Annotated in this window: 46 protein-coding genes, 1 tRNA gene and 1 pseudogene (1 of these 48 running past the window's edge); 22 read left to right on the plus strand and 26 right to left on the minus strand. The window is 65.0% G+C overall.

The window, feature by feature from the left end; translation table 11 throughout:
- Window positions 1–765 precede the first annotated feature (765 nt).
- Together H3H39_RS25375 and H3H39_RS25380 are read left to right on the plus strand one after the other, a co-directional pair.
- Entirely contained in the window at window positions 766–2,988 is a 2,223-nt protein-coding gene (locus H3H39_RS25375; RefSeq protein WP_182157186.1) for a DEAD/DEAH box helicase, read from the plus strand.
- A gap of 140 nt (window positions 2,989–3,128) precedes the next feature.
- Entirely contained in the window at window positions 3,129–3,863 is a 735-nt protein-coding gene (locus H3H39_RS25380) for an alpha/beta hydrolase (protein ID WP_311196990.1), read from the plus strand.
- 5 nt (window positions 3,864–3,868) lie between these two features.
- Here H3H39_RS25380 and H3H39_RS25385 read toward each other — a convergent pair whose 3' ends face one another.
- The 10 genes and pseudogenes from H3H39_RS25385 to H3H39_RS25430 form a co-directional block, all read right to left on the minus strand.
- Window positions 3,869–4,246 carry a nucleotide pyrophosphohydrolase gene (locus tag H3H39_RS25385; RefSeq protein WP_182157252.1) on the minus strand — a complete coding sequence of 126 codons (378 nt, stop codon included), beginning with the start codon at window positions 4,244–4,246 and terminating at the stop codon, window positions 3,869–3,871.
- A 48-nt stretch (window positions 4,247–4,294) separates the two neighbouring features.
- Window positions 4,295–4,678 (minus strand): annotated as a pseudogene (locus H3H39_RS25390) (GNAT family N-acetyltransferase); the annotation flags it as partial.
- 5 nt (window positions 4,679–4,683) lie between these two features.
- On the minus strand, window positions 4,684–5,118 hold the full coding sequence (locus H3H39_RS25395) for a type 2 periplasmic-binding domain-containing protein (RefSeq protein ID WP_182157187.1): 435 nt from the start codon (window positions 5,116–5,118) through the stop codon (window positions 4,684–4,686).
- A 14-nt stretch (window positions 5,119–5,132) separates the two neighbouring features.
- Entirely contained in the window at window positions 5,133–6,317 is a 1,185-nt protein-coding gene (locus H3H39_RS25400; protein WP_182157188.1) for a porin family protein, read from the minus strand.
- Window positions 6,318–6,356: 39 nt separating this feature from the next.
- On the minus strand, window positions 6,357–7,100 hold the full coding sequence (locus tag H3H39_RS25405) for a substrate-binding periplasmic protein (protein ID WP_182157189.1): 744 nt from the start codon (window positions 7,098–7,100) through the stop codon (window positions 6,357–6,359).
- Window positions 7,101–7,273: 173 nt separating this feature from the next.
- Window positions 7,274–8,047: an alpha/beta fold hydrolase gene (locus H3H39_RS25410; RefSeq protein WP_182157190.1), complete on the minus strand. Its 774-nt coding sequence runs from the start codon at window positions 8,045–8,047 to the stop codon at window positions 7,274–7,276.
- Window positions 7,930–8,853 carry a TetR/AcrR family transcriptional regulator gene (locus H3H39_RS25415; protein WP_182157191.1) on the minus strand — a complete coding sequence of 308 codons (924 nt, stop codon included), beginning with the start codon at window positions 8,851–8,853 and terminating at the stop codon, window positions 7,930–7,932. Before H3H39_RS25415 ends, H3H39_RS25410 begins: the two co-directional genes overlap by 118 nt.
- 270 nt (window positions 8,854–9,123) lie before the next feature.
- Window positions 9,124–9,543, minus strand: a complete 420-nt coding sequence (locus H3H39_RS25420; protein WP_182157192.1) for a hypothetical protein — start codon at window positions 9,541–9,543, stop codon at window positions 9,124–9,126.
- Complete coding sequence (locus tag H3H39_RS25425; RefSeq protein WP_182157193.1) at window positions 9,540–10,802, minus strand: helix-turn-helix transcriptional regulator; 1,263 nt, start codon at window positions 10,800–10,802, stop codon at window positions 9,540–9,542. The genes H3H39_RS25420 and H3H39_RS25425 overlap by 4 nt, the downstream gene beginning before the upstream one ends.
- Before the next feature lie 167 nt (window positions 10,803–10,969).
- Window positions 10,970–12,955 carry a putative bifunctional diguanylate cyclase/phosphodiesterase gene (locus H3H39_RS25430; RefSeq protein ID WP_182157194.1) on the minus strand — a complete coding sequence of 662 codons (1,986 nt, stop codon included), beginning with the start codon at window positions 12,953–12,955 and terminating at the stop codon, window positions 10,970–10,972.
- A 303-nt stretch (window positions 12,956–13,258) separates the two neighbouring features.
- Here H3H39_RS25430 and H3H39_RS25435 point away from each other — a divergent pair, with 303 nt between their 5' ends.
- From H3H39_RS25435 to H3H39_RS25455, 5 genes are all read left to right on the plus strand, one after another.
- Window positions 13,259–13,960: a methyltransferase gene (locus H3H39_RS25435; protein ID WP_182157195.1), complete on the plus strand. Its 702-nt coding sequence runs from the start codon at window positions 13,259–13,261 to the stop codon at window positions 13,958–13,960.
- Entirely contained in the window at window positions 13,957–15,195 is a 1,239-nt protein-coding gene (locus H3H39_RS25440; protein ID WP_182157196.1) for a hypothetical protein, read from the plus strand. Before H3H39_RS25435 ends, H3H39_RS25440 begins: the two co-directional genes overlap by 4 nt.
- On the plus strand, window positions 15,192–16,124 hold the full coding sequence (locus H3H39_RS25445; protein ID WP_182157197.1) for an arginase family protein: 933 nt from the start codon (window positions 15,192–15,194) through the stop codon (window positions 16,122–16,124). Before H3H39_RS25440 ends, H3H39_RS25445 begins: the two co-directional genes overlap by 4 nt.
- Before the next feature lie 138 nt (window positions 16,125–16,262).
- A complete protein-coding gene (locus H3H39_RS25450) occupies window positions 16,263–16,805 on the plus strand; it encodes a GNAT family N-acetyltransferase (protein ID WP_229218288.1) in 543 nt (180 codons plus the stop codon).
- Window positions 16,786–17,022 carry a hypothetical protein gene (locus H3H39_RS25455; protein ID WP_182157198.1) on the plus strand — a complete coding sequence of 79 codons (237 nt, stop codon included), beginning with the start codon at window positions 16,786–16,788 and terminating at the stop codon, window positions 17,020–17,022. The genes H3H39_RS25450 and H3H39_RS25455 overlap by 20 nt, the downstream gene beginning before the upstream one ends.
- A gap of 27 nt (window positions 17,023–17,049) precedes the next feature.
- Here H3H39_RS25455 and H3H39_RS25460 read toward each other — a convergent pair whose 3' ends face one another.
- The 4 genes from H3H39_RS25460 to H3H39_RS25475 all read right to left on the minus strand — a co-directional run bounded on the left by H3H39_RS25460 (window position 17,050) and on the right by H3H39_RS25475 (window position 21,211).
- Window positions 17,050–17,820 carry a ParA family protein gene (locus tag H3H39_RS25460; protein ID WP_182157199.1) on the minus strand — a complete coding sequence of 257 codons (771 nt, stop codon included), beginning with the start codon at window positions 17,818–17,820 and terminating at the stop codon, window positions 17,050–17,052.
- A gap of 118 nt (window positions 17,821–17,938) precedes the next feature.
- Entirely contained in the window at window positions 17,939–19,162 is a 1,224-nt protein-coding gene (locus H3H39_RS25465; protein WP_182157200.1) for a TIGR04552 family protein, read from the minus strand.
- A 232-nt stretch (window positions 19,163–19,394) separates the two neighbouring features.
- Entirely contained in the window at window positions 19,395–20,552 is a 1,158-nt protein-coding gene (locus tag H3H39_RS25470; RefSeq protein ID WP_182157201.1) for an iron-containing alcohol dehydrogenase, read from the minus strand.
- A gap of 218 nt (window positions 20,553–20,770) precedes the next feature.
- Window positions 20,771–21,211: a nuclear transport factor 2 family protein gene (locus tag H3H39_RS25475; protein WP_182157202.1), complete on the minus strand. Its 441-nt coding sequence runs from the start codon at window positions 21,209–21,211 to the stop codon at window positions 20,771–20,773.
- A 193-nt stretch (window positions 21,212–21,404) separates the two neighbouring features.
- On the opposite strand from H3H39_RS25475, the gene H3H39_RS25480 reads away from it, so the two are divergent.
- On the plus strand, window positions 21,405–22,250 hold the full coding sequence (locus H3H39_RS25480) for a GNAT family N-acetyltransferase (RefSeq protein ID WP_182157203.1): 846 nt from the start codon (window positions 21,405–21,407) through the stop codon (window positions 22,248–22,250).
- Window positions 22,251–22,330: 80 nt separating this feature from the next.
- Window positions 22,331–22,867: a DUF2058 domain-containing protein gene (locus tag H3H39_RS25485; protein ID WP_182157204.1), complete on the plus strand. Its 537-nt coding sequence runs from the start codon at window positions 22,331–22,333 to the stop codon at window positions 22,865–22,867.
- Window positions 22,868–22,900: 33 nt separating this feature from the next.
- Here the strand turns inward: H3H39_RS25485 and H3H39_RS25490 are convergent, their stop codons facing one another.
- The 4 genes from H3H39_RS25490 to H3H39_RS25505 form a co-directional block, all read right to left on the minus strand.
- Window positions 22,901–23,545, minus strand: coding sequence for a TetR/AcrR family transcriptional regulator (locus tag H3H39_RS25490; protein WP_182157205.1), 645 nt, complete (start codon window positions 23,543–23,545; stop codon window positions 22,901–22,903).
- A 74-nt stretch (window positions 23,546–23,619) separates the two neighbouring features.
- Window positions 23,620–24,408 (minus strand): SDR family NAD(P)-dependent oxidoreductase, encoded by a 789-nt coding sequence (locus H3H39_RS25495; protein WP_182157206.1) that lies wholly within the window; start codon window positions 24,406–24,408, stop codon window positions 23,620–23,622.
- A 378-nt stretch (window positions 24,409–24,786) separates the two neighbouring features.
- Window positions 24,787–26,517: a bifunctional protein-serine/threonine kinase/phosphatase gene (locus H3H39_RS25500; RefSeq protein ID WP_182157207.1), complete on the minus strand. Its 1,731-nt coding sequence runs from the start codon at window positions 26,515–26,517 to the stop codon at window positions 24,787–24,789.
- 53 nt (window positions 26,518–26,570) lie between these two features.
- On the minus strand, window positions 26,571–27,392 hold the full coding sequence (locus tag H3H39_RS25505) for a formate/nitrite transporter family protein (RefSeq protein ID WP_182157208.1): 822 nt from the start codon (window positions 27,390–27,392) through the stop codon (window positions 26,571–26,573).
- Between the two features lie 533 nt (window positions 27,393–27,925).
- Between H3H39_RS25505 and H3H39_RS25510 the strand changes: the two genes are divergently transcribed.
- The 7 genes from H3H39_RS25510 to H3H39_RS25540 all read left to right on the plus strand — a co-directional run bounded on the left by H3H39_RS25510 (window position 27,926) and on the right by H3H39_RS25540 (window position 38,263).
- Window positions 27,926–29,392 carry an aryl-sulfate sulfotransferase gene (locus H3H39_RS25510; RefSeq protein ID WP_229218290.1) on the plus strand — a complete coding sequence of 489 codons (1,467 nt, stop codon included), beginning with the start codon at window positions 27,926–27,928 and terminating at the stop codon, window positions 29,390–29,392.
- Window positions 29,393–29,540: 148 nt separating this feature from the next.
- A complete protein-coding gene (locus H3H39_RS25515; protein ID WP_311196988.1) occupies window positions 29,541–31,934 on the plus strand; it encodes a TonB-dependent receptor in 2,394 nt (797 codons plus the stop codon).
- Between the two features lie 10 nt (window positions 31,935–31,944).
- Window positions 31,945–33,390, plus strand: coding sequence for a sulfatase family protein (locus tag H3H39_RS25520; protein ID WP_182157209.1), 1,446 nt, complete (start codon window positions 31,945–31,947; stop codon window positions 33,388–33,390).
- Between the two features lie 201 nt (window positions 33,391–33,591).
- Window positions 33,592–35,190 (plus strand): hypothetical protein, encoded by a 1,599-nt coding sequence (locus H3H39_RS25525; RefSeq protein WP_182157210.1) that lies wholly within the window; start codon window positions 33,592–33,594, stop codon window positions 35,188–35,190.
- A gap of 492 nt (window positions 35,191–35,682) precedes the next feature.
- Window positions 35,683–36,156: a hypothetical protein gene (locus H3H39_RS25530; RefSeq protein ID WP_182157211.1), complete on the plus strand. Its 474-nt coding sequence runs from the start codon at window positions 35,683–35,685 to the stop codon at window positions 36,154–36,156.
- A gap of 246 nt (window positions 36,157–36,402) precedes the next feature.
- A complete protein-coding gene (locus H3H39_RS25535; protein ID WP_182157212.1) occupies window positions 36,403–37,071 on the plus strand; it encodes a hypothetical protein in 669 nt (222 codons plus the stop codon).
- Complete coding sequence (locus H3H39_RS25540; RefSeq protein WP_182157213.1) at window positions 37,052–38,263, plus strand: XRE family transcriptional regulator; 1,212 nt, start codon at window positions 37,052–37,054, stop codon at window positions 38,261–38,263. The genes H3H39_RS25535 and H3H39_RS25540 overlap by 20 nt, the downstream gene beginning before the upstream one ends.
- Window positions 38,264–38,505: 242 nt before the next feature.
- Here H3H39_RS25540 and H3H39_RS25545 read toward each other — a convergent pair whose 3' ends face one another.
- The 5 genes from H3H39_RS25545 to H3H39_RS25565 form a co-directional block, all read right to left on the minus strand.
- Window positions 38,506–39,288, minus strand: a complete 783-nt coding sequence (locus H3H39_RS25545; RefSeq protein ID WP_182157214.1) for a hypothetical protein — start codon at window positions 39,286–39,288, stop codon at window positions 38,506–38,508.
- A gap of 164 nt (window positions 39,289–39,452) precedes the next feature.
- Window positions 39,453–39,528, minus strand: a tRNA-Phe gene (locus tag H3H39_RS25550).
- A 71-nt stretch (window positions 39,529–39,599) separates the two neighbouring features.
- Window positions 39,600–41,984 carry a S9 family peptidase gene (locus H3H39_RS25555; protein WP_182157215.1) on the minus strand — a complete coding sequence of 795 codons (2,385 nt, stop codon included), beginning with the start codon at window positions 41,982–41,984 and terminating at the stop codon, window positions 39,600–39,602.
- Between the two features lie 144 nt (window positions 41,985–42,128).
- Window positions 42,129–42,707, minus strand: coding sequence for a hemerythrin domain-containing protein (locus H3H39_RS25560; RefSeq protein WP_182157216.1), 579 nt, complete (start codon window positions 42,705–42,707; stop codon window positions 42,129–42,131).
- A 388-nt stretch (window positions 42,708–43,095) separates the two neighbouring features.
- Complete coding sequence (locus tag H3H39_RS25565; protein WP_182157217.1) at window positions 43,096–43,890, minus strand: transporter substrate-binding domain-containing protein; 795 nt, start codon at window positions 43,888–43,890, stop codon at window positions 43,096–43,098.
- A gap of 331 nt (window positions 43,891–44,221) precedes the next feature.
- Here H3H39_RS25565 and H3H39_RS25570 point away from each other — a divergent pair, with 331 nt between their 5' ends.
- The 6 genes from H3H39_RS25570 (at window position 44,222) to H3H39_RS28425 (ending at window position 53,394) form a co-directional block, all read left to right on the plus strand.
- Complete coding sequence (locus H3H39_RS25570; protein WP_182157218.1) at window positions 44,222–44,965, plus strand: substrate-binding periplasmic protein; 744 nt, start codon at window positions 44,222–44,224, stop codon at window positions 44,963–44,965.
- 116 nt (window positions 44,966–45,081) lie between these two features.
- Window positions 45,082–47,139, plus strand: coding sequence for a S9 family peptidase (locus H3H39_RS25575; protein ID WP_182157219.1), 2,058 nt, complete (start codon window positions 45,082–45,084; stop codon window positions 47,137–47,139).
- A gap of 219 nt (window positions 47,140–47,358) precedes the next feature.
- Entirely contained in the window at window positions 47,359–49,011 is a 1,653-nt protein-coding gene (locus tag H3H39_RS25580; protein WP_229218292.1) for a methyl-accepting chemotaxis protein, read from the plus strand.
- A gap of 104 nt (window positions 49,012–49,115) precedes the next feature.
- The gene (locus H3H39_RS25585; protein ID WP_182157220.1) at window positions 49,116–49,319 is read left to right on the plus strand and encodes a hypothetical protein; all 204 of its coding nucleotides are present in this window, start codon (window positions 49,116–49,118) and stop codon (window positions 49,317–49,319) included.
- A gap of 148 nt (window positions 49,320–49,467) precedes the next feature.
- Window positions 49,468–50,229, plus strand: coding sequence for an NF038120 family PEP-CTERM protein (locus H3H39_RS25590; protein ID WP_182157221.1), 762 nt, complete (start codon window positions 49,468–49,470; stop codon window positions 50,227–50,229).
- 9 nt (window positions 50,230–50,238) lie between these two features.
- Window positions 50,239–53,394 (plus strand): S8 family peptidase, encoded by a 3,156-nt coding sequence (locus H3H39_RS28425; protein WP_182157222.1) that lies wholly within the window; start codon window positions 50,239–50,241, stop codon window positions 53,392–53,394.
- A gap of 167 nt (window positions 53,395–53,561) precedes the next feature.
- Here H3H39_RS28425 and H3H39_RS25600 read toward each other — a convergent pair whose 3' ends face one another.
- The 3 genes in view from H3H39_RS25600 to H3H39_RS25610 are tightly spaced (at most 55 nt apart) and all read right to left on the minus strand, a layout consistent with a single transcriptional unit that may run on beyond the window.
- Window positions 53,562–54,044, minus strand: coding sequence for a hypothetical protein (locus H3H39_RS25600; protein ID WP_182157223.1), 483 nt, complete (start codon window positions 54,042–54,044; stop codon window positions 53,562–53,564).
- Between the two features lie 55 nt (window positions 54,045–54,099).
- Entirely contained in the window at window positions 54,100–56,778 is a 2,679-nt protein-coding gene (locus H3H39_RS25605) for a bifunctional acetate--CoA ligase family protein/GNAT family N-acetyltransferase (RefSeq protein WP_182157224.1), read from the minus strand.
- 54 nt (window positions 56,779–56,832) lie between these two features.
- A protein-coding gene (locus tag H3H39_RS25610; RefSeq protein WP_182157256.1) for a histone deacetylase family protein crosses the window boundary here: on the minus strand, window positions 56,833–57,671 show its 3' portion. 91 nt of this gene lie beyond the right edge of the window; 839 of the gene's 930 nt are visible here — the last part of the coding sequence; the start codon falls outside the window, past its right edge; the stop codon is at window positions 56,833–56,835.

Raw genomic sequence — 57,671 nt, forward strand, 5'->3', positions numbered from 1 at the left:
TTCTATAACCGCCAGCGGCGTCACTCGCGCCTTGGCTACGTATCACCAGCATCGTTTGCCGCTGATTTCAGCAAACAGGCGCTGGCGGCTTGAAACGGAAGTGTCCACTATTGACAGTACACCTCAGTCTTCCTGCCGGATGGCACCTGTTTGCGAACCAGCTACCACCAAGCCTTCGAATATGCCAAAGTCATCGGGGAGCACATCCGAACGGATAATGGCGACGCTTTGACGCCGTCGATATTTGCCAACCGCCATGCGCGAGGACGTAATGCCTGGCGCTGCATCTGGCTGCGCTTCCCTGGCGATGGCCATTGGATTCGTGCATCCGATTGCAGGTCGAATGCCGACGCGCAAGCGCGACCGGATCCACATGGCTGACAGATGGCCGGATGCGTCTAAAACTTGAATGGCAGAACGGAATTCTAGTCCGTTTTAGATTTTCGCTTCCCAAAAATCGACCGATTTAGATTTGCGCCCGGATTTTATGGACCGTTTTAGACTTCTGCTTGCGGGTTTTAGCCCGCGTTAGACCGAATCGGCCTCGTTTAGCCCGAATTAGACAAAGTGCTGAGTTTTGAAGGGCGCCCCCCTGCGCGCTCGCCCGCATTTGCGGCAACACTTGAAGAGGCGTTTCGCCAACGTCCACAGGGCGGCGGGCAATCGAAAATGGCGGTAATTCGGCTCAGATCGCCCGGAGGGAGTAAACTACGCACCAATTTCTTTCGCAATTAGGCGATTCGAACAATTCTTGTGAGTGACGCCATGTCTGCATCCCCTATTTCCCTTTTCTCCGACCTGAACCTGAGTGCCCCGCTGATCAAGGCATTGAAGGAGGTTGGCTACGAGTCGCCATCGCCGATCCAGGCCGCGACGATTCCCCTCCTTCTCGATAACATGGACGTGCTGGGCCAGGCCCAGACCGGTACCGGCAAGACGGCCGCCTTTGCGCTGCCCATCCTGTCGCGCATTGATATCAAGCAGACCACGCCGCAGGCGCTGGTGCTGGCGCCCACCCGCGAACTGGCGATCCAGGTCGCCGAGGCGTTCCAGACCTACGCCTCCCATATTCCCGGCTTCCACGTGCTGCCCATCTACGGCGGCCAAAGCTACGGCCCACAGCTGTCGGCCCTGCGCCGCGGCGTCCATGTGGTCGTCGGCACGCCCGGCCGCGTGATCGACCACCTGGATAAAGGCTCGCTTGACCTGTCCAAACTGAAAACGCTGGTGCTGGACGAAGCCGACGAAATGCTGCGCATGGGCTTCATCGACGACGTCGAGCGCATCCTGCAAGAGACGCCTGAATCGCGCCAGACGGCGCTGTTCTCGGCCACCATGCCGTCCGTGATCCGCCGCATCGCCAACACCTACCTGCGCCAGCCCAAGGAAGTGACGGTCGCCTCCAAGACCGGCACCAACGAGAACATCCGCCAGCGCTACTGGCTGGTGAGCGGCATGCACAAGCTCGACGCGCTGACCCGCATCCTGGAAGCCGAGAACTTCGACGGCATGATCATCTTCTCGCGCACCAAGCTCGGGACCGAGGAACTGGCCACCAAATTGCAGGCGCGCGGCTTCTCGGCCGCCGCCATCAACGGCGACATCCAGCAGGCGCAGCGCGAGCGCACCATCCAGATGCTCAAGGATGGCAAGATCGATATCCTGGTCGCCACCGACGTGGCCGCGCGCGGCCTGGACGTGGAGCGCATCAGCCACGTGGTCAACTACGACGTGCCGCACGACCCGGAAAGCTATACCCACCGCATCGGCCGCACCGGCCGCGCCGGCCGTAGCGGCGAGGCGATCCTGTTCATCACGCCGCGCGAGAAGAACCTGCTCAAATCGATCGAACGGGCCACCCGTCAGCCGATCGGCATGCTGGAACTGCCGACCATCCAGGCCGTGAACGATGTGCGCATCGCCAAGTTCAAGGAACAGATCACCGAGACGCTGGCGCAGGGCGAGCTGGAACAGTTCCAGAGCCTGATCGAGGACTTCGAGCGTGAACAGAACATCCCCGCCATCGAAATCGCCGCCGCGCTGGCCAAGATGGCGCGTGGCAACGTGCCGCTGCTGCTCGATAAGAAGCAACTGACCACGTCGTGGGAAGAGCGCCCCGCACGCGCGGCCAGCTTCGACCGCCCCGAACGTGGCGACCGCCCTGAACGCGGCGAACGCAGCGAGCGCAGCGAACGGTTCCCGAAAAAGGAACGCATCGTGCGCGCCGCCGATCCCGGCATGCAGACCTTCCGCATCGAAGTGGGCTACCAGCACGGCGTCAAGCCGGGCAACATCGTTGGCGCCATCGCCAACGAAGGCGGGGTCGATTCCAAGCACATCGGCCGTATCGAGATCTACGACGACTACAGCGTGCTCGATATGCCGAACGACCTGCCGGCCGACGTGCTGCAGCACCTGGCCTCGATCAAGGTCGCGGGCCAGCAGCTGCGCATCAGCCGCGATGATGGCGGCGTGACGCCAGCACCGGCGGCGCATTCCGCACCAGCGGCACACGCGGCACCGGCCGCTGCCGCGAAGAAGGCTTCTCCCCTGGCCAAGGCCGCGCAAGTGGCGCCAGCCGAACTGGACGAGGCGCCGGCCAAGAAGAAAAAGGAAAAGCCGGGCAAGGCGCAGATTCCCATGAGCGCCTTCCGCATCGAAGTGGGCAGCAATAACGCCGCCACGCCGAGCAACATCGTGGGCGCCATCGCCAACGAAGCGGGACTGGAAGCCAAGTACATCGGCCGCATTGAAGTGTTTGACAGCTACAGCATGCTGGAGCTGCCGGCCGGGATGCCGGACGATATCTTCCAGCACTTGGGCAAGGTGTGGGTGGGCGGCGCGCAACTGCGCATCAGCCACGCCGACCAGATGCCGCCGGAATCGGGCAAGTCCACTCCGCCCAAGAAACCGGCGCCGGGCGCCAAAGGTGACAAGTTCAAGGCCAAGCCAGCATCCAAGGGCGGCAAGAGCACCAAGGGTTATTGATGGTCGCCGCCACGAACCCTCTGGTTGGTGGCGCGGGTCCGGCGCCCATGACGCTGGACGATTACCTGGCCCTGAACGGCCGGGCGCCCGATCTGCGCGTTGATTTTGGCGACGGACCGTCCTAGTTCGCGGAACTGTTCCTGCCGCAGGGCGAGGGGCCGTTCCCCGTGGTGGCCTTGATCCACGGCGGCTGCTGGACGGTGCAATTCGGCGGCATCACCCAGATGCGTGACATGGCCACGGCCCTGGCGCGCCAGGGTATCGCCGTGTGGAATATCGAATACCGCTGCCATGACCAGCCGGGTGGCGGCTATCCCGGCATGTACCAGGACGTGGCACAGGCGCTGGACCTGCTGCGCACCCTGGCCACGCCCCATCATCTGGACCTGGCGCGGGTGGTGTTGGTGGGCCATTCGGCTGGTGGCCATCTGGCGCAATGGGCCGCTGCGCGCGCACGCCTGCCGCGCAGCAGTCCATTATTCGTTTCGGATCCGCTGCCCGTTCCGGCCGTGATCAGCCTGGGCGGGTTGGCTGATTTGCGCAACGAGGCCGCGCTGATCGCATGCAGCTGCGAACGCGATACGGCGCAACTGGCCGGCCATCCCAGCGCGGCGCGGCCGGACGTGTTCCTCGATACGTCGCCGGCCGAACTGCTGCCGTGTGGCGTGCGCACGGTACTTATTCACGGCGAATTCGACACCATCTCGCCGCTACGGGCCGGCGAGGATTACGCGCGCCGCGCGCAGGCGGCCGGCGACGCGGCGGAAGTGATCATCCTGCCCGGCGGCAGCCATTACGACGAAGTGTCGGCTGGTTCGCCATGCTGGCCCATCGTGCGTGGCCAGATCCGTGCGGCGTTGGGAATGGACCCGTAGGGGGCTCAATATTCCGAGTATTTGCGGGCATCGCCGCGCACCCGGTCGGCAGGATACTTGAGGCGGTTCAGCGCCATCTTCTCGCGCAGGGCCGCCACCAGGTCCACATTGGTCTTGTCGGCCAGCTGGATCAGGTAGGCCAGCACGTCGGCCAGTTCGTGGCGGATGCCGGTGCGCTTTTGCTCGTCCAGTTCCGCGTCTGCGCCCGTGGGCAACCACTGGAAATGCTCCACCAGCTCCGCCACCTCCACCGATAACGCCATGGCCAGGTTCTTGGGCGTGTGGAACTGCTCCCAGTCGCGCTCGCGCGCGAAGGTGCGCAGCTCGTCGCGCAGGAACGTCAGGCTGTCGCCCTGCGCCGCATCGGCCAGCGGCTTTTCCATGAACACGCTGAGCGGATCATCCCGATAATCGCCATAGGGCGCGCAGCGGCGGAAACCGTGGCGCGTGTACAGGGCCAGCGCCGGCGGCTGGGACGGACCCGTCTCCAGCGTCAGGCGCGGGCAGCCGGCCGCCCGTGCCGCGTCTTCCAGCAGGCGCAGCAGGCGGTCGGCCGCGCCATGGCCCCGGCATTCCGGCCGCAGATACATGCGCTTGATCTCCCCATAGTCCGGCGTCAGCACCACGGCGCCGCAGCCGACGGCCGTGCCGGTATCGTCGCGCACCACGGCGAACTTCACGTGCGGCTGCTTGAGCGTGGACAGATCCAGCGCGTACACGCTTTCCGGCGGATAGAGGGTGAGGTGGTAGGCGTCGAGGTCGGCGATCAGGGCGATCACGGCCGGCTGATCCGGCGATTCAAAGGCGATGTGCATACCTGCTAGTGTATCGACAGCACGGCCCGCACGCTAGGGTCCAGCGCGCTACGGTCGATATAGCCCACCAGGTTGGGGTTGTCGGCCACCAGCCGCTTGATGGCCGCGTTGTCGCCCGATTCCACCGGCGGCTGGCCGCGCCCCGTGAACAGCATGCGGGCCCAGTGCGCCTTCATCTGGGCTGGCGCCTTGCCGCTGTTTTTCAGGTAGAACGCATCGCGCACGGGCGAGCCTTCGCTCTGGTCGATCGGCACGGCGTGCAGGCCGTTGGGGAAGTCGGCCGATTTGCCCAGGAACAGATCGGCGGCCTGTTCGCCGCTGAGCGCCTTGACGGGATTCCTGGCCGACACGATCACCACCACCTCGGCGCGGCAAGTGGCCCCGGCCAGCAGCAAGGCGGCCAGCAGCAGGCGGCAAACTGTGGGGACGGGCGTATGCATGATGGGTTTCGCCGTCAGAAGATGAAATCAGCCAGCGCGCTGACCACGTTGACCTGGCCGCCGCGCGGCGTTCCCGCCACCACGTTTTGCAGCGTGCCATAGGAACCGGTGCCCAGGTGCAGCTGGTCCCACTGCAGCTTGAAGTCGAGATTGCGCGCCACATCCCAGCGCACGCCGGCCGCGTAGGTGTGCTGGGCGACGGGCGGCGCGCCCGTATCCGACAGCGGCTTGAGGGCCGACACGGTGGCGTACGGCGTCAGGCTGCCGATGCGTACTCCGGCGTTCACATACCAGGCCGCGCGCACCGCCTCGATACCCTTGCCGTCATAGTTGGAGACCCGCACCCACTCGGCCGAGGTGAACCACTCGCCCGGATCCCACGCCGCACCCAGCGACCAAAAGCGCCCGCGCGGCGGCTTCTGGTTGTCCACGTCCCGCTGCTGGTAGGCCGCGTGCAGCGTCAGCGGGCCGTGTTCGAGCGTGTCGAACACGCCGGCCACGGCGCTCGAATGGACATCGATGCCACGCGTGTTGGTGACGGTGCGTTTGCCATACAGGATGGTGGTGGTGTTGCTGGTGTCGCCGCTATGTATGCGGTAGGAGGCATCCACGCCGTCGCTCTCCTTGAGCGCCAGCAGCCGGTACACCTCGATCGGCGGACGGGCCGTGACGTTGCTGTAGCCGACCCGGCGCGAATCGGAGGCCAGGAAGCTGGCCAGCGCGATGCGTCCCACCCGCACGCTGACGTTGGGCGTGAACGAATATTTCAGGTTGGCCCAGTTGATGAAGGGCTGGTAGCTGTTGTTCCAGCGGTATTCGGACAACACTTGCACCACCGCCTGCAACTGGGGCGTGAAGTTGGCCGTGAACTGCACCCCGAGCCGGCTGTCCACGTCGCTGCTCCACTGGTGGTTGCGGCCCGTGCCCTGCGGTTGCAGGTTGTCGAACACATAGTCGGCGCTGTGCTGGTCGGAGTGGGCGTAGCCAAAGGTGCCGAAGCCGTTCACCGACAGCAGCGGGCGCGCAGGTTCGGCCGGCGCGGATCGGGACGTTGGCGCCGCCACCGCGGCGCCGGCCGCGTCATCGGCGGAACTGGTGGCGCCGGTGGCGGATTCGCCCGCGTGCGCGGCGGCGCCGCCCAGTGCCAGCAGCAGGGCGGCCAGGGCCAGTGTCGGGAAAGGGACGGCGGAATGGGACATCCAGGCTCCGGGCATCATGGGCGGCGCGCCGCCGGTCGGTTATTGTTCCAGGTAGTGGGATAACAGTTTATCGAGTTCCCGTGTCTTGTCCAGCCGCGCCAGTCCGGCGTTAATTGTTTGCAACAGTCGGGCCGCCTCGGCGCCGCTGGCGGACACCCCGAAATACAGCTCGCGCAGGGGCGAGCCGGGCAAGGGCTGGCTCACCAGCGTGCCATCCACCAACATGCCGCGCAGGGTGGGGTTGATCAGGTACTGGCCGGCCATGGTTTCGCGGCTGTCGATGAACAGGTCGCAGCGGCCCAGGTGCAGCTTGCCGATCAACTGTTCGTAGCCGATGGTGGCGCCGCGGTCCACGTCGGCGGTGGCGATGCCGTAGGCCTCGAAACGGTAGCCGCCCAGGCCGCACAGGTGGTATTGGTGCACGTCGGCCAGCTTTTGCAAATGGATGCCTTGCGGGCGCGCGCGGCGCGAATAGAAATACACATTGTGCATGGTGAAGTAGGCGTCGCTCAGCAGCAGCTTGCTGGCGGCGGCGTCGGCCTGGCCGATGTTGAGCGCCAGGGCCACGCGGTGGTCGGCCACCAGGGCCAGGCAGCGCGCCCATGGCAGCAACTGGACCTCCACTTGCCAGCCCTGGCGGGCGCCGATCAGGTTGAGCAGGTCGACGCTGGCGCCCACCACATGGCCGCTGCGCTGTCCGTGCACGCGCTCGGCGTACACGAACGGCGGCATTTCCGCCTGGTCGGCGCAAGCCTGGATGGTCGCCGCACTTGCCGGGGCCATGGCCAGACTGAACAGCAGTAGCAAAAGGGCGTGGACTCGGTTCATGGCGTAGAGGGGACGCGGCGGTGTTGCCCGATCCCCATTCTAGCAAAAGCGCTCGTCACGGCAGTTATTTTTGTTGCACCTATGAAAATTTAAGCGACAAGGTCAGTGCCAGGCGCACCTGGACGCGCTCAGGCCAGCGCGCTGTCGCGCCGGAACGCCAGGTAGTCGCGCGCGCTCTGGCGCGGCGCTTCCAGCATGGGCAGGTGGCCGATCTCGGGCATCAGGATGGTGTGGCTGCGGCGGAACAGGGTTTCCAGCGCGGCGGCGCCGGATGGATGCAGGATGCGGTCCTGCTGGCCCCACACGATCAGGGCCGGCGGCGCCAGGTCGCGGTATTGCTGTTCCAGCAGCGGCGCGCTGGTCAGCTGGCGCATGATGTGGCTGTGCAGCGTATGGTCGGCCGCGCCGCGCTGGCCCAGCGCGCGGCGCACGCAGTACGGCAGGAACGGTTCGCGGTGGGTGGTGCTGGCGATCAGTTCCCGCACGTCGCTGGCCTGGCGCAACAGCAGTGGCATCTGGCCCGTGGCGCGGTAGCGTTCCAGCACGGCCGAACTCTGGGCGGCGGCCGTGCCGGCCGGGTCCAGCAACCACACGCTGGCCACCCGTTCCGGATAGGTGGCCGCGAACTGGGCCACGATGAAGCCGCCCATGGAATTGCCGCCCAGGTGGACGGGGCCGGGCGCCACCTGGTCGAGGAAGGCGCGCAACCGTTCCACCTGTTCGGCGATGGTGTAGCTGGCCGCCGCGTCGCGCGTCGCTTCGCCAAAGCCGGGCAGGTCGGGGATCACGACCCGGTAGTGGGGCGTGAGGAAGCGCGCGATGCGGGTGAAGTTGTCCTTGTCGCCGCCAAAGCCATGCACCAGCACCAGCGGCGCGCCGCGTCCGCCTTCCAGGTAGGGCATCGCGAAACCCGGCACGGCCGCGCGCTTGAGGCGCAGGCCGGCGCGCCACCGTTCCAGGTCCATGCCCAGCCGGGCCGCCGGCAACGGCGCCAGGCGGTTGGCCAGCAATACCAGTACGATGCAGGCCGCCAGCGCGGCGGCGAGGGTATAAACGATATCCATGTCAGGCGCTCCGGCGGCGGGCAGGGGGGGGGGGGCGCGGGTGTGGGGGCGGAAAGCGCGGCGGGCGCCTGCCAGGCGGCCACCGTGGCCATGCCCAGGGCGAGCAGGTTTTTCAGCAGCGTGGCGCGGGCCGGCTTGAAGTCGGCCAGCGCCCAGTTCTTGGCCGTCTGGTAGAGGGCGCCCAGCAGCGCGCCCGACAGCAACCGGGATGACAGGCCGTTGGCCGGTTTGGCCGGCAGGCCGGCGCAGATCAGTTGTTCGATCACGTCGGTCGACATGTCCAGCCGCTGGCGGTAGGTGGCGTTGGCGGCCTCGCTGGCGCCTTCGATCTCCATCAACACCAGCCGCGCGCGCGCCTTGTCGGCCGCCACCACCGCCAGGTAGGATTCCAGCGCGGCCCGCATGCGGTCGTGCGGGTTGGGCGCGGCGCGCGCCACCTTGGCCGTCACCTTGGCCAGCATGGTGTCGGCCGCTTCGTTGTAGGCGCTGCACAGCAGCTCGTCGAAATTGCTGAACGATTCGTAGAAATAGCGCTCCGTCAGTCCCGCCTCGGCGCACAGCATCTTGAGCGTGGTGTGGTGGTAGCCGTGGGTGCCGAAGCAATGGATGGCCGCCGCCAGCAGGCGCTGGCGCCGTTCGCTCACCCGCTGTTCATTGCTGGCGCCACGGTACACCCGCGCGCTCCCGGCCGCTTCCACCGCCGTCATCTTCTTGCTGGCCATCGCCTCATGCTTCCCTTTGTTTGACAGCGTTCAATGTCAATTCATGGCTGCATGTTGACATTGATTAATGTCAATTGTAAAGCGATTTAATTGACATCACGAAATGTCACATCGCGATGCCATGGCACGACGGCATGGAGACAACGGCGGGTGGGCGGGCGATGAATGGGGTGCGCGGCCAGTGCGCCAGCGTCAGCGGAAGGTGGCCACGACCAGTTTCTCGCCCGCGTTGACGCCACTGATCTGGGTCGCTGGCACCACCATGGTCAAGGCGCCGGTGATGGTGCCGTCGTCATGCTCGTTGAGCTCCAGCTTGAGCTGGCGGTCGGTCGCCACAAAGGTGTTGGCCGCAGCGGGCATCAGGCGATGGCGTCCTTCGTTGTCCACTTCCGCATACAGGGCGTTGCCGCGGCTGAACACGGACAGGCTTTTGCCGTTGGACAGGTCGTAGGCGCCTTTGAGCGTGTAGAGGGTGGCCTCGCTCATGTGGTAGGGATGCTCGGGCAGTGTGATGTGCGGCGACGCGGCGGGGATGCGTACCGTGTCCGGTGTCTGGGCGGTGGCGCTCAGCGCCAGTGCGCTGAGCAGCGCGGCGTATGGGAACTGTTTCATGGTGGGCTCCTGTCGCAGTGGGGAGGCGCGGGCGCCGCTTGCGGGCCGCGCTGGCCGGTGGCCGGCCGGTCGTTTGGGCGACCGGTAGCAGCAGTGTAGGGGCGGGCGGCGCCGGCGTCGTCACACGTTTGGGTGAGGCCGGACGCGGCGCCGTACATGGCGGCCGAACCGTGCAGCAGGGCTACCAGTTCGCCCTGGCGGCTGGTGGCCGTCTTGGCATACACCCGCTGCAGATGGGTCTTCACCGTGTTCATGCTGATGCGGTGCGCCAGCGCGAATTGTGCGAGCGAGCTGCCTTCTGCCAGCGCCTTGGCCACATCGGCCTCGGCTGGCGTGAGCTCGTACAACTGGCGCAGTACGCCGGCCGCCACGGTGGCCTGTTCCGGCGCCCGCAACAGCAGCAGTACATGGGGTGCCGCGTCCGCGCGCGCCGGCAGCGGCGCCACCGTCAGCGTCAGCGGCGGACGGCCGGGACGGGGCAGGCGCAGGGCATGGGCGCGCGGCGCGCGGCCCGGACCGGGCAGGGCCGCGCGCACCAGTTGCGCCAGGCCGGGACTGCCGGGCCCCACGGCGGCGCTGAGCCGGCCGTGTTGCAGCCGCAGTGGCGAACCGGGCATGAGCAGGGCGGCCGCGCTGTCGGTGGCGTGCAGCACGGTCAGTTCCGCGTCGAGCACGATGGCGGCCACCCGCGCGCAGGCCAGCGCCGCCTCGCCGCAGCCCAGCGCCAGGCCGGTTTGCTCCAGCCGCCGCGCCAGCCGCAGGGCGCGCTGCAAATGGGGCAGGAAGGCGGCCAGCTGGCGCTTGTCGTCGCGTTCGTAATGGCCGGCGCGGCGCGGCCGGTGGATGCCGATCACGGCCAGTTCGCGCGGCGCCAGCGGCAGTAGCGCGCCCACCACGTAGAAGATGCCGGCCGGGCGGCAGAAGTCGGCGTAGTAGCGCGAGCGCGTGAAGTCGCTGTCGGCCACCAGGTCGGCGCTGCTGAACACCTGGCCCAGGCCCAGTTCGCGCGCGCGGTTGGCCCACACGTCCTCGTGGCAGTAGTGCTGCTCGTACTGGGCCTGCAACGCAGCGCTGAAGTTGGCGCTGCGGTCCAGCACGCGGGCCGCGCCCGTCTCGTCGAGCAGGGCCAGTACGGCGCTGTCGGCGCCGAACGCTGGCGCGATCAGTTCGCACAGGCCGCGCCAGTGCGGCGGCGCCAGCGCCGCCTCGTACACCTGTTCCACCAAGGCTAGCTGTCGTTGACGGTGGCTTGTGTCCATGGCTGTCTCCCGTGGCGGGCCAGCTTGCGCGGCCCGCTACCAGCATAGGATGGACGGTGGCCGCAATTGACGCGCATTGTCACGCGCGCCAAATATCATGGCGTCTGCTCGGCGGCGCGGGGAAAGCAAATGATACGGTTGGGGGAAAGTTGGTGCCTGCGAGTGACTCATGTCGCCGCGCTGGCCGGCGCCTGCGGGGCCGATGCCGATGCGGCTGCGGCTGTGGCCGTCCCCACCTGCGCCTGGGCCTCTGCTTCCGCCGTCAGCCGCGCCAGCAGCGCCTCCACCGGCATCGCGCGGCCATACAGGTAGCCCTGCATGCAGTGGCAGTGGTGGCCGATCAGGAACGCGGCCTGGTCCGCCGTTTCCACTCCTTCCGCCACCACCCGCAAGCCCAGGTGGCGTGCCATGGACAGGATGGTTTGCACCAGCGCGCCGCTGCCGCTGTCGTGCGGTGCATCCGTCACGAAGCTGCGGTCGATCTTCAGTTCATACAGCGGCATAAGGCGCAGATACGCCAGGCTGGAATAGCCGGTGCCGAAATCGTCGATGGAAAAGCGCAGCCCCAGCGCGGCCAGCGCGTGCATGCGTTCGATGGTGGCGTCCATTTTCTCCACCAGCAAGCCTTCCGTCACTTCCAGCACCAGCATGCTGGCCGGCGCGCCGGTGGCGGCCAGGGTGGCGCGCACCTGCTCCACAAAGCCGGCCTGGCGGAACTGGCTGGGACTGACGTTGACCGACAGCGTGAGCGGGTGACCGGCCCGCGCCAGACCCCGCGCGGCCAAACAGGTCTGTTGCAGCGCCCACTGGCCCAGTTGCAGGATCAGGCCCGATTCCTCGGCCACGGGAATGAACACGGAGGGCGGCACGGCGCCGCCGCCCGGCAGCGGCCAGCGCATCAGCATTTCCGCGCCCACGGTGCGGCCATGGTGGTCCACCTGGGGCTGGGCGTGCATCTCCAGCCGGGCCGCCGCCAGCGCGGCGGCCAGGTCGCGTTCCATGTCGAGCCGGCGTTCCACATCCGCCTGCATGGCCGGCTCGTAGAACGCGATGCCGTTGCGGCCATCGGCCTTGGCGCGGTACATGGCGGTGTCGGCTTCGCGCAGCAGGTCCTGGGCGTTCTGGCCGCTTTGCGGCAGCAGCGTGACGCCGATGCTGGCCGAGCAGGCGTAGCGCTGGCCGTCGATGACGAACGGCGTGGCGATGGCGTGGCGGATCTTGTCGGCCACCGTGCGCGCGGCCAGCGTGGCCGCCTCCAGCGCGGGGGCCAGGTGCGACAGCACCACCACGAATTCGTCGCCGCCGATGCGGGCCACGGTGTCGGCCTTGCGCATCAGCGGCAGCAGCCGTTCGGCCACGGCCCGCAGCAGCGCGTCGCCGGTGCCGTGGCCGCGGGCGTCGTTGATGAACTTGAAGCGGTCCAGGTCGATGAACAGCACGGCGCTGTAGTGCCGGTCGCGGGCGTTGGCGGCCAGCAGGGTGTCGATGCGGTCGATCAGCAGGCGCCGGTTGGGCAGGCCGGTGAGCACGTCGTAGAACGCCAGCCGGTGGATGTCGTCGTTGACGGCCACCAGGTGGTTGCGGCTTTGTTCCAGCGAGGCGGCGCTGGCGGCCAGTTCCTCCAGCGAGTGGGCCAGGTGGCGCAGCAGCACCGCGCACGACAGCGTGAGCACGGCGGCGATGAACAGGAAGTTGAGCGCGATGATGAGCGAGCGCAGCATGCCGTAGGCGGGCAGGCCCATCACCTGCAGCCCGGCGTCGGCCTGGTAGCCCAGGGCCAGCACGGTGGCCGTGGTCAGCGCCAGCATGCACATGGCGGGCCGGAAGCCCAGCAGCAGCGCCGCCAGCACCGGGATGGCCAGCAGGTAGATCTGGCTGATGGGGCCGACCTTGAGCAGCAAGCCCACGCCCACCACGTAGATCACGCTCAGGAAGTGCCACACGCGGGTGGCGTAGGTCACGCGCCGCAGGCGCCAGATGGCGCCGGTCCAGCCGATGGCCAGCACGTCGATGGCGGCGATCAGCCAGATGCCTTCGCGCGCGGCCAGCAGCGCGCTGGGGATGGCGGTGACCACTCCCAGCACGAACACGACCAGCAGCAGGCGCGCGAAGATCTGCGCGCGCCAGTGCGCAAGGGCGGTGGGCGCAGCCACGGTAAGCACCTCCAAAGTAGGCGGACAGGTACTTCACATTCGCTACCGATGGTACCGGCAATCGCTTGGCATGTCACTATGACAATTGTCCCGGTTGAGCTCGTTTGCGGTGGCGGCCGGGCGTCTGTTGGGCCACCAGTACGGACGTCACTTGCAAGAAGTATCTTGCTGTTTCGATACATTTTTATGTTATTTTAAAACTAATCTGCATTTCGACGCCGAGGCCGCCTTGGCTATACTCGACCAGGCCGGGCCGGCGCCGCTCCCTTCTGATTCACTAGTGACTCATTGCGAAGGAATGACATGGAACACGTACACGCAGCAGGCTTGTCCCAGATCGACCGTTGGCAAAAGAACCGCCAGAAGGCGTTCAAGGCCATCCCGCCCGACGGGCGCATGATCAAATACCTGGGCAAACAGTTCATGGTCTACCCCGGCACGTTCTGGCCGTTCACGGACAGCCAGCCCCTGGTGCGCCAGCTCCAGGTGGACCCGGGCGACGCCGTGCTCGACGTGGGTACCGGCTCGGGCGTGATCGCCGTGCATGCCTGCTACGCGGGTGCGGGCCGGGTGCTGGCGCTGGACGTGAACCCGTCGGCGCTGCGCAGCGCCACCTACAACGCGGCCCTGCACGGCTTCGAGGACGTGATGGAAGTACGTGAATCGAACCTGTTCCAGAACGTGGGCGACGAGCAGTTCGACGTAATCACGGCCAACCTGCCGTTCCGCGACAAGCCAGCCCCGGACGTGGTGGCGCGCTCCCAGTGGGACACCAATTTCGAAACCAACACCGGCTTCTTCGAGCAGGTGGGGCGCTACCTCAAGCCGGGCGGGCGCATCTACTTCGCCCAGGCCAGTTTCGGCGCCATCGCGCAGACCCGCAAGCTGGCCGAGGCCAACGGCTACAGCGTGCGCGAGCTCGATAGCGCGGCGGCCGACAAGGCCGAAATGAAAAAATTCTTCGTGTACCTGATCCAGCGCGCCGCGCCGGTTCGGCCCGCATGAACCGGCTGATCGACACAGTCAACTCGATCCGCGCGGTGGCGCCGTCCGACCTGGGCGGCGCCGTGCGCCAGGTGGCCGTGATCCTGACCAGTCCCCGGTCCGGTTCCAGCCTGCTCACCAGCGTGCTGGCGCGCCACCCCGACGTGGCCACGCTCGATGGCGAGATCGAACCGTACCTGGCCCTGACCGGTAACGGCTTCGGCTATTCCAGCAACAGCGATGCCATCGGCCCGCTGGCCAATCCGGGCGCGCTGGCCGACTGCGTGCTGGACGACCTGACCGTGGCCGACGACGGCCCGCCCGCACTGGACTTGCTCAAGCGGCGCTGGCGCAACCGGCTGCTGCTGCAATTTCCGTCCGTGTTCGCCCAGCCGTCCGAACAGCGCCGGCTGGCCCAGTCGCTGGACGAGGCGGTGACGGCCAGCGCGGCCCAGCGCTGCGGCGACGAGCGGGCCTGGCAGGAATACGTGCTGGCCAAGGTGTTCCGCCACGACGGCTGGCGCATGGCCTATTACGACGGCATGGCGCGCGACGGCGCCGCCGGCGGCTTCGACGTGCCGCTCAAGCTGGAGGAACCGCCGTTCGTGATGCCGCGCCACCAGCGGCGCCGCTTCAGCGCCGCCGACGCGGCCAACAAGGTGTTGCTGTTCAAGACCCCGCCCGATGTGTACCGGCTGGGCCTGTACCGCCAGCTGTTCCCGCACGCCGACATCAAGTACATCCACCTCACGCGCGGCTACGCGCAAGCCGTCAATGGCTTGATGGACGGCTGGCAATCGCCGGTGGGCTTCTTCTCGCACGACTTGCGCTGGGCCGGGGTGGACTTGCGCATCGGCGGCTACACCGACGTGCTGCCGTTCGGGCGGCGCTGGTGGAAGTTCGACCTGCCGCCCAACTGGCGCCAGTTCACGGCCGCGCCGCTGGAGCAGGTGTGCCTGAACCAGTGGCTGTCGCCGCACCGCGCCGTGCTGGAAGCGGGCGTGGCGGCGCTGCGGCTGCGCTTCGAAGACTTCCTGGCCGACCCGGTGGCCGCCATGGGCCGGGTCACGGGCTACCTGGGCTTGGCGCCCATGGCCATGCAGGAGCAACTGCCCGTGACCATGGCCACCGAGCAGCCGGCCCGCCAGCGCTGGCGCAAACGCGAGCAAGCCTTGCTGGCGCTGGGCCGCCAGCCCGAGGTGCTGGCCATGATGGAGGCGCTGGGCTACAGCATGGATCCGGAGGGCTGGCTATGAAGCGGCGCCTGCTGGTGCCTTTCCTGATGGGCCAGCGGCGCGATGGCCTGGCCCGCGTGTGCGAGCTCGATCGCAACGACTGGCAGGTGGTGCGGGTGGACGAATGCCAGGCCACCGCCATCGCCGACCGGGGCGAGCAGATGCGCAGCATGGGCAAGGTGTATGGCCGGCTGGCGGCGGCCGTGCGCGACATCGTGCGGGCCGGCGATGTGCCAGTCAGCATCTCGGGCGATTGCGTGTCGTCGCTGGGCATGCTGGGCGGGCTGCAGCAGGCCGGCCGGCCGCCCGAGCGCATCCTGTGGCTGGACGCGCATGGCGATTTCCACACCTGGAACACCAGCCAGACCCGCTACCTGGGCGGCATGCCGCTGGCCATGCTGGTGGGCCGGCCCGACCGCCGGCGCGACAACCGCGACGCCATCGGCGCGCTGCGCTCGGCCGTGGGCGTGGCGCCGTTCCCGGAGCAGCGCGTCGTGTTGTCGGACGCACGCGACCTCGACCCCGGCGAGGCGGAAGCGGTGGCCGCCTCGGACCTGGTGCATTGCGAGATCGGCGACATTTTGCGGCACCTGTCGCCATCCGAACGGCTGTATGTGCATTTCGACACGGACGTGATCGATGCCGAGGCCCAGATGCCGGCCTTGAAATACCACGTCAAGGCCGGTCCCAGCCTGGCGGACATGGGCGCGCTGTTCCGTTCCCTGCGCGGCTACAACATCGTGGCCGTGTCGGTGTCGGCCTGGCACGAGGAAAAGGATGTCGAGAACCGGGCCGCGCTGGCGTGCCTGGAATTGCTGCGCGAACTGGAGCCGGCGGGGGCGCCTGCGCTGGAGCGCGAACTGGCGCCGCCGAGGATGATGGCGCTGGAGCAGGAGCAGCTGGCACCACCGGCTGCGCGCCCGGCATGGGAAGGGGTGTCGGTCAGCTAGCGGAGACCGTTGTTTTCACGCCGGTCTGATCTTGTTCACACTGCTCACACCCGCGCGGGTGTGAGCATTTGTGTATTTTCAACATGATCAAAGTGCTATGCTATGCGGCCCGATTCGCCACTCGCTACCGCCGACCGCATGAGCCATCACGAGCACCGCGCAACCCCGCTCATCTTCCGCCAGGCGACCACAGAAGACATCCCCGCGATGTCGGCGATACGCCTGAGTGTGCGCGAAAATGTGCTGTCCAACCCCAGCCGCATCACCGAGCGGATGTACCGCGATTATCTGGAGTCGCTGGGACGGGGCTGGGTCGCGGAAATCGACGGGGTGGTGGCCGGATTCTGCTACGCTGATAAAACCGATACCTCCATTTGGGCGCTGTTCATCGCGCCCGAGCATGAGGGGCGCGGTTACGCCAAGGCCTTGCTGGCGCTGGCCGTCGACTGGCTGTTCGCGTCCGGCGCGCGGCAGGTGCGCTTGAGCACCGGGACCGGCACGCGGGCCGAGCGCTTCTACGCCATGCAAGGCTGGACCCGGGAGCTGGCCGACGACAAGGACGTGTTCTACCTGTTGGCGCGGCCCGCCGAGCCGTTGCGCGGCGTGATACGTCATCGCGGCGCCAAACAAGTGAGTGTAGGGGACTTCCTGGAGATAGGCTATGCCGTTCAAAAACATTGATGGCTATGAGGTCGAGTGCACGGGGGAATTGCTGGAAGGCACCAAGCTATGGGGGGCGTATGTGTGCATCCACGCGCCGTCGAATAACCCCATGCATATGAACAACATCTATCCCAAGCGGCGCGTGTCGGTGGAATTGACGTTGGCGGACCAGGCCGCGGCGGAAGCGGAGGCCGAACGCGCGGCGGCGCGCATCTTGAAGGCACTGCGCGCCTAGTGTCGTGCGGCGCGCATCCTTGGCACTTCACGCCGCCTGCAATTCCTCGTACAGCGCCAGGAATTCCTGGCTCAGCTTGTGGCGCGCGTCCAGGTGGATCATGGGCAGGTTGCGGTCGTGCGATTCGCGGATGCGGATCGAGCTCGACAGTTTGTTGTCCAGCACCGGCAAGCCTTCCTCTTTCAATTCGTCCACCAGCCGTTGCGGCAGCAAGGCCCGTGGCTGGAACTGGTTGACGACGATACCTTCGATTTCCAGCGCCGGATTGTGGTCGGCCTTGATCTCGGCCACGTTGTTGACCAGCGTGTACAGGGCCTGGCGCGAGAAGTCGTCGCAGTCGAACGGGATCAAACAGCTGTCGGCCGCGATCAGGGCCGACTGGGTGAAGAAGTTATAGGCCGGCGGCGTGTCGACGAAGATTTCATCGAAGTCCTTGCTCAGTTCGTTGAGCGTGTCGCGCAGCTTGTAGATCTTGTGGCGCGATTCCAGCTTCGATTGCAAATCGCCCAGCTCCGGATGCGCCACCATCACGGACAGGTTCTCGAACGGCGTCTCGTGCACGTACTGGCTGGCTGCCTTGGCGAACATGGAAAAGCTCAGCATCTGCTCGAAGTAGGCGCCCATGGTGGGGGCCACGTCGTTGGCCGCCTGGCCCAGCAGGTAGCGGCTGGCGTTGCACTGTGGATCTATGTCGATCAGCAAGGTTCGCTTGCCCTGGTGTGCCGCGATGGCGGCCAGGTTCACCGCAATGGTCGATTTACCGACGCCGCCTTTCTGATTGAAGATCACACGTTTCATCTGCTGTTCCATGATTGGATGGGAATGGAACGATTCTAGCATGGTGCGATGCAGCAACGAATCATGCGGATATCATGCTTGTGTCAATTTGATCACAGTGTCCGATGCGACCGGCGCGTCAATGTGTTAGCGCGGAGGCGGTGGCGGGTGCAGAGGCGGGGGCCGCGTCAGCATCCGGCGCGGTGGCGGCCTGCGGCGGCTGGCAGGCCGCGATCCAGTCCTGCAACGCCCGCCCCAGCACGCGCAGGCGGGCCGTTTCCACCTGGCGCCGTTTGTAGGCTTCGTGACTGGCCGGGCCGCTCAGGCTGCGCTCGTGGCTGGCCCTGTCCATCAGCTGGATCTCATATTCGAAGAAGAATCCTACATCGTAATCCTGGATATCGGCCGTGGGGTCCGGTTGCAGATGGATCATCTTGCGCACCGTGACCTGGATGCTGCTGAAGCCGGCGCCGCTGTGCGGGTTGTCGGTGCGCGTCTGGGGCTTGGCCAGTTGCTCCATTTCCTCGTCCATGCGCTGCAACAGTTCGTCAGGATAGCCATCGCTGTGGTCGAGCACGGCCCGGTACTTGCTGAATATCTGCTTGGCCGCTTCCAGGTCGAGCAGGGTATTGCGGGTGCGCTGGGCGTCCACGTTGGTGACCGACAGCAAATGGGCGCGCTGCAAGGTGCGCAGGGCCAGCAGGCATTCGAAGCGGGTGTTGAAGATCAGCCGCACGCCCAGGTGGTCGTAGATGTCGGCCGCCAGGTAGCCGGCCTTTTGCAGCAGCTTGAGCAGGATGCTGTGGCGGCCCTTGTTGTTCTTGCGCTCGTAATGCAGCAACGGCAGGCACACTTCGCCGTCCGTGAGGAAGTGGCGGCCGCTGTCGTCGCAGTGGATCACTTCGTCCAGGCTGGCGAACACCTGCTCGCGGATGGTGGAAAAGTGGCGCAGCTTGAGGTTGTTCTCCAGGTAGAAAATGCCGTGCATCACCTTGAGCACGGCGCATGACCACATGCGCAGCAAGTCCGATTGCTGGCCCCGCATGGAAGCGTACACCAGCAGTTGCAGCGGGTCGTCCGGCGCGGCCACGGCGGCCGGGACCAGGTGGGCCTGGCTCGGTTCCAAAAAAGTGTGGGTGATGAAGTCGACCGCCTCGCGGTGCACGCGGGCGATGTGGGCGGGAGCGGCCGGCTGGTCCAGGTCGAAACCGTATTCGCGTACGAACTGGCGCGCGTCGTGCAGGTTGCGCAAGGCCAACGCGGGCAGGTCGATGGCCGATACGCCGTTGGCGATCGCGTTCAAGTAGCTCCAGTTGAGCGAAAACTTGTGCTTACTTTTGAGCGAGGCTCGAAGTTCTGTCATGGCACACAGGCATGAAGCGGCAATCTGCCCCACCGCGCCCAACCGCCCGGCGATGGTGGGGGTATCGACTCGCAGACGGCTTGCCGTACGGTCGTTCAATTCAGTATTGCAGCCTGCCGCTCGGCAGTCAATCTATCTGCCGAACAACTTGTTTTGCTATGCACAAAATTCCGGCCACGCCGCGCCGGTCACGACGCCCGTTGCGTTGCGTTGCACGACAGCGCCCGTTGCATTACAGCGCCTGCTGCAGGATGGCGCGGCTGACCTCCAGGTTCACGTCGCGCCGTTCGCCCAGCTTGCTCATGCCGTGCGCGGCCAGTTGGGCCAGCACCGCTTCCACCGCTTCCTGTCCCAGGCCATAGTTGGCCAGCCGGGTGGGGATGCCCACGCTTTCGAAGAAGGCGCGGGTGCGGGCGATGGCAGCGTCGATGCGCTCATCCTCGCCGCCGTCCGTGATGCCCCACACGCGTGCGCCGTATTGCAGCAGCTTGTCGCGCTTGCTGTCGCGCCGCACCTGCAGCAGGGCCGGCAGCACGATGGCCAGGGTGCGGGCGTGGTCGATGTTGTAGAGCGCCGTCAGTTCGTGGCCGATCATGTGGGTGGCCCAGTCCTGCGGCACGCCGGCGCCGATCAGGCCGTTCAGGGCCAGCGAGGCGGCCCACATCAGGTTGCTGCGGGTATCGTAATCGTCGGGCGCGGCCAGCGCGCGCGGCGCGATCTCCACCAGCGTTTGCAGCAAGCCTTCGGCGAAACGGTCCTGCGGCAACGCTTGCGCCGGATAGGTCAGATACTGTTCCGTGGTGTGGACGAAAGCGTCCACCAGGCCGTTGGCCACTTGCGGCAAGGGCAGGGTGTAGCTGCGGGTCGGGTCCAGGATGGAGAATTGGGGGAACAGGTGTTCGCTGCGGAACGGCTGCTTGGTGTGGGTGGCCTTGCGGGTGACGACGGCGCCGTTGTTCATTTCCGAACCGGTGGCCGGCAAGGTCAGCACGGTGCCGAACGGCAGCGCGCGCCGCACCACGGCGCCGCGGCTGCTGGCCACGTCCCAGGCGTCGCCCTCGTACACGGCGGCGGCGGCCACGAACTTGGTGCCGTCGATCACGGAACCGCCGCCCACGGCCAGCAGGTAATCGAGTCCTTCCGCCCGCACCTGGGCGACGGCGCCTTGCAGCGTCTCAAAGCTGGGATTGGGTTCGATGCCGCCGAACTCGCGCACCACGCGCCCGGCCAGCGCGGCCCGCACGTCGGCCAGGGTGCCCGTCTTTTCCGCGCTGGCGCCGCCGTACAGCAGCAGCACACGGGCCGTTTCCGGCACCAGGCGCGACAGGGCGGCCGTGGTGCCGGCGCCGAACACGATTTTGGTGGGGTTGTAGTACTCGAAGTTCAACATGGTGGCTTCCTGAAGGCGTTGGCGATGAAGTTGTTTCAAATGGCCAAGGCTAGGCGCCATCGCGGCGCCATGGGCTTTTTGAAATGATGTGTAAGTCGGTTTGCCGTGCGCGGTGCACGGTGCCCGGTGCGTGGGCGCGCGCGGCACGGGCAGTGTAGCAGGGCCGGGACGTTGGCGTGCGGGAGGCAGTATGAATACCTGGCCCGCACGCGTTGCCGTTAGTGGTGCAGTGGGATGCTGGCGGCGGTGCCGGCCAGTTCAGGATGGAAGGCGCGGTCGCCGGGGGCCGTGTCGTAATAAGCCTGGAAGCGCGCTACCTTGCCGTCGCGCATGGTGAACACGTGGACCCAGGGATTGTCGAAACGGCGCCCGGTGGATTTGGCGATCCAGGTGGCGTCGCCGGTGACGACCACCGTGTCGCCCTCGGCAATGAACTGGCGCGGTTCGAATTGGACGGCCTGGACGGACGCGTCCAGCTTGGCGAAGAACTGGCCTATGCCTTGCTTGCCGTGATAGCTGCCGGCATAGGGGGTGTATTCGGAATCGGGACCGATCCAGTCCGCGTCGTCGTGATACAGGTCCATCAGCTTGCGGATGTCGCCGCTCTGGAACAGTTGGTAGCCTTGCATCACCAGTTGCTTGTTCTCTTGTGCATTCATGGCTTGTCTCCTGATCATCGTCCGCCCCGCGGCAGTCGCGGATGGTCGTGTCGGGAGTGTCCGATCAGATCAGCCTAGTTCGCGGGGAGCCGATGTCAAGGTGGGCCGAAGGATGATGCTGTGCGGCAATGGCGCCATGCCGCGAAAAGGCCTAGAGTGGGGCCATGAGCGACTCGCACAACAGGAACGCAGGATGACGCCCGAACCCATGCTGATCCGCCCCATGCACGCGCAGGAGCTGGACACCGTGCTCGACTGGGCGGCCGAGGAAGGCTGGAATCCCGGCCTCAACGACGCCGCCTGTTTTCATGCGGCCGATCCGGGCGGCTTCCTGCTGGGCGTGGTGGACGGCGAACCGGTCGCCAGCATCTTTGCGGTGCAATATGGCACCACCTTCGGCTTCATCGGTGGCTACCTCGTGCGCCCGGCCTGGCGCGGACGCGGGCATGGCATGGCCCTGTGGCGGGCCGGCATGGCGCGGCTGGCGGGCCGCAATGTGGGGCTGGACGGGGTGGTGGCCCAGCAGGGCAATTACGCCAAGTCCGGTTTTCACCTGGCCCACCGCAACATCCGCTACGAGGCGTATGGCCGGCCCGGCGTGGACAATGCGGCGGTGCCGCTGGCCTCGCTGCCGATCGATGACGTGCACCGTTACGACCGCGCTTGCTTCCCCGATGAGCGCAGCCGCTTCCTCCAGTGCTGGATCACCCAGCCCGATTGCATCGCCGTCGGCATTCCGGGTGCGCAGGGCGTGGCCGCGTACGCCGTGCTGCGCCCGTGCCGCCTTGGCTACAAGATCGGCCCCCTGTTCGCCGAGACGGCGGTGCAGGCCGAGACCCTGTTCCTCAACCTGCTGGGCCAGGTGACGCCGGGCGTGCCTGTGTACCTGGATGTGCCGGAAGCGAACGCGGCCGCCATGTCGCTGGCCGCGCGCCACCAGCTGCGGCCCTGCTTCGAAACGGCGCGCATGTACACCCGGGGCCAGCCGGCGATGGACATGGCGCGCCAATATGGCATCACCTCGTTTGAGCTGGGCTAGCGCCAGTTTGCTATGCTATCGCCTTTGCGGCGGCCGGCGACAAGGCCCGGCCGCCGGTCCCTATTTACGGAGTGGTAAGCATGGTTTCCCTGCAAGAGCAGTTGCTAAAGGCCGGCCTGGTCGACAAGAACAAGGTCAAGAAGGTTAATCAGGACAAGAGCAAGCAGAAGAAGGAGGAGCGCCGCACGGGCACGCAGAGCGTGGACGAGGCGCGGCTGGCCGCGCTTGAGATCCAGCGCAAGAACGCGGAACGGGCCCGCGAATTGAACGCCCAGCGCGACGAGGCGGCCACGCAGAAGGCGATCCAGGCGCAGATCGCGGACCTGGTGCAGAAGAACCGCCAGAACAAGGGCAAGGGCGACATCGCCTACAACTTCACCCATGGCACCAAGATCGAGCGCATCTACGTGTCGGCCGAGGTGCGCGAGCATCTGGTGGCGGGGCGGCTGGTGGTGGTTTGCCTGGGCGACGCGGTGGAGCTGGTGCCGCGCGTGATCGCGGACAAGATCGCCGAGCGCGATGCGTCGCTGGTGGTGCGCGTCAACAAGAGCACGACGGAAGTGGATGAGGACGATCCGTACGCCGCTTTCCAGATCCCCGACGATCTGATGTGGTGATGTGCATGCCGGCGCGTCGCCGCGCCGGCCGGATCAGCTGTACGCGGACGACCACAGCCGTTCGATAGCTGCTTCCAGTTCCGCATGAAAGTCCCGTTCCAGCACCCGCAACGCCGGTTGCTGCAACAGGGCGCGCAGCGCATCGGGAAAGTCCAGCGCTTGCCATAGCCCCAACGTGAGCGCGTAGGTTTGCAGCAGCAGGGTGGCGCCCCAGCCGGACACGCGCGCGGGCGCGCCTTGCTCCAGCAGGGCGCCGGCCTGCATCATTCCCTGCGCCAGGTTCAGCTTGAAGCGTTGCATGGCTTCCAGCGGCAGGTTCTTTTCCAGCACGGTGTTGCCGAGCGCGGCCAGTCGCAACAGGTCGCCGCTGTCGCGCACCAGTTGCGTGTAGGCGCGCGCGAAGCGGGCCGCCGCATCGGGCTGCTGCATGTCCAGTCCCGTCAGCAGCGGCGCCAGCGCCGTGAACAAGCGCGCGAAGCTGTCTTCCAGCAGGGCGACGAAGATTTCTTCCTTGGTGCGGAAATACAGGTACACCGTGCCCTTGGCCAGGCCGGCCGCGCTGGCGATGTCGGCCACGGGCGGCAGGGCGTGGCGCTCGCGATAGAGCTGGTGGGCGGCGTCGAGCAGCACGCGGCGGCGCTGCTCCCGGTGTTCCTCGGTCAGGACGGGGCGTCCCATGGGCTTCCTTGGGGTTGAATGGCTCCGGATTCTACAATGAATCGGCGGCGCTTCAGTTTTTCCTCGGTTCTTTCTCAGTTCTTCATCAGCTGATAAGCGACCCGGCGTTGCACCATGCGCGGCATGAAGCGGTTGCCGAAGGCCGTGAACGCGTTCAGCCAGCCCGGCACGATGGAGGCGCGGCCCTGGTCGAGCGCGCGCAAGCCGATCCGCACCACGGCCGCGCTCTTCATCATCAGCAAGCGCTGGTACAGGGTGGCGCGCTGGCCGGACACGGCCAGGAAGCTGGTGGCGGAGATGCCGGGCGAGAGTACGGTCACGGTCACGCCCTTGCGTTTCAATTCCTCGTGCAGGGCTTCACCGAACAGCAGCACGTAAGCCTTGGTGGCGGCGTAGGCGGCATAGGTGGGCGTGGCCTGGTAGGCGCCGATGGACGACACCAGCAGGATCTTGCCGCGGCCGCGTTGCGCCATGTCGTTGGCGAAGGCGTGGGTCAGTTCCGTCAGCGCCACCATGTTCAGTTGCATCATGTCCAGCGTGCGGGCCAGCGGCTGTTCCAGGAACGGACCCCACACGCCATAGCCGGCATTGTTGATCAGGATATCGATGCGGATGCCGCGCGCGTCCAGCGTGGCCTTGAGCGCGTGGGCGGCGCCCGGCTGGGACAAGTCCGCGCTCTGCACTTCGCTCACGGTGCCGTATTGGCTGGCCAGTTCTCGGGCCAGCGCCTGCATCGGTTCGGCGCGCCGCGCCACCAGTACCAGCTTGGCGCCGCGCGCGGCCAACTGGCGGGCGAAGTCCACGCCAAAGCCGCTCGAAGCGCCCGTCACCAGCGCCCACTGTCCTGTCAGATCTTGTTTCATCGCCACGCTCCTTGGTTAAATGACTAATGGTCATAATATGGCCAGTTTAATGACTGGCGGTCAGTTGTCAATCGATGGGCTTAGAGGGGATCCACTAACTCGTCGCTACTGGCGGTAGGGCAGCCAGCCTGAAACCGCGCCGGGCATGGTCGGAGGATGTGTATGCCGTCACCAGTTCCGCGCCGCGCTCGATGGAGAATCCGGCGCTGCCGACGTTGGCGTAGGACCTGGCCGACTCGCGCTATTCTTTGTCGCGGGCCAGGACAAATTGTCGCCCTATCGACCCGACCAAGTTGTGCGCTCGCTCAGTCAAATGGTGCCGTCAGTTTGCGGCTTGGGCGCGGTGCAGCCGATCGTCCAGGGCGGCCGTGGCGCGTGTCAGTGCCCCCTGAAGGCCAGCGACAGCAGCAATGCGCAGGTCAGCGCGAACGACATGCCTTTCCAGAACACCAGTGGGTGGCGTTCGATCAGCGGCGGGCGCTTGCGCTCAAGAAAGGCCCGGTTCGGGTGTTCCAGGTCGTACAGGAATTCGGCCACATCGTCGTAGCGCCGCAGCGGGTCAGGATGCACGGCCTTCTTGACGGCCTCGTCCACCCACGGCGGCACGTCGCGGTTGTGGCCCGTGGCCGGATCATAGCGCAGCTTGCGCTGGTCGGCGCGGGTGCGGGTTTTCGGCACCTCTACGCCGTACGGCAACGTCCCGGTCAGCATCTGGTAGACGATCACGCCCAGCGCATAGATGTCTGAGCGGGTACTGCCGTCTTCGCCCAGGAAATATTCGGGCGCCGTGCATTGCAGCGCACCGGGCAAGGCACCCTGTTCGGCGGGACCGGCATATTCGCTGATGCCGGCCACGCTGGTGGCGCCGAAATCGATCAGCGTGACCAGGCCCGCGCCATCGATCATGATGTTTTCCGGGCGCAAGTCCTGGTGCAGCATGTCGAGCCGGTGGAAGGCGCGCACTCCTTTCGCCACCTGCCCGACGATGGCGCGCACCACCGGCAAGCCGGGGCGAGGGTGATCCTGCAACCATTGGGCCAGGGTCTGGCCCTCGATGAATTCGGTCAGCAGATACACGAAGTTGCGTGGGCGGCCGGGCGCCACCGGCTTGAGCACGTGCGGGTTGTGGATGCGGCGCGCCACCCATTCCTCCATCAGGAAGCGTTCGACCTGGGCCGGATCGGCCTGTAAATCGACCGAGGGCGCCTTGAGTACCAGCAATTGCCCGCTGTCGGGGTCCTGCGCCAGATACAGGTGGCTGCGGTGGCTGCCGTGCAGTTCGCGCACGATTTTGTAGCCGTCGAACAACTGGCCCGCTTCCAGCAGGGGCGGGAAGGGCAGCGTGGCGTAGTGGGCCAGCAGTTCGTTGGCGTCAGGGCTGGGCAGCGCGTCGATGCGTACCAGTTGCACGGTCAGGTTATCCGGACTGCCGCGCCGGTAGGCTTCCTCCACGATGGCTTGCGCGGCCTGCTCCAGCTGCTGCGGTGTGGCAGCGATGGCGGCGGCGACGCAGGCGCCATCGGTGTATTCGTAGACGCCATCCGTGGCCAGCACGAACAGGTCGCCCGCTTCGATGGCCAGGGTGCGGTAATCGATTTCCAGCTGGCTGTTGACGCCCAGCGCGCGGCTCAGGTAACTCTGCTCGGACGACACCTGGATGCGGTGGTCCACCGTCAGTTGTTCCAGCGTGGCGCCATGCAGGCGGTAGATGCGGGTGTCGCCGACATGGAAGAGGTGCGCCGTGGTCGACTTGATGACCATGGTGCTCAGCGTGCAGACGTAGCCCTGGTCCTTGTCGAAGCGTCCACGTCCTTGCTGGGTTTGCGCGTAGAGCCAGGAATTGGTGGCCGCCAGCACACGTTCGGCCGACGTCTTGACGCTCCACGCTTCCGAAGTGCAGTAGTAATCTTCCAGGAAGCCGGTCACGGCGAACTGGCTGGCGATCTGGCTGACGTCGCTGCCGCTGATGCCGTCGGCCAGCGCGATGGCGATGCCCTTGTGGCCCAGCTGCGCGCCACTGGCCAGGTAGATGCCGTGGAAATCCTGGTTGAGGTCCTTGCGTCCCTTGCAGGAATACTGGCCGGCGGAAATGGTGAGCTGCTTGGACATGGATGGGATGCCTGCGGGCGGCCATGCGGCCGGCCCGCAGGCAGGTGGCAAGCTTAGGCCGCCTTCTTGAGCGAGCGCTTGGGCGCGGTTTTGACGTGGGTAGTGTACAGCGTGAGGCCGGTGAAGGACAGGCCGCCCACCAGGTTGCCCAGCACGGTGGGGATCTCGTTCCAGATCAGGTAGTCGAGCACGGAGAAGTGGCCGCCCATCAGCATGGCCGATGGGAACAGGAACATGTTGACCACCGAGTGCTCGAACGCCATGGCGAAGAACAGCATGATCGGCATCCACATGGCGATCACCTTGCCGCTGACGGAGGTGGAGATCATGGCGCCCACCACGCCGGTCGACACCATCCAGTTGCACAGCATGCCGCGCACGAACAGGGTCAGCATGCCGTAGGCGCCGAACTTGGCGTAGCCCAGGGTACGCGCCTCACCGATGCCGGCGATGGTCATGCCGACCTTGCTCGGTTCGGTCTGGAAGCCGTTGGTGAACACGATGGCCATCAGCACGGCCACCGTCAGGGCGCCGAGGAAGTTGCCGACGAAGATCACGCCCCAGTGTTTCAGGATGGCGCGCAGGGTGACGCCGGGACGCTTGTCGAGCCAGGCCAGCGGTGTCAGCACCAGCACGCCCGTCAGCAGGTCGAAGCCCAGCAGGTACAACATGCAGAAGCCGACCGGGAACAGGATCGCGCCGATCAGTGGCACGCCGGTCTGCACCGAGCAGTGGACCGCGAACACGGCCGACAGCGCCAGGATGGCGCCGGCCATATAAGCCCGGATCAGCGCATCGCGGGTGGCCATATACAGTTTGGACTCGCCCGCATCCACCATCTTGGTGACGAACTCCGAAGGTGCCAGGTATGCCATGTTGTTCCCCATTCTTAAACTATTGTGTGGTCATTCAAGTGTTTCGCGGTGCTGAAATCACTTCCTGGTCATCACTAAGCAAGAGCCGGGCCTAATGGAATTGTCGCCATCGCGGGGCGCCGCGATGGTGCGGCCATGCGTGGTCCTGGGGCGGGGGAGTGAGTTTTGCACCAGGACGGTTCCTGGCGCCTTGTTTTGGTGCGGCCGCCGCCATGCTGGTGTAGACGATGGTGCAGACATCGGTGCTGACATCTCTCGGAAACGGGGCCGCGCCTATTCAACATGCGAGTCAGAAAACAGGATGGACGAGTGACGAGCGATTTTTATGATGGAACTTGCTATAAGCCGGTAAATCATAAGCCAGCGCTGGCCAAATAAATCTGAACAACAAGGATAGCTGCCCGATTTTCAGGCACAGTTTTGTTCTTTTCTAATGCAGTCGCTGCAAATATCTGTATGCGAATTAATTCGTGGCTTGCATGGTGGAGTGCTGCGTAAGATGCACTCACTGTTCGATCACCACCAAGGAGTCCATGATGTTTGCATCGCCCGCAGCAGTTTCTCCCGTCAACACAGGCCGTCCGCGCCGCGCACGGCTGTCCGCCATGATGCGTACCGCCATGGCTTGCGCTGCCGTGGGCGCTGCGGCAAGCGCCGCGGCGGCGCCCAGCGTGTACCCGACCGGTGTCACGCGCTATGAGCCGGACCGTGCCTGGAACGGCTACGTCGTCTTCAGCGGCCAGGACAAGAAGACCCATTTGATCGACATGAATGGCAATGAAGTGCGTCAGTGGCCGCAGGAAGGCTTTCCGCCCGTGCTGCTGGACCCGGCCCTGACCGGCGGCAAGCGCGGCAACGTGCTGCTGCAACTGTCGAATGCGCCGGGCGCGGCGGCCGGCAATGGCCTGGGTAACAAGGCCATCGGTGAACTGGACTGGAATGGCCATGTCGTGTGGCAGTGGGGCGAGGGCGGCGCGCAGGAGGCCTACGCGTCGGCGACCGTGCAAAGCGGCGCTGCCCCGGCGGGCGGCGTCAAGCAGCACCACGACTGGCGCCGTCTGCCCAACGGCAATACCCTGGTGCTGGCCAACCAGGTGCATGCGGTGCCCGGCTTCAAGGCGGCGCAAGTGCTGGATGACGTGATTTATGAAGTCACGCCGAAAGGCGACGTGGCCTGGAAATGGGTGGCGTCGGACCACCTGGAAGAATTCGGTTTTTCGCCGGAAGCATTGAAACAGGTGCGCGCCGCGCCGCTGCGCAATGGCGCCAAGGCGGTCGACTACCTGCATATTAATAACATGTCGGTGCTCGGCCCGAATAAGCGCTACGACGCGGGCGATACGCGCTTCCATCCGGATAATGTGCTGATCGATTCGCGTGAAGCTAACTTTATCGTCATCATCGACAAGACGACCGGCAAGGTGGTGTGGAACCTGGGTCCTGACTATCCCGCCATCGGCGCCACCGACGTGCCGCGCCCGGTCGACCAGATCATCGGTCCGCATGACGTGCACCTGATACCGAAAGGCTTGCCCGGCGCCGGCAACATCCTGGTGTTCGATAACCAGGGCGAGGCCGGTTATCCGCGCGTCAGCCCCGGCCTGTTCCCCCACTCGCGGGTGCTGGAAATCGATCCGGTCACCAAACAGATCGTGTGGCAATACACGGCGGCCAATTCCGGCCAGACCCTGTGGAGTTTCTACAGTGCGTTCATCAGCAGCGCGCGCCGCCTCCCGAACGGCAACACGCTGGTCGACGAAGGCATGAATGGCCGCTTCTTCCAGGTCACGCCGCAGGGCGACATCGTGTGGGAATACGTCAGCCCGTACTACGGCAATTCCGCCGTGGGCGGCGCCGGCGGCAAGCCGGTGCGCACCAACTGGGTTTACCGCGCGCAGCCCGTGCCGTATGACTGGGCGCCCGAAGGCACGCCGCGTTCGGAACGTGCCGTCGCCGCACGCGGCGCAGACGACAGTATCAACGTCGCCGACCGGCGCTGACCCGGACCCGCCGCGGGCTTTGCCGCCCGCATTCAATCTGACAAATACCTGGAGGTGGTTTTCGCGCAGCGGAGGCCGCCGTGCCTGCGGCCAGCCATCGCGCGCCGCAGCGGTACCGCACACACATCAAAAAGCAAAGGGATAAATCGTGGTAACTCATAACAACAAGGCAGCGCCGATCTTGAAACCGAGCGCCATCGCGTTGGCCGTGCTGGCGCTGGTCCAGCCGGTACAGTCGCATGCGGCTGCCGCCATTGCCACCGCAGTGGCGGCAGCCGGCGCGGCAGGCAGCGTGGCCGACGACAGTATTGTGGCGAGTGACGCCTCGGCAGGCGGTTCCGCGTCGGTTGGCGCCGCCGGATCCGCCTACGTCGGCGCAGTGCAAACCGTGCTGGTGACGACCCGCCGCCGTGTGGAAAGTTCGCAAAACGTGCCGACGCCGATGAGCGTGCTGGATGCGGACATCCTGGAAGGCAGCGGCACGTATCGCGTGCAAGACTTGCCGCAACTGCTGCCCAGCACCACCGTCAACTATGTGCATGCGCGCCAGATCAGCTTTGCCGTACGTGGCCTGGGCAACAACCCGGCCAGCGATGGCCTGGAAGGCAGCGTTGGTATCTACCTCGACAATGTGTACCTGGCCCGTCCCGGCATGGCGGCATTCGATGCGCTCGACATCCAGCAGCTGGAACTATTGCGCGGTCCGCAAGGCACCTTGTTTGGCAAGAACACCACGGCCGGCGTGCTCAATATCGCCACCAAGAAGCCGACCTTCGACACGGAACACAGCGCTGAGGTGTCATTCGGCGAGTATGGACACAAGCAGGGCCGCTTGGTCTTGAACGGCGCCCTGAGCGACACCGTGGCCGGCCGCCTGACGGCATACGCCACCCGCGACGACGGCTATATCACCAACCGCTACAATGGCGGCAAGGTGCAGGGCGGCGACCGCCACGGCATCCGCGCCCAGGCGCTGGTGGAATCGAGCCGCGACTTCAACCTGCGCGTGGTGGCCGATTATCATGAAGAGGATTCGAACAACGGCACCCTGGTGTTTTACAGCGCCGGGCCAGGCGGCAAGGCGCTGGCGCAGGCCAGGCTGGTGGGGGCGACGCCGGTCATCGATCCGAACCAGCGCGCGGTCAATCTCGATACCGGTTCGCACGTGGCGGTCAGCCAGGGCGGCGCATCGGCGGAGGCCAACTGGACGTTCACGGGCGACGCCAAACTGACGTCGGTGACGGCTTACCGCTACTGGAACTTCACGCCGAAAAACGACGATGGCTTGAACGTGCCGGTCACCCTGAATGCCGGCGCGTCGACACGGCACAAGCAGTTCACGCAAGAGCTGCGCTGGGCCACGCCATCGGGCCAGCCGCTGGAATCCGTCTTCGGCGCGTATTACTACCGCCAGCGCCTGACGGACAATTCGTTCACCGTGAATGGTCCGCTGGCCGACCTGTATAACAGCACGCCAACCGGCGCCTGGGCCAACGTCACCAGCAACGCGCCAGCGTGGCTGGACGTCGACAGCACCGCGCTGTTCGCCCAGTCGACCTGGCATGCGACGTCGAGGCTGGACGTGACGGCCGGCGCCCGCGTGACGCATGAGGACAAGACCGCCCGCATCACCCGCAACGCGCCGCTCGGTCCAACGGTCAAGGGGGCCGCGCTGGCGTCGCGCAACGCCCGCTATGGCGCATTCGATTCCGGCGAAATCCACCTGTCGCAGGACAGCCCGACCGCGCTGATCAACGTGGGCTACAAAGTCAATCCGGACGTGCTGCTGTATTCCAGCCTGTCGCATGGCGAGAAATCGGGCGGCATCAACCTGTCGGTGCCGGGCGCCGGCGGCGTGGCTTCGCTATTGGTGGGCGCCGAGCGTGCCAACGCACTCGAAGCGGGCGTGAAGTCGCAGTGGTTCGACAATAACCTGCAATTGAACGGCAACGTGTTCGCCACCGTCGTGCACGGTTATCAGAGCAATGCCTATGATCCGGTCAGCCGCACGTCCTATCTGACCAATGCCGGCAATGCGCGCACCCGCGGTGTGGAACTGGAACTGGTGGCGACGCCGGCGCGCGGCCTGACCCTGCGCTCCAACGTGTCGTTCAACGACGTCAGCTACCTGTCGTACACCAACGCACCATGCCCGCCCGAGCGCAGCGCCACCTTCTGCGACCTGTCCGGCCGCAATGCGCTGGTCAATGCGCCCCGCTGGATCGCCAATGCCAGCGCACAGTATGCGCAGCGCGCCGGGGACGGCGTGCAGGCTTACGTGAACGCCAATGTGGCTTACCGCAGCGGGACCTACGGCACCCTGGATGCGTCCGACTATTCGAAGATCCCGGGTTACAGCGTCAGTAATTTCTCGCTCGGCTTGCGCAGCACGCGCGGTTCGGCATGGGATGTGTCGCTGTGGGTAAAGAATGCGTTCGACAAGCAGTACTACACCAGCCTGTGGAACAGCGCCTTTGGCTCCTATAACGCCGTCATCGGCACACCGCGCACCGTGGGTGTGACGGGCCGCCACGCATTCTGAGAGGATCAACATGAGTAAAGTTAACCGCAAGCGCCGCGCCGTGATTGGCGGCCTGTCGACCCTGGGCCTGGCGTCGCTCGCCGCGCCGGCCGCCCTGGCTGCCGCTGCCGCCGGCGCGAAAAAGGGCCAGCCCAATATCGTGTTCATCCTGGCCGATGACCTGGGCTGGGGCGACCTGAGTGTGTACGGCCAGACTGATTACCACACGCCCAACCTCGATAAGCTGGCGGCGCAAGGCTTGCGCCTGACGCAGCATTATTCGAATTCCGCCGTCTGCTCGGCCACCCGCTTTGGCTTGATTACGGGGCGCTACCAGTATCGCTTGCGCGGCGGGCTGGAAGAACCGATCGCCGGCGCCTCGGACACCATCGGCCTGCCGCCCGAGCATCCGACCCTGCCGTCCTTGCTGAAAAAAGCGGGCTACCGCACGGCCCTGATCGGCAAGTGGCACCTGGGATCGCTGCCGACGTTCGGCCCGCTCAAAAGCGGCTACGATTCCTTTTACGGCAACTATGGCGGCGCGATCGATTACTTCACGCACAAGCCGGGCGTGGGGCCCAACGTGAAGGAAGATTTATACGAAGGCGAAGTGCCGGTCAGCGAAGTCGGGTATTACACCGACTTGCTGGGCAAGCGTGCCACGGATTTCATCAACCGGCAAAACGCGGCGCAACCGTTCTTCCTGTCGCTGCACTACACGGCGCCGCACTGGCCGTGGGAGGGGCCGGGCGATGCGGCCATTTCGCGCAACCTGACGGCGGCCGGCGGTGGCATCTTCCACTACGATGGCGGCAACCTCGCCACCTACGGCAAGATGGTGGAAGCGCTCGATGCCTCGGTGGGCCGCGTGCTGAGCACCCTGGCGCAGCGGGGGCTGGCCGACAACACCATCGTCGTGTGTTCCAGCGATAACGGCGGCGAGCGCTTTTCCCGCACCTGGCCCTTCGCGGGACAGAAAACGGAATTGCTGGAAGGCGGCATCCGCGTGCCCGGCATCATCCGCTGGCCAGGCCATATCCAGGCCGGACAAGTCAGCAGCCAGGTCGCGATCAGCATGGACTGGCTGCCTACTTTGCTGGCGGCAGCGGGCGCGGCGTCCGATCCCGCTTACCCGCCCGACGGCACCAACCTGTTGCCGGTGCTGCTAGGTGAGCAAAAAACGGTCGAGCGCACCCTGTTCTGGCGCTACAAGGCCAATGAACAGCGCGCGGTACGGGCAGGCGACTGGAAGTACCTGAAGTTGAATGGCAATGAGTTCCTGTTCGACTTGTCGGCCGACCAGCGCGAGCGGGCCAACCTGGCGCACCGCTATCCGGACAAGCTGGCGGAGTTGAAGCAGCAGTGGGAACAGTGGAATGCCCGGATGTTGCCGATTACGGCCGACGTGCGGACGCATGGGGTGGATGGCAAGGTGCAGGCGGACAAATATAGCCCGCAGGGGAACGGGGATATTTGATTCGGTTTCGCGGAAGGGGGCCGCACGCCTGGCCCGGATCGGCCAGGTGTTGTCTTTTTTGTATAATATTAAAAAAAATAAATAAATTTTTACTATTTTGTAGCTTAGAATTTCCGTGTGCTGGTAGCAGCCGGTGTATTCAGGCAAGTCCATCGCCGCGTCAGGTGGCCACACCTTCCCTTTTTCTTCTACGTCTCCCTCATGAAAATTTCGATCCCCCAATTGCTCGTCACTCCCGTCATGGTGGTGTTTGCGATGACCGCCCATGCCGAGGAAACCAAGTCCACATTTGATTTGGGCTCCATGATCAAGAACAGTTTCAACAAGGCCTTGAGCAAGAATGGAATCGGTGCCAAGGAAGGCGAGCAAGGCAATGCAGGTGCGTCCACCAACTATCAGAAATTGACCGATACCAAGCTCAAGGATATTTTGAAGGCCTATCCGGTCAAGGATGATATGAATCCGCCCGCGTTCCCAAAGCTGGCCATTCGCATTACGGGGTACGCCAAGACGCTGGATCAGTGGTCAAATCGGACCAACACGCCAAACGAATGTGTGAACTACAACATTACGCTGTGGACGAGCGAGCGTAAGAGTGAAAAGTTTGAAAATCTGCGCATGTGCGCCAACGACCTGGCCTACAACATCAGTTTTGTCAGTGTGCGCAGTCCGTGGCCGGCAAAGATGAATTACAACAAGAGTTCCGGGCAGGTGCGCGACGATGGTCCGGTAGCACCGTCCAAGCCGTATCCGAACGATCCGGTGGCCCGCAGTTTCATGGCCGGCGGCGGGGTGTATTACATCGGATCCATGTTTGTCCAGATGGGCTACGACTGGGATTATCCGCACGACACCATGCGCGTGTGGGTGTCCGGCGTTTCCAATACGGGCGATGGCAGCGTCTCGGCCGCCAATAATCCAGGGGCCGCGGTCATGACGACCACCGCGCAGGCGCCGGCGGAGGCGGGTTCCCAAGGGGCGAGTGGTGCCTATCCTGTGGCGGGCGTCTATGATGCTTCCGACCGCCTGTTTGAACGCACTTTTACCGTGTCGGCGGACGGGAAGTTTGAACTGGTGGTGCAGCAGAAAGGCAAGGCCGGCAATCTGCGCTCCGGCATCGGCGAAGGCCAGTTGGCCGACGGGCCCGGCGGCTGGCAGTTCAGTTCCGGCAACTGCAAAATGACGGTGCGACGCGGCAGTGGAAGCGTGCAATTGCATGCCGAGCATTGTTCCAGTGATTGGGGCGATGTGCCTTACGATGGCCGCTATCAATTCAAGGCGTCGTCCGAAGTGAAGGATGCGGGCAAAGTCCCGGGCAAGACTGTGGCCAATGGTGGCGCGGCTGAAATGGCGCAGGCTGGCAATCTACCCACGCGCAAGGAGTTGAAAGACAATTGGGATGCCGTATCCACCACCACGCTATCGGGCAAGGCATTGACCGTGTTGATCAAGCGTGCCGCGTCGATTGAGGGGAGTCCCTATTCCCATACGGATGCCGCCGTGTTTGTGATCGACAATCCTGGCCTAGGCACTATGCATGCGTCTGAATGGGCCAAGTCGCCACTGAAAGTGGTTGATATTCCTTTACCGCCGCGCGCGCCCAACCAAGGTTACGCGATTCAGGGAAACTGCTCGCAAGGCAAGAACAACAACGTGGTGTTGATCCAGATCGCCAACGAAACCCCGTACGGTACTGCGCCGAAGCCCATCAGCGCATGGATGCTCGATGCAAATCAACAGGCGGTCCAGGTGCAGCCTGCCAAGTCCGTCAAATGTCCGGTTGTAGAAACAGATGTTTGAGTTTCACATGCATGCCCGCTCAAGCCAGAGCGGGATAGTGAGGTAGCGGGAACAGGCCGGAGTTGAGGGCCGCGCCTCCATCAATGCAAAACGCCCGCTTGTGAAAGCGGGCGTTTTGCTTGGGATATTCTTGGTGGCCCGGGGCGGAATCGAACCACCGACACAAGGTGTTGTGGAGCACTTGACTCGGCTATCGCCGAAGAATTTACGCCTTGTGGAAGATATTGTGCGCTGCGTTCTGGCTGAGCAGAGTAACGAACAGCGTTAATGCAGGTGGTGACGGAGCGGCAATCCTGACGCTTTCCCGATAGTGATCGAGCGTCGAATTGGGGCACGAATGGCCCATCCAGGTCTTATCCCCCGATCCACTACACTACTTGCTGGTCACACCAACACTCCGAAACTGGATGCCATTCTGTCAACGTTGACACGGGTTTCTGCAATAAATTGATGTAGCATTGCCGTATATCAACTTGGCGAAAGGAATCTGTCATGCCCGCGTTCGAACTTTCACATGGCGTATTTCACGAATTTGGCGACATCGTAGAAGGCCACATTAAGGCTCATCGTCAAGAGAAGTGGTTCTACGTCATCGCACTTTGCTTTATTGGTTTCATGGCGCATAAGATGCTCGACAGTATTGTCGCCGATCTCTTAATGGTTTTGGCTTTCGCGTTTTGCGGCAGCAAGATATTGATGAGTAAGCCTGATCTGGCGCAATCCGTTTCGCATGAGGAGATCGGGCAACTATCAGACAGCGCATTCGATGACTTAGGTCGTCTCAAGCGGAAATTGGATCGAGCCGTTTTGCTCAGCGACCTGCATTCCATCGTCAGCGCCACGTCGAAAAAGAACGAGGCGAAGGCCAAAGCCCAAGAACAGGCAAGATCAGAGCGCGCGCTGCAAGCCCAGCAGGAGCACGCGCTCTATGAAAGGAAGAAAAACGGCAAGACAGAGCGGCGCTAAGCAACATGGGTTCTGACACTTTTCAGGCACAAAAAAAACACCCACACGCACTGAAGCAGGCAGAATCGTTGAGCGCTGAATGGGTGTAGTGTGTTCCATGTTACAACGTCCCTGTTCGGCTCGACAGAACACTTCAGCTGGGCTGGATCGCTCAGAGTTCAATTGCTGTATGGGGGCAATTTTCTCGTTACGCGAAATTATTTGTGGTAATATTCCCGTTACTGGAAATAAATTACTGGGATATTTATGAGTGTAACGTCTGCGAATGGCCGTGAAGCGTTAGAGCAGCTCATCATTGGTCAGGTTCCACGCGATCTAATCATGGCTTGCGAAGATGCCTACCACAATGGCGATGGGAAGGGGCGCTTGCAAGCGTCCGCGTTTGCAAAAGGCCATCGGCCCTCGGCAGCGGGCCAAGTTAAGCACTTCTACATAAATGAGGCGTTTCACGAAGCCTTGGAGGTGCACGGTGCAGAACCTACGCCGCTTCGAGGCACCCGGTTGGTCATCGGGCGGGTGGGCATCTTCAACATAGTGCGGCTCAATGTGCCCGGTCATAAGTGGGTGAATCTTCGGCGTAGCGCAACGCGAACGGCACTGGCTGAGCTCAACGATATGATCGAGCGAAAGTACGTGCAAGGCGATTTCTTCACGGAGGCAGGCGAGCCCACTGGAGGTACGATCTTCGTCCTTGGTGTAATGGATGGAATCGATGCAAGCGGAATTGCCCAGTTGACTCAGGTCATGCTTGCGATACCGGCGCCAGATATGAAGTCCTGGCTATACATGAGTACAATCTCGGATTTCCTAAACCTTTATAACCAAGCTGATGCTGTTGTTCAACAGGACAACGCCCTACCAAAACTCAAGACACAACCGAAGAAGCAAATAGGAAATGACCAAGGGAATCAATGACCTTCAGCCCGCACGCTTGGAGCAGGCGCTTGCGGCCCGTGGCCTTACGAAGGGACAACTAGCGACTCTCGTCGGCGTAGGGGCGCCGACAGTAACAAAGTGGTGCAAAGGCGACCAAGCACCAGAAGCAGAGACTTTCGATCGCCTTGCTTCTGTGCTTAATGTGCAGTCGGAATGGCTTGCACGTCCGCTATTGCCGCCTGTGTCTGCGCCGCTTTATCGCAGCAATGCTTCTGCCCTTAAGGCCGCTCGCGCTAAGCTGGAAGCACGTACGGCGTGGACGCAGGAAGTTGCGTCCCTCCTCAGTGAATATGTCGACTACCCGAAAGTCAACCTACCAAAGCGAACGTTTCAGGACCCTGAGCAAATTAGCGATACCGATATTGAAGCAGCCGCTGAGGAATGTCGTGCGCTCTGGCAGTTGGGCCGTGGCCCGATTCAGAACCTGGCCTTAGCAGCGGAGAGCGCAGGTATCATTGTCGTACGAGAGGAAACTGAAATCTCGGCAATTGAGGGCCTTTCTAGCTGGAGTGAGGTGCTCGGTCGTCCGATCGTCTTGCTTTCGGCTGACAAAGCCAATGCGTTTCGCAGTCGCTTCGACTTGGCTCATGAAATTGGTCATCTCATCCTCCATAAGCACATTCCAAGGGCCGACGAGCGAGATCGCTACAATCAGATGGAAAAACAAGCGCACCGATTTGCTGGTGCGCTTTTGCTGCCAGCCGAAGCTTTTTCCTGCGAAGTCCGTGTGCCACCGAACTTGGATAATTTGCTAATTCTGAAGCAGCGCTGGGGCGCGTCCGTAGCAGCAATGATGATGCGAGTACACACGCTAGGTTTGCTCAGTGACGAAGAGAAACTGGCGCTCTTCAAGCGCCGCTCGGCCCGGTGGGGGGCTAAGGCTGAACCCGGCGACGACAAGTGGGAACCTGAAGTGCCGCGATTGCTGCGGCGAACGGTGGAGCTTTTAATAAATGAAGGCATATTGACGCCTGAACGTATTCCACGTCATTTGGGATTCTCACCGCGCGACGTGGAAAACCTCTGCAATTTGCGTGAGAACTATTTTGATGCTCCGGCTGAAGTGGTCGATCTAGCGACGCTTCGTACAATTAAGCCCGAACGTCAAGCAGTGCGCCGAGCTGATGTTGGTTCTGGGGCCGTGGTGTCGTTCTTGAAATTCAAAAAGTGAAGTCGTGATTCGCAGACGTGCTCCGCAGTGAATTGACAGGCGGTTCTGCGATTGCTTGAAAAAGTGCTGGTCTGGGTGGCGAGATGAAGTCCTCGTTGGCCGGGGGCAGCCGCTTCCGGCAATAGACCGACACAAGGACTTTTAATCCGCAGAAACAAAAACGCCAACCTGCATGGGTTGGCGTTTTTACTAGGAAATTCTTGGTGGCCCGGGGCGGAATCGAACCACCGACACAAGGATTTTCAATCGTCAGGCCTTGATGCCATAGCTCCAACTATCCTTACCGCGTTCGCATGTTTCCCCGACTTGATTTCTTGGATGATTTTCTGATAGTGCTTTTGTACTGACTGATGTTTGCGGAACCGTGCGACCGCCGGGTGCAGGGTCCTAAAACAGTCAATCTGATCATACTTAAAGTGCCAAAGCTCTTTCGGCACGTGGACAAGTACGGTCTTGCGCTTCGGTGCCTCAAAAAGTGACTTGACGACGGTGTCGTGTGTTGCACTGCAGCCGAAGATGATAATGTCTGGCTGGAGCAATTCGCGCTCGTAGCGGAAGAGTTTGGCCGAAAACGTTGTCAACGCTACTGAGTAATTTCTAGCGCTCCGTGACTTTCCTTTTCCCCGGAACACGTCCATCTTGAATAAATTATTCCAAATGACTGAGCCGGGAATTCCTCCGGTAAGTTCTTTTTCCAGAAGACAGCGGGTCTTCAGGAAGTGCGAGTGGCCGGGAGGACCGAGGAGGCTCCTCTCGTAACGGGCAAGCAGGGGTGGGACATGATTTTTGGGATCGTTGAGTATCTCAGGCAGACGGCAAAACCATCCCTTGGTTTCCTGTCCGACGAACATCACTCGAATCGGTGCCTCGAAGTAAGCCTTCGCAGCATGAAGGTTCAAGAAGAACGGAGCGGAAAGCGCCTCCAGCTGTCCCTTCTGAAGACTTTGGGAAAGACGCAGAGCGTCCAGTTCCGCTAAATAGAAGTCGACCAGCTTATTCTGAATTGTCGCAACATCGTCGCTCATGGCGGCTCCGTGTTTTTTGAATATGCGGTGTGTTTTGGCTCTGAATGGCGGGCCGAAAGTAACTGGTGTTTAGTGGGATCGGAAATGAACCGGAGCCGAGGACTACGAATCCACCAATGCAAAACGCCGATCTGCATGGATCGGCGTTTCGTCAAGCATATTCTTGGTGGCCCGGGGCGGAATCGAACCACCGACACAAGGATTTTCAATCCTCTGCTCTACCAACTGAGCTACCAGGCCAAGGGCCGCAATTATAGCAGGCCGGTGTGGGGCGCCGTCAAGTATGAATTTTCCGGCCCTTGCCCTGGCGCTTATTTCAGCCTGCGTTCGAACAATTGGTAGATGCGCCGGTATTCGTCATACCAGCTTTCCGGTTGCACGAAGCCGTGGCGTTCCATGGGGTAGCTGGCCAGTTCCCAGTGATCCTTCTTCAGTTCGATCAGGCGCTGGGCCATGCGCACGGAATCCTGGTAGAACACGTTGTCGTCCACCATGCCGTGGGCGATCAGCAGGTCGCCGCGCAACCGGTCCGCGTATTCGATCGGCGAAGACACCTTGTAAGCTTCCGGGTCCAGTTCCGGCGTGTTGAGGATGTTGGACGTGTAATCGTGCTCGTAGCTGGTCCAGTCCGTCACGGGGCGCAGCGCGGCGCCCGCCTTGAACACGTCCGGCGCCCGCAGCAGGGCCATGAAGGTCATGAAGCCGCCATAGCTGCCACCATAGATGCCGACCTTGCCGGCGTCGCCCTGGTGCCGGGCTACCAGCCACTGAACGCCGTCCAGGTAGTCGTCCAGTTCCGGATGGCCCATCTGGCGGTAGATGGCCATGCGCCAGGCGCGGCCGTAGCCTTCGGAGGCGCGGTAGTCCATGTCCAGCACAACGTAGCCTTTTTCCACCAGCAGGTTGTGGAACATCTGCTCGCGGAAGTAGTTCGGGTAGCGCTGGCTGACGTTCTGCAGGTAGCCGGCGCCGTGCACGAACATGACGATGGGGTAGCGCTTGCCCGCTTCCAGCTGGGCCGGGCGGTACAGCTTGGCCCAGATGGGCGCGGCGCCGTGGGTGGACGGCACGGCCACCAGTTGCGGCTGGACCCAGTTGCGGGCCTTGAATTCGGCCGTGCGGGTGTCCGTGAGCACGGTGGGCGCGCCGCCGGCGGCCGGCACGGTGGCCAGTTGCGGCGGCAAATAGCTGGCCGAGTAGCGCAGCAGCACTTTGCGTCCGTCCGGCGACAGGGAGAAATTCTCCACCCCGCCCATCGCCGTCAGTTCGCGCAGCGCGCCATCCTTGACGGACGCGGCGCACACTTCATAGGTGCCCGGCAGTTTGGGATTGCAGATGAAATAGACCTGGCCGCCGTCGGCCGTCCATTCCGGCTGGCTCGCTTCCCAGTGGCCGGACGTGAGGGCGCGTGGCTGGCCGCCGGGCGTCAGCGTGTACAGGTGCGCATAACCGCTTTCCTCCGACTGGTACCACAGCGTGCTGTTGTCGGGCAGCCAGCCGAACTGGTTACCCCGATAGTTGATCCAGGCTGGGTCCGTCAGCCGGTGCACACTGGCCAGCGTGGCGCGGGCCAGGTCGACGGTGGCGATCCAGCGGTCCTTGTTGTCGATGCTGCGCACCATCACGGCGACCCGGCTGCCGTCCGCGCTCCATTGCAGCACGCCATCGTCCGGGTCCACGCGTACTGGACGGTTGCCTTTCAGCGCCGGCAGTTTTTGCGCCGCGCGCAAGTCGGCCAGCGGGTCGGTGGCGATGCCGGGCAGGCTGTCGTAGGGCAGTTCGCGCACGGCGCGGGTAGCCAGGTCGACCAGCCTGAGCGTTTGTGGCACGGGGCCGTCGTGCGCCACCCGCTGGCGCAGGTCCACGGCTTCCTCGAAGCCCGATTCGGTGACGAAACGGGCCATCTTGTCGCGCGGCGCCTTGGCGCTGCCCTGGGGCGTGGTCACCACCAGCAGATAGCGGCCATCGGGCGACAGCGCGCTGCCGCTGAGCTCGACCTTGTCGCCGAGGTAGACGGGCAACGGGGCGCGGGTGGCGTCGGCGCGGCGCTGGGCCTGGTCCTGTTCGCGTTCCTGCTCGCGCTCCTGTTTCTGGCGCGCCAACGTGGTCAGCAGGCGCAACTGCAGGTCGCGCAGGACGTCCGGCTCCGGTTTGGCGTCCGGATCCTTGACGGTGCGCAACTGGGCCACCGGCGTCACCAGGCGTTCGGCACGGCTCCAGCTGTACCAGTCCTGGCCGATGCGAAATTGCACGTGGGCGCCGTCGGCCGCGTACTGGGGCGCGGCGGCCGGGGTGCTGCCGCGCACGATCTGGGTCAGCGCACCCGACTTGAGGTCGCGTTCGAACAGGTCGCCGTTGCGCAGCACGATGGCGCGCGTGCGGTCGCGGTTGTAGACCATGGCCGGGCTGTCGATGGCGGCCAGGTGCTGCTCGTCGACGATGGCTGGCGTACCCGTGCCTGTTTGCCAGATGTCGCGCAGCGGCGAGCCGCTACGTTTTTGCTTGAAATACAGGTGGCGGCTGTCCCAGCCCCACCAGGCTGATTCGACGGGCGTGCCGATCCAGTCGGGATGGGCCATGGCCAAGTCCAGCGTGATCGGTGTGGGGGCGGGCGCAGGGGCGGGCGCAGGTACAGGGGCGGCCGCGGAGGCGGCGCCGGCCGCCAGCAGGGCGGCGAGAGGCAAAGCAAAACGCATGGCGGGGGTTCGCTATTTCTGTTGGGTGAACGGGAGCATGGGATCGCCACGCGGCCACGATTCTAGCCCAACGGGAACAGCGGGGAAACAGGGCGCGCGCGCCGGGGCCGCCCGTGCCAGCGGCGCCCCGGGCGGTGGGGCGCTTCAGCCGGCCGGCATCAGTTGCGGCTGGCCGCCCCGGTAGCCGGGACGGGAGGACGCCGCCGGCTGGCGCCCGGCCGTGCCGTCCGTCTCGTCCTGGGTCAGGAACATGCTGCCGATTTCAAACCATTCCTCGCTGCGGATCACGCGCTGGGCCAGTGGCAGCAATTCGCGCTCTTCCTTGTCCAGGCGCTGCAGCAGGTTCTGGCAATACATGTCGATGGTGCGGCACAGGAAGGTGCTGTGCACGGCGCTGCGGCGCATGGCACGGCGCAGGCATTTGCGCACGGCCGCCAGCATGGCGCGGCCCAGCCGGCTCAGCGATTCGAGGTCGGCCAGCAGCGGGCCGGCCTCGCCGGTGGCGTTGCGCACGGCCGGCATCAGGCACGCTTCCACCTTGCGCTGGTGGCGCGCCTCGGCGAAGCGGGCCAGTTCGTCCAGCTGGGATTGCAGATAGACAGGGTCAACTTCCTGCGGCTTGCGGGACATGGTCCGCACCTGTTGCAGCAGGCGTGAAATGAAGTGGCGTTCTTTCTTTTGCTCGATTGACAGGGTCAACAGGACATAGGTTGCAGTGAGCATAGCGTTTCCCGGAATACGTCTGACGTCGGCTGCGAGGCATACGTGGATGGGGGCCGGGCCAGGTGAAAAACCATCACCTTATCGCTGTCGGGCACGCCATCAACGACTCTTTACAATTGTTCACAACTATCTGTGTGGCACAACTTGGGTAAAAACCTGCGAACTTTTTGGCCATCCTGGCGCTTGCATTGCCGGCATGTAAAACGTATTGCGGAGGCGCCAAGCCGGTGGTGGCGCGTCACAATGTTGGGGCATGAGCGAATAATTATGCGCCTGATTGATGCTGAAAAAAACTAGTTTTTCGGGCAATCCGCCAAAAAAAATGATGCTTGCCCGTGCGCGGATTAAGACGGGCTCAGCCGCTGTTGCGCGGGCGCCGCACTGGCCGTTATGGCGGCGCCACGCCGGCCGTGGCGGCCAGTTGGCGGTAGTCCGCCGACTGGCGTTGCAGGCCGATGGCGTGCCAGATCGCCTCGATGCGCCGCGGATCGCGGTCGTAGGTGCGGCGGTTGAACATCAGGTGGAAATCCAGTGCGGCATAGCGCGGTGACGCTTGCTGCACGCGGTCGCGAAAGCGGGGATCGGACTGGACCAGAAGGCTGGCCTCCGTGCCTTGCAGCACGGCCACGTCGAACAGACCGCTGACTAGCAGCCGCAGGCCGTCGTCGGCCGACTTGACCAGTTCGCGTGGCAGCAGCCCTTGGGCCCGCAAGTTGTTGCCGATCAGGTAGCCGGCCTGCACTGCCACCTCGCCGCGCGGCGCGCTCAGTTGGTGACCATTCCAACTGGCTTGGCCACCCACCCGCAAAAACACGTTGACGTTGTCCACATACAGGGCGCGGCCTGGATCGGCGCCGCCGTCGGGCAAGGTGGGGACGATGGCGAAACTGCGCCGCGCGCTGGCGTCGGCCGCCGCGATCACCCCATCCACCGCGCCCAGCCTCAGTTCCTCCATGCAACGCCGCCACGGTTTGGGCGCGTAGCGGAACTGTTCTCCCAGCGCCTGCTGCACGCGCTTGAGCAATTCGAAATTCAGGCCGGTCGCGTCGGGCATGCTCCACGGCCGCTGCGCCACGTCCTCGAAGCACAGCGTCAGCGGCGCTGGCGCGGCGTGCGCCACCTGCGCCAGCGCCGCCAGCGTCAGACTGGAAAGCCCTGCCCGTAACCACTTGCCGGTTGCCATAGTCGGTCCCCTGTGGATGCCTGTGCGGAAATGGCCAGTTAGGATGCCATCAGGTTAGCATGACTTGCCCCCGTGCTGGAACCGGCCGCCGGCCTGTGGCGCACACTTGTTGCGGCGCACCCCGGTCCTACGGCAGTGCTGTCAGTAAATAAAAAATATCTCACTAGAATAATGATGCTAATATAGCAATTTCAATGGTCCCCCACCTTTACACTGGAAGGCGGCGATAATCGACAATAGCCATTGCGACGGAGCAGTGAGTGGTGCCCCACCCATACACGCGCGAGGCGGTTCCATGCCCTGTTCGCCGATTGCGCGGCTGCGGCCGCTCTTGACGTTCCTGCCTGCCGTGCTGCTGGCGCTGGCCGGCCCGGCCGCTGCGCTGCCGCTGCGGCTGTGCCTCTTTGACCGTCCGCTGCCTCCCCTCTCCATGCCCGACGGCAGTGGCCAGGTGCAGGAATTACTGCGGCGCGCGGCCCGCACCGCGCCCATTTCCATCCATGCCGTGCCGGCCTCGCGCGCCCGCTGCCTGGCCCAGCTGCAAAGCGGCGAGGTGGACGCCATGCTGGGCGCTTTCCTGCCCGAACGGCTCGCCTACGCGGCCTACCCGATGACGGGCGACCGGGTCGACGAAAGCCAGGCCGTGGCGCAAGCCCGCTTCATGGTGTACCGCCGCCACGGCAGCATGGTGAGCTGGGATGGCCATCAATTCAGCAACCTGGGGCGCCAGCCGGTGGGCATCCAGCCCGCCTTCCTGCATGCCGACTTGCTGCGCCAGCTGGGCGTGGTGACGGACGAGGATAGCCGCAGCACGGCCGACAACCTGGACAAGCTGGCACAACACCGGGTGGCGGCCGTGGTGGCGTTGGAAGGCGAGGGCGGGCCCCTGGTCGCCAGCCGCTACCCCGGCGAGATCGAGGCGCTGCCCCAACCGTTCCATGTCACCCCTATGTACCTGGTGGTCCACCGCGCGTATTACCACCAACACCAGGAGCTGATCGACGCCTATTGGCTGTCGCTGCGACTATACCGCCTGTCCGTGGACTACCAGCAATATCTGCAGCGGCCCCGATAGTGAACGGTTTTCGCCGGGCCGGTGGTGAACTTGGTATCATGTCCGGCTCGCCGGCCACCCGCCGGCTCACTTGATGCCGGTTACCCGCCGGCTTACCTTACGTCGGAGATCAACCCATGACATTACGTCTGTTGCTGCTGGGGACCGCCTTGGCGGCCACCAGCGCACTGGCCGCGCCGCGCGGCTTCACGGTGGAAGATATGGTCAACATGGAGCGCGTGGGCGCCCCGGTGCTGGCGCCGGACGCCAGCCGCGTGGTCTACACCGTGCGCACGACCAACCTGGACAAGAACCGTGGCAACACCCAGCTGTGGATGCTGGACTTGCGTTCGGCCAAGGCCGTGCCCCAGCGCCTGACCCAGAGCGAGGCCAGCAGCACCGATCCCGAATGGTCGCCCAAGGGTGACGCTATTTACTTCCTGTCCTCCCGTTCCGGTTCGCAGCAAGTATGGCGCTTGCCGCTGGGCGGCGGCGAAGCCACGCGCGTGACGGACTTGCCGCTGGACGTGGACAATTTCCGCCTGTCGCCCCAGGGCGACCGCCTGGCGTTCAGCCTGGCTGTGTTCCGCGACTGCGCCGACCTGGCCTGTACCAAGGCAAGACTGGACGCGCAAGCCAGCAACAAGGCCAGCGGCCGCGTGTACGACCGCCTGTTCGTGCGCCACTGGGATACCTGGGGCGACGGCCGCAACGCCGTGCTGTATTCGGCGCCCATCGACGCGGCCGGCAAGGTCAGCGCCGCGCCCGTCAGCCTGAGCGGCACGCTGGATGGCGACGTGCCTTCCAAACCGTTCGGTGACCACGATGACTACCATTTCAGCCCGGACGGCCAGAGCGTGGTGTTCGCGGCCCGCATCGCCGGCCAGACGGAAGCCTGGTCGACCAACTTCGACGTCTACCTGGTGCCAGCGGCTGGCGGTACGCCGCGCAACCTGTCGGCCGACAACCCGGCCTGGGACAGCAAGCCCATCTACTCGCCCGACGGCCGCACGCTGGCCTGGCTGGCCATGGACCGGCCCGGCTTCGAGGCCGACCGCTTCCACCTGATGCTGATGGACGTGGCCTCGGGCAAGAAGCGCACCGTGGCCGGCGACTGGGACCGTTCCATCGCCGACTACCACTGGACCCCGGACGGCAAGCAACTGCTGGCCACGGCCGACGACGTGGGCCAGCACCGCCTGTTCGCCATCGACGCGGCCAGCGGCAAGGTCAGTGCATTGAGCGGCCAGGGCGCCGTGCACGGTTTCGACGTGCGCCACGACACCATCGTCATGGCGCGCGCCGACCTGGCCTCGGGTGCCCAGTTGTACCGGCAGAAGCTGGGCCCGGCGCCGGAGCAGGCCGCGCAGCTGACGTGGAACAACGCGCAGGCGCTGGCCGACGTCAAGATGGGCGAGTATGAACAGTTCTCGTTCCAGGGCGCCAATGGCGACACCGTGTATGGCTATGTGACCAAGCCCTGGAACGCCGTACCTGGCGGCAAATATCCGGTGGCCTTCCTGGTGCACGGCGGCCCTCAGGGCAGCTTCGGCAATGCCTGGGGCTACCGCTGGAATCCGCAAGTGTATGCGGGCGCCGGCTATGCCACCGTGTTCATCGACTTCCACGGTTCGACCGGCTACGGCCAGAAATTCACGGACGCCATCAGCGGCGACTGGGGCGGCAAACCGTTGCAGGACCTGAAGCTGGGGCTGGCGGCGGCGGCCCGGCGTTTCCCATGGCTGGACACCCAGCGCAGTTGCGCGCTGGGCGCCTCCTACGGCGGCTACATGATGAACTGGATCCAGGGTAACTGGTCCGACGGCTTCCGCTGCATCGTCAACCACGATGGTGTGTTCGATACCCGCGGCATGGCGTATTCGACCGAGGAAATCTGGTTCACGGAATGGGAAAACGGCGGCAGCTATTTCAACGTGCCGCAGAACCATGAGAAGTTCAACCCGGTCAGCCTGGTGGCGAACTGGAAGACGCCGATGCTGGTGGTGCAGGGCGAGCAGGACTTCCGCATCCCCACCACGCAAGGCCTGGGCACGTTCACGGCCCTGCAGCGGCGCGGCATCCCCAGCAAGCTGCTGATGTTCCCGGACGAAAACCACTGGGTGCTCAAGCCGGCCAACTCGCTGCTGTGGCACCACACGGTGCTGGACTGGCTCGATACGTACCTGAAGCACTAAGCCCGCCAATCCGGGCGCCACTCCCGACACCCCGCATGCCCGCCGGCTTGCGGGGTGTCGTCATTTGGCGCGCCACATGACCGGGCAAGGTGGTCCGGCGGGCGCGCCGCAAGTGGCTCTATCAGGCGCGGATTTTGTCGCGCAGAATGAGGCCTCCCGTCGACCCGCATCCCGTTGCCGCGGCCGATACCGTGCTCCATCCACCCATTCCGGACGCCTATGACCGCTCTGCTGACCCTGCTTGCCCGCATCAATATTGGAACGCGCCTCGCGCTGGGATTTGGCCTGGTCCTGCTGTTCGCCAGCGGCTTGCTGGCGATGGGACTGTGGCGCATGGCGCAGCTGCACGGCTCGACGCACTACATGGTGAACGACAAGGTCGGCAGCCTGAACGCGGTGACGGAAATGCGTGAGCAGGGACGTGCCATGGTGACGGTGCTGGCGCGGCTGGCGGCGCCCACGGAATTGAGCGCTGTCCCGCGCGACCAGGCGGCACTGGCGACCATCCTGGCCACGTATGCCCGCGCCGAGGCGTTGGCGCAGGCGCTGATCGCGAGCGGTGACGGTCAGGGCCTGCTGCGGCGGGCGATGGCGGAAAAGCAGCCCGTCATGCGCGTGGCCGAGATGGTGCGCAAGCTGGCGCTGGCCGGCGACGGCTACGAAGCGGGCAATATCCTGCGCGCGGAACTGACCGCGCCCCACGAGCGTTGGCTGGCCACGCTGACCGAGCTGGCCCGGCGCCAGAGCGAGGACATGGGTGTGGGCTATGCGGAACTCAATGCCCATTATCGCGACGCCATGGTTGGCATGGTCGCCATCGGCCTGCTGACGCTGGCCATGGGCGCGTACTCGGCCTGGCTCATCACCCGCACCATCGCCGTGCCCGTGCGGGGCGCGGCGCTGGCGGCCGACCGCATCGCGTCGGGTGACCTCAGTCATGCCATCGTGGCCGACACGGACGACGAAGTGGGCGCCTTGCTGGCGTCGCTCAAGACCATGCAGGGCAATTTGCGCGACACCGTGCACCGCATCCAGCAAGGCAGCCATGCCATACATGGGGTGGCACGCGACATCGCATCCGGCAACGCCGACCTGTCGCGCCGCACCGAGGCGCAGGCCGGCGCGCTGCAGCAGACGGCCGCGTCGATGGAGAAGCTGACGGCCGCCGTGCGCACCAGCGCCCTGCATTCGCGCCAGGCCAACGCGCTGGCCGTGTCGGCCGCCGCCGCCGCCCGCGAGGGCGGCAGCGTGGTGCGCGATGTGGTGGCCACCATGGGGGCGATACGGACCGGTTCGGACAAGATCGTCGAGATCACGGCCGTGATCGACGGCATCGCGTTCCAGACCAATATCCTGGCCCTGAACGCGGCGGTCGAGGCCGCCAGGGCCGGCGAGCAGGGGCGCGGCTTCGCCGTGGTGGCGGCGGAAGTGCGCAACCTGGCCCAGCGCAGCGCCGGCGCGGCCAGGCAGATCAAGGCGCTGATCGACGATGCCGTGCACCAGGCGGAACTGGGCAATGGCCTGGCCAGCCAGGCAGGCCGCGCCATGGACGATATCGTCCAGCGGGTGGGCCAGGTCGCCGGCCTGATGAGCGGTCTGGCGGGCGCCAGCGAGCAGCAGAGCGAAGGGATAGGCCAGATCAACCACGCCATTGCCGACATCGACGGCATGACCCAGCAAAACGCCGGCCTGGTCGAACAGTCAGCGGCCGCCGCCGAGCGCATGGATAGCCAGGCGGGCGTGCTGGTACGGTTGGTCGACATGTTTGCGCTGGGGGCCGACGACGCTGCGGCAACCCCGGTCCGGTCCGCCGCAGCGGCGCCCGCGCGGGCATTGAATATTTCCACAAGGGAAAAACTCGCAATATATTAGTTGGTCGTCTGTTAACGCTGCCAGGCCAGCCAAGCGGCTGGCTTTTTTTCGGGCCGCCGATGATGGTGACGCAGTTGACATGTTGACGGCATGATGATGTTGTCTTGTTGATAAAATCGCCGCCATTGCGCGATGTTGTTGCCAGCACTGTCGCACGCGGCGGGACTGGTGGTGGCCCGCTGCCATCGTCAAATTTGCGAAATAACAACAAACAAACCGACTGGATCGGCCTGGTCGCACCCATGAATGAAGCTGGTTTCATCGGTGATGCCATTTTTTCTTCTGTATTTGAAAATAAATGCAAATAATAAACGTTAAGATAATTGCACTTTAAGTTGTCCCTCTTGCTATATTTCTTGATGCTGGCGTTGCGACCCAATGCCGCCAAGCAGGGCGCCGCGACCTTGCAGGTCCGATGCAGACCATGTCCGCTCCTTAACCAAGAAGGCAAGAGAAATGAAATCTACCCCCACCCTGAAACAACTGGCTGGCGTCGTCGTCAGCGCCGTGACCCTGCTGGGCGCCGCGCCTGCCATGGCCGATACCATCAGCTTTGAAGCACATGGCCCGGACATCTTCGCCGGCGGCGACACGTTCGCCGAAGCCGGTTACACCATGCAGGTGCTCGACACCGTGGCCGGCAACGGCGGCGGCTTCGCCGGCGCCATCGCCAACGGCGCCGACCCCACCACCTGCACCGTGGCCGCCTGCCCGGTCGGCAACAACAGCATGTACTACCTGGGCCTCAACGACGGCGGCTTGAACATCCACCGCACCGACGCCTCGGCCTTCTCGCTGCATGGCCTGGACTATGCCTTCCTGGCGCCTATCGGTGGCCTGCACAACTTTTCCTACGGCCAGTTGATGCTGACGGGCACCGCGGTGGGCGGCGGCACGGTGCGCGCGACGTTCGACTTCCCCCTGCAAAACGGCGCCGGCAACTATGTGTTCGGCGGCGCGCCCCTGAACGCGGCGTTCGGCCAGACCAAATTGAGCGGCCTGAACATCAGCGCCTGCATGTTTGATAACAGCGGCAACTGCTACAACCCGGCCGACAACCAGGCCCAGTTCGCCATCGACAACCTGAACGTGAGCGCCGTGCCGGAACCGTCGGCCTACGCCATGCTGATGCTGGGCCTGGGCGGTGTGGCTTTCGCTGCGCGCCGCCGTGCCCGCCAAGCTGGTCAGTCCGCCCCAACCCTGCCAGCCCAAGCCTGAGGAGTAGCCATGAAATTACATCCTATCTCGTCCGCCGTGCTGGTGTTGCTGTCGGCCATGGCCGGCGCCGCCGTGGCCGATGACGTCCGCCATTCCTACATCGTGCAGCTGGTCGACAAGCCTGCCGCCACCTACACCGGCCAGGTCACCGGCCTGGCCGCCACCATGCCGGCCGCCGGCCAGCGCCTGAACGTGGACGCGGCTGATGTGCAGAACTACCTGAATTACCTGGACACCAAGCAGGAAAGCGTGCTGAACACCATCAGCGCCGCTGAAATCACCCACAAGTACAACGTCGTGTTCAACGGCTTCGCCGCCATGCTGACCGACGACGAAGTGCGCGCCCTGAAGAAGAACAGCGGCGTGGCCAAGATCTCGGCCGACAACATCCATCAACTCGACACCAGCTACACCCCCACCTTCCTGGGCCTGGACAAGGCCGGTGGCTTGTGGGACCAAGTGGGCGGCAAGGGCGCGGCCGGCGAGAACATGATCATCGGTATCCTGGACGGCGGCATCTGGCCGGAAAACCCCAGCTATGCGGACCGCGTCGACGAGAACGGCAACCCCAGCCATACCGGCGCGACCCGCGTGTACGACGCGCCGCCGGCCAGCTGGCACGGCAGCTGCGACACGGGTGAAGGCTTCGGCGTGCAGAACTGCAACAACAAGCTGATCGGCGCGCGCTACTTCAAGTCGCCGTCGAAGAGCTTGCACTGGACTGAATTCGATTCCGCGCGCGATTCCGTGGCCGGGCCGGAAGGCCAGGGCGGCCACGGCAGCCATACCTCCAGCACGGCCGGCGGCAACGCCAATGTGACGGCCGTCGTCGGTGGCGTACCGATGGGCAAGGTGTCGGGCATGGCGCCGCGCGCCCGCATCGCCGCCTACAAGATCTGCTGGACGGACGGCGCGACCGGCAAGAATGGCTGCTCCAACGGCGACGGGGTGGCGGGCATCGAGCAGGCCGTGCGCGATGGCGTCAACGTACTGAACTACTCGATCGGCCCTGGCGCGGGCGGCGGCAGCTTCGACGATCCGATCGAAGTGGCCTTCCTGGGCGCGGCCTCAGCCGGCGTCTTTGTGTCGGCCTCGGCCGGCAATTCCGGCCCCACCAGCACCACCCCGGCGCCCGTGTCCCACATCAGCCCGTGGCTGACCACGGTGGGCAATTCCACCCATAACCGCAGCTACATCGCCACCGTCACGCTGGGCAGCGGCGCCAAGGTGGACGGCGCCTCCAGCAATGCCATGACGCCGAGCGCGCCGATGATTTTGGCCAAGGACGCGGGTCTGGCCGGCGTCGATCCCGCCAACCCCAGCCTGCTGCGCTGCTTCGGCGGCACGGACGGCGTGCCAGCGCTGCTGGATCCAGCCAAGGTGACCGGCAAGGTGCTGGTCTGCGACCGCGGCGCCAACGTGCTGGTCAACAAGAGCGCCAACGCCAAGACGGCCGGCGCCGTGGGCGTGATCATCGCCAACGTGCCCGGTGGCGCGACCACCATCCTGAACCAGCCGCATAGCCTGTCGACCATCCACATCGTCAAGGAAGACGGCGCCATCGTGAAGAGCTACGCGGCCGCCAGCGGCGCCGCCGCCACGGCCGCGCTGGGCGACCTGCGCGCCGTGTTTGATCCGAACGTGCCGGCGCCGGTGATGAACGGCTCGTCCTCGCGCGGCCCGAACGTGGCCAACGCCAACATCCTGAAACCGGACGTGACCGCACCCGGCACGGACATCCTGGCCGCCGTCACGGCGGACCTGACCCACGCCCAGCGCGACGCCGTCGCCGCTGGCGGCGTGGCGCCGGTGACGGACTGGGCGTTCTACACGGGGACGTCGATGGCCAGCCCGCATGTGGCCGGCGTGGCCGCCCTGCTCAAGCAGCGCCATCCGGACTGGACCCCGGCCGCCATCAAGTCCGCCCTGATGACGACGGCCTACGACACCAAGTCGGACGGCCTGAACGGTTCGGTATTCTGGGATGCGACCGCCAAGACCACGGGCACGCTGCCATGGGGCCAGGGCGCCGGCCATATCGCGCCGACGCCGGCGGCCGATCCCGGCCTGGTGTATGACGCCACCGAGATCGACTACGCGCGCTTCCTGTGCGGCCTGAACGCGGGCGTGTACTCGGCCGCCACCTGCCAGGCCATCGGCACGGTGCAGCCCTACAACCTGAACCTGGCGTCGCTGACGGCGGCCAATGTGCTCGGCTCGCTGACCATGACCCGCAAGGTCACCAACGTGGGCAGCACCACCGCCACCTACACGGCGCAGGCCAATCTGCCCGGTTATACGGTGGACGTGCAGCCGGCCGTGCTGACGCTGGCCGCCGGCGCCAAGGGCAGCTTCACTGTCAAGCTGACCCGCACCAACGCCCCGATCGATACCTGGGTCTACGGTTCGCTGGTGTGGTCGGACGGCACGCACACCGTGCGCAGCCCGTTGACGGCGCGCGGCAGCGCGCTGGCCGCGCCTGGCCGCGTGAGCAGCGAGGCCGCCACCGGCAGCAAGATCCTGACGGTGGGCACCGGCTTTGCCGGCACCCTGGGCAGCGTCAAGGGTGGCCTGATTCCCGCCACCATCGACAGCCGCACCATTGGTCAGGCCGACGTGTCGGCGGACACGAACAGCCTGTGCGCCGCCGGCGGCGCGCCAGGTGTGAACGTGCACACGGTGGTGATCCCGAGCGGCGCCCTGGTGGCACGCTTCTCCACGTTCGACGCCGACACCACCGGCCATGGCCTGTCCGACCTGGACCTGGTGGTGCTCAAGGATGGCGCCGTGGTCGGCAGCAGCGGCGGCAGCAGCGCCAATGAGCAAGTGCAGCTGATCAAACCGGCCGCTGGTACCTACAGCGTGTGCGTGGTCGGTTACGCTCCCGTCGACGGTCAGGCCAACTACAGCCTGAACTCGTGGGTGGTCACGCCGGCCACCGTGGGCGGCAACTTCAAGGCATTGATGCCGAGCGCGGCCACCGTGGGCGGCACCGCCTCCGTGGGCTTGAGCTGGTCGGGTCTGGCGCTGGGCAAGCGTCACCTGGGCGCCGTGCAGTACCTGCTGAACGGCAGCTACCAGGGCACGACGATGGTGGAAGTAAACACCAACGATCCGCTGCCGCAGTTCGACAGCGCGCGTGACAAGTATGTGAACGCGAAGTAATTCGAAGCAAGGCCCGCTGTCCGGCGGGCCGCACCAGGAACGGCCGGCCCGCGCAAGCGGCCCGGCCGTTTTTTCGTATGCAGGGATGCGGGCAGGTGTTACGTCCCGATTTTGTCAGCCAATTGTCGCCACCGTGCCGCGACAATTGCGCTGATAGCGGATGGGTCTTATTGCGCCAGCGGCGGCGCGCCCACGGTGAGCGGGCGCGGCACGCAGTGGCCGGCCTGGCAAGTGGCGCCAGGGTCGCTGACGTAGGAGCAGGTGGACATCATGCGGTCGCGCAGGTCTTCGGCCCGGCGCGCCGCCGCATGTTGGGCCGCCAGTTGCTTGAGACGGCCTCCGTCGTTGTGGCGGTCGGACCAGGCGCGGTAGGCTTCCGGTCCGCCGCAGGCCTTCGCACCGATGGCGATGGTGTGGCACTGGCGTTCGCTATCGCAGCCGTTGTCGGCCAGTTCGGCCTGGATCTGGCGCATCAGCGTGGCGCTGTCGGCCGGCACGGCCGGAGCAGGCGCGGCGGCGGAGGCAGCGGCAGCAGCGGAGGCTGAGACAGCGGAAGCGGCCGGCGGCGGGCTGCCGCAGGCGGTGCCGCCCAGCGTCAGCGCGATGGCGCAGGCCAGGCGCGAGAGCAGGAGTCGGGACGAGGTATGCATGCCCCATCATCGCCCAGCGCACGCGCCGGCGCAAGTGCGGCGCGCGACGACTTTGTTACAAGCCTTTGCTGCACAGGCGGAAGTCGGGGTCGTCATCGTAGGGCTGGATATGGAAGCCCAGGCTGGCCATCAGCTTGAGCATGCCGCTGTTCTTGCTCAGCACCAGGCCGTTGATTTCCGTCAGTCCCTTGTCGCGCGCCACGTCCATGATGGCGTGCATCAGCCGCGTGCCCAGGCCCTGGCCGCTGAAGCGGTCGTCCACCACCAGCGAGAATTCGCAGCTGCTGCGGTCCGGATTGGCGATGTAGCGCGACACGCCGATGATGCGGTCGTGGACAATGAATTCACCATCCTCGCCCGGCGTGCGCACCGTGTGCACGGCCACCAGCGCCATTTCGCGGTCATAGTCGATCAGCGTGTAGCGCGCCAGCATGGGCACCGACAGTTCGCGCAGTGAGGAGGCGAAGCGGTAGTAACGCGATTTTTCGGACAGGCCACGCACGAAATCCTGCAGCATGGAGGCATCGTCCGGCTGCACCGGGCGCAGCGTGTATTGGCCGCCGCCGCGCATCGGCCAGTCCTGCGTGTAGTTGGCTGGATAAGGCAGGATGGCCAGGTGGTCGTAGCGGTGCACGGATGGCGGCGCGGCGTCGATCACGATGCGCGCGTCCACCGCCAGCGCGCCATGCTCGTCGACGATCAGCGGGTTGATGTCCATCTGGCGCAGTTGCGGCAGCTCGCACACCATTTCCGACACCCGCAGCAGCATCTGCTCGATGGCCTCGCGGTCGGCGGCCGGCGCGCCGCGCCGCTCGTCGAGCGAATCGGCCGAGCGCACCCGGCCGATCAGGCGCTGGGCCAGGAACTGGTTCAGCGGCGGCAGTTCGATGGCGCGGTCGTTGATCAGCTCTATCATGGTGCCGCCCGCGCCGAAGCTGATGGCGGGGCCGAACAGCGGATCGGTGACGACGCCGATGTACATTTCGCGGCCATTGCGCTTGCCGGCCATCTTCTGGATCGTCACGCCGTTGACGCGCGCTTCCGGCGCCAGGCGCTGTACGGTGGCCAGCATGTCGCCAAACGCATCGCGCACGGCGGCCGCGTTGACCACATTCAGCACCACGCCCTGCACGTCGGACTTATGGGTGATGTCGGGCGAATCGATCTTCAACGCCACCGGGTAGCCCAACTGGCTGGCGATCAGGATCGCCTCGTTGGCGCTGCGGGCCAGGATGGTTTGCGTGATGGGGATGTGGAACGCTGCCAGCAGCGCCTTCGATTCCATCTCCGTCAGCACCTTGCGCCGTTCGGCCAGTACGCTTTCGATCAGCAGGCGGGCGCCGTCCAGGTCCGGTTCGGCCAGTTGCGACAGCGGTGGCGGGGTCTGGTGCAGCAGTTGCTGGTTCTGGTAGAACGAGGCGATGTTGGAAAAACCGTCCACCGCCGCTTCCGGCGTGCGGAAGGTGGCCACGCCGGCCTGGTTGATGATCTCGCGCGCCTGGCCCACCTTCTCGTCGCCCATCCAGCAAGTGAGCAGCGGCTTGCCGACGGCCGCCTTGAGTTCGCCCACGGCTTGCGCCACGGCGTTGTGGTCGCCCGCCAGCTTGGGTGAGTAAATGGCCAGGATGCCGTCCACCTGGCTGTCCTGGCCGCAGGCCATGATGGCGGCCCGGTAGTGTTCCGGCCCCGCTTCCTCGGACAGGTCGAGCAGGTGGCCCAGCGCGGCGTGCGGCGGCAGCAGCGGCGTCAGCGCCTGTGCGTGCGGCGGCGACAAGGGCGCCAGTTGCAAGCCCAGTTCCGCCACCCAGTCGGCCGCCAGCACGCCGGGCCCGCCGCCATTGGTGACGATGGCCAGCCGTGGCCCCACCGGCCGGTAGCGCGAGGCCAGGCACTTGGCGGCCGCGAACAGCTGCACGAAGGATTTGACGCGCACCGCGCCCGTGCGGCGCAAGGCCGCGTCGAACACATGGTCGCTGGCCAGGATGTTGCCCGAGTGGGTCAGCGCCGCTTCCGAGGCGCCGGCCGCGTTGCCGGCCTTGAGCACCACCACCGGCTTGGTGTTGGCCGTGCCGCGCAGGGCCGACAGGAAGCGGCGCGCATTGGTCACCCCTTCCATGTAGATGACGATGCTTTCCGTGGCCTGGTCGGTGGCCAGGAAATCCAGCGTTTGCGCCAGGTCGACCGCCGTGTTGGGGCCGAGCGAGACGACGGTGGAAAAACCGACGGCGTTCTTGTCGGCCCAGTCCAGGATGGCGGAGGTGAGCGCGCCCGATTGCGACACCAGCGCCAGGCTGCCGGGCCGCGCCAGTTGGCCGGCCACGCCCGCGTTCAAGTGCAGGCGCGGACGCTGGTAGCCCAGGCAGTTGGGTCCCAGCAGGTGCAGGTCGTGCTTGCGGGCGATGGCGTGCAACTCCTTGGCCAGCGGCGGTTCCACGCCCGAGGAGATCACCAGCGCCGCCTTGCACTGGATACGGCCCGCCACTTCCAGCGCGAACGCCAGTTCCTCGTTGGGCAGGGCGATCAGGGCCAGGTCGGCGCGCGAGTGGGCCAGGTCGGCCAGGGTGCCGCTCATGTTCACGTCGAGGAAGGTGACGGGACCGGTGAAGCCGCCCTCGCGGATCTGGGCGCAGATGCTGCGGCCGTAGCTGGTCTGGGTGTCAGGCTGGTCCACCTTGCCGGCGAAGACGACGATGGCTTGTGGGGAGAACAGGGGGCTCAGGTAGTGGGTATCCATGTTGTTCTTGTTCGGGATGCGTTGGATGGGAAGGGACCATGCGGGTGACTGGGATCAGTCGTCGAGGCCGAGCAGTACTTTCACGTGGGCCGCCGCGCTGCGCGCCAGCGACGACAAATCATAGCCGCCTTCCAGGCAGGAGACGACGCGGCCTTGGGCGTGGCGGCGGGCCACGCTCATGATCTGGCGCGTCATCCACGTGTAGTCGGCTTCGACCAGGCCCAGGTTGCCCATGTCGTCGTCGCGGTGGCCGTCGAAGCCGGCCGACACGACGATCAACTGGGGCTGGAAGCGCTCCAGCGCCGGCAGCCAGAATTCAGCCACGTTGGCGCGCAGCTGCTCGCCGCCGGAGCGGGCCGGCAGCGGCACGTTGACCATATTGGGGCCGCGCGGCGTGTTGCCGCTGTACGGATACAGCTTGTCCTCGAAGATGGAGCACATCAGCACCCGCTCGTCGTGGTGCAGGATGTCCTCGCTGCCGTTGCCGTGGTGGACGTCGAAATCGATCAGGGCCACGCGCTCCAGGCCGTGCACGTTGAGCGCATGGCGGATCGCCACGGCCGCGTTGTTGAAGAAGCAGAAGCCGCCGGCGGCCGCGTACTCGGCATGGTGGCCGGGCGGGCGGATGTTGCAGAACGCGGTAGGCGCCTTGTCTCCCAGCACCAGATCGACGGCCAGCACGGCGGCGCCGGCCGCCCGCAGCGCGGCCTGGTAGCTGTGCGGATTCATGCTGGTGTCGGGATCGACCTGCACCGTGCCTTCGCGCGGCACCATGCTGGCCAGGGTGCGGATGTAGAGCGTGGAATGGGCCTGGGCCAGTTGCTTGTCGGTGGCGCGCGGCGCATCGTGGGTCTGCATGCAATCGAGCAGGCCCTTGATCAGCAGCATGTCCT

The sequence above is a fragment of the Rugamonas apoptosis genome (genome assembly GCF_014042355.1).
Taxonomy (GTDB): Bacteria; Pseudomonadota; Gammaproteobacteria; order Burkholderiales; family Burkholderiaceae_D; genus Rugamonas; species Rugamonas apoptosis.

Bases quoted from the DNA above. Each gene is read 5' to 3' on its own strand.
- H3H39_RS25555 (WP_182157215.1), bottom strand. From the start codon at position 41,984: ATGCGTTTTGCTTTGCCTCTCGCCGCCCTGCTGGCGGCCGGCGCCGCC.
- H3H39_RS25460 (WP_182157199.1), bottom strand. From the start codon at position 17,820: ATGAAACGTGTGATCTTCAATCAGAAAGGCGGCGTCGGTAAATCGACC.
- H3H39_RS25590 (WP_182157221.1), top strand. From the start codon at position 49,468: ATGAAATCTACCCCCACCCTGAAACAACTGGCTGGCGTCGTCGTCAGC.
- H3H39_RS25455 (WP_182157198.1), top strand. From the start codon at position 16,786: ATGCCGTTCAAAAACATTGATGGCTATGAGGTCGAGTGCACGGGGGAA.
- H3H39_RS25465 (WP_182157200.1), bottom strand. From the start codon at position 19,162: ATGACAGAACTTCGAGCCTCGCTCAAAAGTAAGCACAAGTTTTCGCTC.
- H3H39_RS25395 (WP_182157187.1), bottom strand. From the start codon at position 5,118: ATGCATACGCCCGTCCCCACAGTTTGCCGCCTGCTGCTGGCCGCCTTG.
- H3H39_RS25510 (WP_229218290.1), top strand. From the start codon at position 27,926: ATGATGTTTGCATCGCCCGCAGCAGTTTCTCCCGTCAACACAGGCCGT.
- H3H39_RS25500 (WP_182157207.1), bottom strand. From the start codon at position 26,517: ATGTCCAAGCAGCTCACCATTTCCGCCGGCCAGTATTCCTGCAAGGGA.
- H3H39_RS25505 (WP_182157208.1), bottom strand. From the start codon at position 27,392: ATGGCATACCTGGCACCTTCGGAGTTCGTCACCAAGATGGTGGATGCG.
- H3H39_RS25580 (WP_229218292.1), top strand. From the start codon at position 47,359: ATGACCGCTCTGCTGACCCTGCTTGCCCGCATCAATATTGGAACGCGC.
- H3H39_RS25560 (WP_182157216.1), bottom strand. From the start codon at position 42,707: ATGCTCACTGCAACCTATGTCCTGTTGACCCTGTCAATCGAGCAAAAG.
- H3H39_RS25480 (WP_182157203.1), top strand. From the start codon at position 21,405: ATGACGCCCGAACCCATGCTGATCCGCCCCATGCACGCGCAGGAGCTG.
- H3H39_RS25545 (WP_182157214.1), bottom strand. From the start codon at position 39,288: ATGAGCGACGATGTTGCGACAATTCAGAATAAGCTGGTCGACTTCTAT.
- H3H39_RS25405 (WP_182157189.1), bottom strand. From the start codon at position 7,100: ATGGCCCCGGCAAGTGCGGCGACCATCCAGGCTTGCGCCGACCAGGCG.
- H3H39_RS25485 (WP_182157204.1), top strand. From the start codon at position 22,331: ATGGTTTCCCTGCAAGAGCAGTTGCTAAAGGCCGGCCTGGTCGACAAG.
- H3H39_RS25385 (WP_182157252.1), bottom strand. From the start codon at position 4,246: ATGGAAAAGCCGCTGGCCGATGCGGCGCAGGGCGACAGCCTGACGTTC.
- H3H39_RS25445 (WP_182157197.1), top strand. From the start codon at position 15,192: ATGAAGCGGCGCCTGCTGGTGCCTTTCCTGATGGGCCAGCGGCGCGAT.
- H3H39_RS25425 (WP_182157193.1), bottom strand. From the start codon at position 10,802: ATGGACACAAGCCACCGTCAACGACAGCTAGCCTTGGTGGAACAGGTG.
- H3H39_RS25475 (WP_182157202.1), bottom strand. From the start codon at position 21,211: ATGAATGCACAAGAGAACAAGCAACTGGTGATGCAAGGCTACCAACTG.
- H3H39_RS25525 (WP_182157210.1), top strand. From the start codon at position 33,592: ATGAAAATTTCGATCCCCCAATTGCTCGTCACTCCCGTCATGGTGGTG.
- H3H39_RS28425 (WP_182157222.1), top strand. From the start codon at position 50,239: ATGAAATTACATCCTATCTCGTCCGCCGTGCTGGTGTTGCTGTCGGCC.
- H3H39_RS25520 (WP_182157209.1), top strand. From the start codon at position 31,945: ATGAGTAAAGTTAACCGCAAGCGCCGCGCCGTGATTGGCGGCCTGTCG.
- H3H39_RS25605 (WP_182157224.1), bottom strand. From the start codon at position 56,778: ATGGATACCCACTACCTGAGCCCCCTGTTCTCCCCACAAGCCATCGTC.
- H3H39_RS25420 (WP_182157192.1), bottom strand. From the start codon at position 9,543: ATGAAACAGTTCCCATACGCCGCGCTGCTCAGCGCACTGGCGCTGAGC.
- H3H39_RS25575 (WP_182157219.1), top strand. From the start codon at position 45,082: ATGACATTACGTCTGTTGCTGCTGGGGACCGCCTTGGCGGCCACCAGC.
- H3H39_RS25535 (WP_182157212.1), top strand. From the start codon at position 36,403: ATGAGTGTAACGTCTGCGAATGGCCGTGAAGCGTTAGAGCAGCTCATC.
- H3H39_RS25435 (WP_182157195.1), top strand. From the start codon at position 13,259: ATGGAACACGTACACGCAGCAGGCTTGTCCCAGATCGACCGTTGGCAA.
- H3H39_RS25450 (WP_229218288.1), top strand. From the start codon at position 16,263: ATGAGCCATCACGAGCACCGCGCAACCCCGCTCATCTTCCGCCAGGCG.
- H3H39_RS25375 (WP_182157186.1), top strand. From the start codon at position 766: ATGTCTGCATCCCCTATTTCCCTTTTCTCCGACCTGAACCTGAGTGCC.
- H3H39_RS25530 (WP_182157211.1), top strand. From the start codon at position 35,683: ATGCCCGCGTTCGAACTTTCACATGGCGTATTTCACGAATTTGGCGAC.
- H3H39_RS25490 (WP_182157205.1), bottom strand. From the start codon at position 23,545: ATGGGACGCCCCGTCCTGACCGAGGAACACCGGGAGCAGCGCCGCCGC.
- H3H39_RS25440 (WP_182157196.1), top strand. From the start codon at position 13,957: ATGAACCGGCTGATCGACACAGTCAACTCGATCCGCGCGGTGGCGCCG.
- H3H39_RS25400 (WP_182157188.1), bottom strand. From the start codon at position 6,317: ATGTCCCATTCCGCCGTCCCTTTCCCGACACTGGCCCTGGCCGCCCTG.
- H3H39_RS25410 (WP_182157190.1), bottom strand. From the start codon at position 8,047: ATGCCCTACCTGGAAGGCGGACGCGGCGCGCCGCTGGTGCTGGTGCAT.
- H3H39_RS25470 (WP_182157201.1), bottom strand. From the start codon at position 20,552: ATGTTGAACTTCGAGTACTACAACCCCACCAAAATCGTGTTCGGCGCC.
- H3H39_RS25565 (WP_182157217.1), bottom strand. From the start codon at position 43,890: ATGGCAACCGGCAAGTGGTTACGGGCAGGGCTTTCCAGTCTGACGCTG.
- H3H39_RS25600 (WP_182157223.1), bottom strand. From the start codon at position 54,044: ATGCATACCTCGTCCCGACTCCTGCTCTCGCGCCTGGCCTGCGCCATC.
- H3H39_RS25540 (WP_182157213.1), top strand. From the start codon at position 37,052: ATGACCAAGGGAATCAATGACCTTCAGCCCGCACGCTTGGAGCAGGCG.
- H3H39_RS25495 (WP_182157206.1), bottom strand. From the start codon at position 24,408: ATGAAACAAGATCTGACAGGACAGTGGGCGCTGGTGACGGGCGCTTCG.